General features: G+C 66.6%; 43 protein-coding genes and 1 tRNA gene. 15 read left to right on the top strand and 29 right to left on the bottom strand.

What is annotated here, in order from left to right; all coding sequences use genetic code 11:
* Window positions 1–137: 137 nt before the first annotated feature.
* From AB1446_07675 to AB1446_07665, 3 genes are read right to left on the bottom strand one after another with little or no spacing between them, the layout of a single operon-like run.
* Complete coding sequence (locus AB1446_07675; protein MEW6546779.1) at window positions 138–1010, bottom strand: ABC transporter permease subunit; 873 nt, start codon at window positions 1008–1010, stop codon at window positions 138–140.
* Entirely contained in the window at window positions 1001–1879 is an 879-nt protein-coding gene (locus AB1446_07670) for an ABC transporter ATP-binding protein (protein ID MEW6546778.1), read from the bottom strand. Before AB1446_07670 ends, AB1446_07675 begins: the two co-directional genes overlap by 10 nt.
* Window positions 1876–2331: a GntR family transcriptional regulator gene (locus AB1446_07665; GenBank protein MEW6546777.1), complete on the bottom strand. Its 456-nt coding sequence runs from the start codon at window positions 2329–2331 to the stop codon at window positions 1876–1878. The genes AB1446_07670 and AB1446_07665 overlap by 4 nt, the downstream gene beginning before the upstream one ends.
* A 221-nt stretch (window positions 2332–2552) precedes the next feature.
* On the opposite strand from AB1446_07665, the gene AB1446_07660 reads away from it, so the two are divergent.
* Both AB1446_07660 and AB1446_07655 read left to right on the top strand, forming a co-directional pair.
* Window positions 2553–3494: an ABC transporter ATP-binding protein gene (locus tag AB1446_07660; GenBank protein MEW6546776.1), complete on the top strand. Its 942-nt coding sequence runs from the start codon at window positions 2553–2555 to the stop codon at window positions 3492–3494.
* Entirely contained in the window at window positions 3491–4219 is a 729-nt protein-coding gene (locus AB1446_07655) for an ABC transporter permease subunit (GenBank protein MEW6546775.1), read from the top strand. The genes AB1446_07660 and AB1446_07655 overlap by 4 nt, the downstream gene beginning before the upstream one ends.
* Before the next feature lie 30 nt (window positions 4220–4249).
* On the opposite strand, the gene thiE is transcribed toward AB1446_07655, so the two are convergent.
* The 4 genes from thiE to AB1446_07635 form a co-directional block, all read right to left on the bottom strand.
* Window positions 4250–4882 (bottom strand): thiamine phosphate synthase, encoded by a 633-nt coding sequence (gene thiE / locus AB1446_07650; GenBank protein MEW6546774.1) that lies wholly within the window; start codon window positions 4880–4882, stop codon window positions 4250–4252.
* A 106-nt stretch (window positions 4883–4988) separates the two neighbouring features.
* A complete protein-coding gene (thiD, locus tag AB1446_07645) occupies window positions 4989–5855 on the bottom strand; it encodes a bifunctional hydroxymethylpyrimidine kinase/phosphomethylpyrimidine kinase (protein ID MEW6546773.1) in 867 nt (288 codons plus the stop codon).
* Window positions 5856–5888: 33 nt separating this feature from the next.
* Window positions 5889–7136 carry an amidohydrolase family protein gene (locus AB1446_07640; protein MEW6546772.1) on the bottom strand — a complete coding sequence of 416 codons (1248 nt, stop codon included), beginning with the start codon at window positions 7134–7136 and terminating at the stop codon, window positions 5889–5891.
* Window positions 7021–7494 (bottom strand): hypothetical protein, encoded by a 474-nt coding sequence (locus tag AB1446_07635; protein MEW6546771.1) that lies wholly within the window; start codon window positions 7492–7494, stop codon window positions 7021–7023. Before AB1446_07635 ends, AB1446_07640 begins: the two co-directional genes overlap by 116 nt.
* Window positions 7495–7634: 140 nt before the next feature.
* Between AB1446_07635 and AB1446_07630 the strand changes: the two genes are divergently transcribed.
* The gene (locus AB1446_07630; protein ID MEW6546770.1) at window positions 7635–8186 is read left to right on the top strand and encodes a macro domain-containing protein; all 552 of its coding nucleotides are present in this window, start codon (window positions 7635–7637) and stop codon (window positions 8184–8186) included.
* 61 nt (window positions 8187–8247) lie between these two features.
* Here AB1446_07630 and murJ read toward each other — a convergent pair whose 3' ends face one another.
* Window positions 8248–9816, bottom strand: coding sequence for a murein biosynthesis integral membrane protein MurJ (murJ, locus tag AB1446_07625; protein ID MEW6546769.1), 1569 nt, complete (start codon window positions 9814–9816; stop codon window positions 8248–8250).
* A 125-nt stretch (window positions 9817–9941) separates the two neighbouring features.
* Window positions 9942–10856, bottom strand: coding sequence for an NAD-dependent epimerase/dehydratase family protein (locus AB1446_07620; protein MEW6546768.1), 915 nt, complete (start codon window positions 10854–10856; stop codon window positions 9942–9944).
* Between the two features lie 192 nt (window positions 10857–11048).
* On the opposite strand from AB1446_07620, the gene AB1446_07615 reads away from it, so the two are divergent.
* The 9 genes from AB1446_07615 to AB1446_07575 all read left to right on the top strand — a co-directional run bounded on the left by AB1446_07615 (window position 11049) and on the right by AB1446_07575 (window position 18694).
* On the top strand, window positions 11049–11426 hold the full coding sequence (locus AB1446_07615; protein ID MEW6546767.1) for a SoxR reducing system RseC family protein: 378 nt from the start codon (window positions 11049–11051) through the stop codon (window positions 11424–11426).
* Window positions 11423–12739 (top strand): electron transport complex subunit RsxC, encoded by a 1317-nt coding sequence (gene rsxC, locus AB1446_07610; protein MEW6546766.1) that lies wholly within the window; start codon window positions 11423–11425, stop codon window positions 12737–12739. The genes AB1446_07615 and rsxC overlap by 4 nt, the downstream gene beginning before the upstream one ends.
* A gap of 76 nt (window positions 12740–12815) precedes the next feature.
* Entirely contained in the window at window positions 12816–13844 is a 1029-nt protein-coding gene (locus AB1446_07605; GenBank protein MEW6546765.1) for an RnfABCDGE type electron transport complex subunit D, read from the top strand.
* Window positions 13845–13848: 4 nt separating this feature from the next.
* Window positions 13849–14391 carry an RnfABCDGE type electron transport complex subunit G gene (locus AB1446_07600; protein ID MEW6546764.1) on the top strand — a complete coding sequence of 181 codons (543 nt, stop codon included), beginning with the start codon at window positions 13849–13851 and terminating at the stop codon, window positions 14389–14391.
* A 6-nt stretch (window positions 14392–14397) separates the two neighbouring features.
* Window positions 14398–15138 (top strand): electron transport complex subunit E, encoded by a 741-nt coding sequence (locus AB1446_07595; protein MEW6546763.1) that lies wholly within the window; start codon window positions 14398–14400, stop codon window positions 15136–15138.
* Entirely contained in the window at window positions 15135–15725 is a 591-nt protein-coding gene (rsxA, locus tag AB1446_07590) for an electron transport complex subunit RsxA (GenBank protein ID MEW6546762.1), read from the top strand. Before AB1446_07595 ends, rsxA begins: the two co-directional genes overlap by 4 nt.
* A gap of 15 nt (window positions 15726–15740) precedes the next feature.
* Window positions 15741–16565, top strand: a complete 825-nt coding sequence (locus AB1446_07585; protein MEW6546761.1) for an RnfABCDGE type electron transport complex subunit B — start codon at window positions 15741–15743, stop codon at window positions 16563–16565.
* A 181-nt stretch (window positions 16566–16746) separates the two neighbouring features.
* Complete coding sequence (locus tag AB1446_07580; GenBank protein ID MEW6546760.1) at window positions 16747–17643, top strand: FAD:protein FMN transferase; 897 nt, start codon at window positions 16747–16749, stop codon at window positions 17641–17643.
* Window positions 17633–18694: a Gx transporter family protein gene (locus AB1446_07575; protein MEW6546759.1), complete on the top strand. Its 1062-nt coding sequence runs from the start codon at window positions 17633–17635 to the stop codon at window positions 18692–18694. The genes AB1446_07580 and AB1446_07575 overlap by 11 nt, the downstream gene beginning before the upstream one ends.
* Before the next feature lie 15 nt (window positions 18695–18709).
* Here AB1446_07575 and AB1446_07570 read toward each other — a convergent pair whose 3' ends face one another.
* From AB1446_07570 to AB1446_07550, 5 genes are all read right to left on the bottom strand, one after another.
* Window positions 18710–19330 (bottom strand): pyruvate kinase alpha/beta domain-containing protein, encoded by a 621-nt coding sequence (locus tag AB1446_07570; GenBank protein ID MEW6546758.1) that lies wholly within the window; start codon window positions 19328–19330, stop codon window positions 18710–18712.
* Window position 19331: 1 nt separating this feature from the next.
* Window positions 19332–20651, bottom strand: coding sequence for a (Fe-S)-binding protein (locus AB1446_07565; GenBank protein ID MEW6546757.1), 1320 nt, complete (start codon window positions 20649–20651; stop codon window positions 19332–19334).
* On the bottom strand, window positions 20648–22087 hold the full coding sequence (locus AB1446_07560; protein ID MEW6546756.1) for an FAD-binding oxidoreductase: 1440 nt from the start codon (window positions 22085–22087) through the stop codon (window positions 20648–20650). Before AB1446_07560 ends, AB1446_07565 begins: the two co-directional genes overlap by 4 nt.
* Window positions 22077–23474: an FAD-linked oxidase C-terminal domain-containing protein gene (locus tag AB1446_07555; GenBank protein MEW6546755.1), complete on the bottom strand. Its 1398-nt coding sequence runs from the start codon at window positions 23472–23474 to the stop codon at window positions 22077–22079. Before AB1446_07555 ends, AB1446_07560 begins: the two co-directional genes overlap by 11 nt.
* 177 nt (window positions 23475–23651) lie before the next feature.
* Window positions 23652–24566, bottom strand: coding sequence for an IclR family transcriptional regulator (locus tag AB1446_07550; GenBank protein MEW6546754.1), 915 nt, complete (start codon window positions 24564–24566; stop codon window positions 23652–23654).
* Window positions 24567–24719: 153 nt separating this feature from the next.
* On the opposite strand from AB1446_07550, the gene ldhH reads away from it, so the two are divergent.
* Window positions 24720–26900, top strand: a complete 2181-nt coding sequence (gene ldhH, locus AB1446_07545; protein MEW6546753.1) for an L-lactate dehydrogenase (quinone) large subunit LdhH — start codon at window positions 24720–24722, stop codon at window positions 26898–26900.
* A 97-nt stretch (window positions 26901–26997) separates the two neighbouring features.
* Here ldhH and ftsH read toward each other — a convergent pair whose 3' ends face one another.
* From ftsH to AB1446_07530, 3 genes are all read right to left on the bottom strand, one after another.
* Window positions 26998–28920 (bottom strand): ATP-dependent zinc metalloprotease FtsH, encoded by a 1923-nt coding sequence (gene ftsH / locus AB1446_07540; GenBank protein ID MEW6546752.1) that lies wholly within the window; start codon window positions 28918–28920, stop codon window positions 26998–27000.
* Window position 28921: 1 nt separating this feature from the next.
* Window positions 28922–30415 (bottom strand): tRNA lysidine(34) synthetase TilS, encoded by a 1494-nt coding sequence (tilS, locus tag AB1446_07535; GenBank protein MEW6546751.1) that lies wholly within the window; start codon window positions 30413–30415, stop codon window positions 28922–28924.
* Between the two features lie 237 nt (window positions 30416–30652).
* Window positions 30653–32806, bottom strand: a complete 2154-nt coding sequence (locus tag AB1446_07530; GenBank protein ID MEW6546750.1) for a SpoIIE family protein phosphatase — start codon at window positions 32804–32806, stop codon at window positions 30653–30655.
* A gap of 142 nt (window positions 32807–32948) precedes the next feature.
* Between AB1446_07530 and AB1446_07525 the strand changes: the two genes are divergently transcribed.
* Entirely contained in the window at window positions 32949–34325 is a 1377-nt protein-coding gene (locus AB1446_07525) for an HD domain-containing protein (GenBank protein MEW6546749.1), read from the top strand.
* 11 nt (window positions 34326–34336) lie between these two features.
* Here AB1446_07525 and AB1446_07520 read toward each other — a convergent pair whose 3' ends face one another.
* The 6 genes from AB1446_07520 to AB1446_07495 form a co-directional block, all read right to left on the bottom strand.
* On the bottom strand, window positions 34337–34831 hold the full coding sequence (locus AB1446_07520; protein ID MEW6546748.1) for a hypothetical protein: 495 nt from the start codon (window positions 34829–34831) through the stop codon (window positions 34337–34339).
* Window positions 34832–34911: 80 nt separating this feature from the next.
* Window positions 34912–35535, bottom strand: coding sequence for a DnaJ domain-containing protein (locus AB1446_07515; protein ID MEW6546747.1), 624 nt, complete (start codon window positions 35533–35535; stop codon window positions 34912–34914).
* Window positions 35423–36466 carry a DUF5685 family protein gene (locus AB1446_07510; GenBank protein MEW6546746.1) on the bottom strand — a complete coding sequence of 348 codons (1044 nt, stop codon included), beginning with the start codon at window positions 36464–36466 and terminating at the stop codon, window positions 35423–35425. The genes AB1446_07515 and AB1446_07510 overlap by 113 nt, the downstream gene beginning before the upstream one ends.
* A 112-nt stretch (window positions 36467–36578) precedes the next feature.
* Window positions 36579–37463 (bottom strand): phosphate ABC transporter permease PstA, encoded by an 885-nt coding sequence (pstA, locus tag AB1446_07505; GenBank protein MEW6546745.1) that lies wholly within the window; start codon window positions 37461–37463, stop codon window positions 36579–36581.
* Complete coding sequence (pstC, locus tag AB1446_07500; GenBank protein ID MEW6546744.1) at window positions 37460–38350, bottom strand: phosphate ABC transporter permease subunit PstC; 891 nt, start codon at window positions 38348–38350, stop codon at window positions 37460–37462. Before pstC ends, pstA begins: the two co-directional genes overlap by 4 nt.
* A gap of 152 nt (window positions 38351–38502) precedes the next feature.
* Complete coding sequence (locus tag AB1446_07495) at window positions 38503–39390, bottom strand: phosphate ABC transporter substrate-binding protein (GenBank protein MEW6546743.1); 888 nt, start codon at window positions 39388–39390, stop codon at window positions 38503–38505.
* 279 nt (window positions 39391–39669) lie between these two features.
* Here AB1446_07495 and pstB point away from each other — a divergent pair, with 279 nt between their 5' ends.
* Window positions 39670–40413: a phosphate ABC transporter ATP-binding protein PstB gene (pstB, locus tag AB1446_07490; protein MEW6546742.1), complete on the top strand. Its 744-nt coding sequence runs from the start codon at window positions 39670–39672 to the stop codon at window positions 40411–40413.
* 25 nt (window positions 40414–40438) lie between these two features.
* Here pstB and AB1446_07485 read toward each other — a convergent pair whose 3' ends face one another.
* From AB1446_07485 to AB1446_07460, 6 genes are all read right to left on the bottom strand, one after another.
* The gene (locus tag AB1446_07485) at window positions 40439–42181 is read right to left on the bottom strand and encodes an ATP-binding protein (protein ID MEW6546741.1); all 1743 of its coding nucleotides are present in this window, start codon (window positions 42179–42181) and stop codon (window positions 40439–40441) included.
* 5 nt (window positions 42182–42186) lie between these two features.
* Complete coding sequence (locus AB1446_07480) at window positions 42187–42894, bottom strand: response regulator transcription factor (protein ID MEW6546740.1); 708 nt, start codon at window positions 42892–42894, stop codon at window positions 42187–42189.
* Window positions 42895–42913: 19 nt separating this feature from the next.
* Window positions 42914–43870 (bottom strand): magnesium transporter CorA family protein, encoded by a 957-nt coding sequence (locus tag AB1446_07475; GenBank protein ID MEW6546739.1) that lies wholly within the window; start codon window positions 43868–43870, stop codon window positions 42914–42916.
* A 325-nt stretch (window positions 43871–44195) separates the two neighbouring features.
* Entirely contained in the window at window positions 44196–44666 is a 471-nt protein-coding gene (locus tag AB1446_07470) for a DMT family transporter (GenBank protein MEW6546738.1), read from the bottom strand.
* Complete coding sequence (locus tag AB1446_07465; GenBank protein MEW6546737.1) at window positions 44633–45106, bottom strand: DMT family transporter; 474 nt, start codon at window positions 45104–45106, stop codon at window positions 44633–44635. Before AB1446_07465 ends, AB1446_07470 begins: the two co-directional genes overlap by 34 nt.
* Window positions 45107–45283: 177 nt before the next feature.
* Window positions 45284–45359, bottom strand: a tRNA-Lys gene (locus tag AB1446_07460).
* Window positions 45360–45440 lie beyond the last annotated feature (81 nt).

Raw genomic sequence — 45440 nt, 5'->3', positions numbered from 1 at the left:
ACTCAGTCGTCTCCGCTCAAACCCCAGTCCTCGCAGAAAGGGGTTAACCCACTTGAGTACAAGTACCTTTCATTCTGAGGCAACGATCCGTGGTACAAGTACTTTTTATTCTGAGGCAACATGCACCCCGCCCCCCATCAGAGGTCGCGGCGTGCCACCAGGACCGCTCCTGCCCAAAGCAGGAGAAACGCGAGTCCGAGGAGCACCAGCAGCGAGAGCCAGGGAAACCCCTGCCCCATCGCAATGGGAAACCCCTTCATGTGCCAGAATATGGATAGCCGGTAGGATGACCGGAACCATCCGGGCACCGCCAGCACCAGGCAGGCCACGGTCGCAGCGATGCCCGCCTTCACCACGTCCTCGGTGAACGCCGAAGCCAGCATGGCCACGGCCAGCACCACCAGAGCCCCCGCCCAGGCCGTCGGCATTCCCAGGAGGAAAGTGCCGAAGGCACGCTGGCCACCGAGCCAGGGGGAACTCGCCCACACGGCGAGCGTGGGGACCACGGTGCACGCAGCAAGGACCGCGGCACCGGCAACGACCTTGGCCGTGATCACCTGCCGCCTGGTCACCGGCAGGGTGAGCAGGAAAGGCAGGGTCCCCCGGCTGCGTTCCCCGGCCACCGCGCCCGCACCCAGGATCAGCGCGATCACCGTCAGGTTCTGATAGAGGTTCTTGGCGTACCAGTTCGCCCACAGGTACACCCGGTAGTCCGCCAGCTGCTGGCGGAAGAGTTCGCCCAGGTCACCGGGCAGCATTCCCAGGGAAGGTGCCATCCGAGCCATGAACCGATAAAAATAGGGAAGTGACAGGCCGAACACGAGGGTCACGGCCAGGCCCACCCACAGGACCCACCTGACCTGCCTGAGTTCCTTCCCCACAAGAACAGAGAGCTTGCCCACAATGCCCACCTCCCGCGCCACCGCGCGACGCCGCCAGGCCCCCTGCCACCTGGCGACCCGCCGCACGGCCCGCCAGCCGCACAGTGTGCCTCTGCCACCTACTCGCAATACTCCTCGAACACCTGATCCAGAGTCAGGTCGATCACCTCCAGGGCAAACAGGGGCACGGTGCGCAGCCGTTCCAACACCGCCGGCACACCCCCGGTCACGGTGAGCAGGAAGGCTGCCCCCTCCTTTTGCACACGCCTCACTCCGGGAATTTCGGCCAGCCAGGCAGGCGGCTGGTTCTGGAACACCACGCGCACCTTTTTCTCCCCCATCTTGACCTCATCCATGGGCTTCTGGAGCACCAGGCAGCCATTCCTGATGATGGCCAGGGTGTCGGCCACCCGCTCCACATCTTCCAGCAGGTCCGAGGAGAGAAACACCGTCTGGCCAGCAGCCGTGGCCTCGGCCAGTACCGTCTGGAGAAAATGTTTGCGGGCCACCGGATCCAGGCCCGCGGTGGGCTCATCCAGCACGAGCAGGTCGGGGCGCGCCCCCAGGGCCAGCACCAGGGCAAGCTGACCCTTCATCCCGCGGGAAAACCTGCCCACCTTCCGGTTACGGGGCAACCGGAAGAAATCCAAGTAGCGGTCGACCAGCCCCTGATCCCACCTGGGGTACAGCCGGCTGCAGAAGGCGGCCAGATCCCCTGCCGTCATGTAAGAGTACAGGCCGGGGATCTCGGGGACGTAACCCACACGCGCCAGCACATCGGGCTGCGGTCGACCCTCCCGGCCCAGCACGGCAAACCTGCCCCCATCCGGGCGCAGGAGCCCCAGGAGTAGCTTGATGGTGGTGGTCTTGCCCGCACCGTTGGGCCCCAGGAATCCGAAGATGCTCCCCCGGGGCACCCGGAGGTCGATGCCGTCAACCGCCACGGTGTCACCGAATCGCTTCCGCAAGCCTTCCGTCCACAGGGCGTATTCGGTCACGCGCCGTCACCTCCTGGCTGCTTGCCGGCGAGGCCTTCTGCCTGACGCCCATCCCCGGGCACCTCCCGCGGGGGCCGCTGTGCCGTCAGCTCCATCTCTACCAGGCGACGCAACTCCTCATCCCCCAGCCCCAGGCAGCGAGATTCCTCCACCAGCCTGCGGACGAGCTGGGCAACCCGCCTCTTCTGTTCCTGACGCGCCTGATCTGCAGCCTCGGGGGCCACAAAAGTCCCCCGTCCCCGCTGGGTGACCACTACCCCCAGGCGCTCGAGTTCCTGGTAGGCGCGCGCCACCGTATTGGGGTTGAGGGTGAGCTGGACCGACAGTTCCCGCACCGAGGGCAACTGGTCCCCAGCAGTCAAGGCGCCGTAAGCGACTGCCTTCTTGACCTCTTCGACCAGTTGCAGGTAGATGGGTACGGGGCTGTGGGGGTCGATCTTCAACCAGACCACGGCTCATCTCCCAAAAGTCAGGCAGTGTACTAGTACATTAACACTACCGCCGCCCCCCGTCAACAGGGACCGGGAACTATCCGGGCAACCCGTCGGGGGCACAATCCCAGTATGTGGTGGGACAGCATGCCGACCCCCGTTGACAGACAGGAACAACCCGGGTACATTGGTGTACGGGTGTAGTAGTACACCAACGTCGTCGGTAGGAAATAGGCCGGGAGGTGGACGCGCTGATTCGAACGGAAGGTCTGGGCAAGCGATACGGGGACACGGTGGCGGTGGACGGGTTGACGCTGGAGGCGCGTCCCGGAGAGATCCTCGGGCTGTTAGGCCCCAACGGGGCGGGCAAGACCACCACCATCCGCATGCTGGCCTGCCTGATCTCCCCGAGTTCGGGGCAGGCCTGGGTGGCTGGGCATCGGGTCGGGGAACGGGATGGAGAGATCCGCCGGCGCACCGGTATAGTGACCGAGTCCCCCGGCCTTTACGAAACCCTCAGCGCTTATCGCAACCTGGAATTCTATGCCACCCTTTACGGTGTCGACGGCCAGCGGCAGCGCGAGCAGATCAGGCGTTACCTCACCATGCTGGGGCTGTGGGAGGAGCGCAACGCCCCGGTGGCAACGTTCTCCAAAGGCATGAAGCAGAAGGTGTCAATCTGCCGGGCCCTCATCCACGAACCGGCAGTGCTGTTCCTGGACGAGCCCACGACCGGGCTGGACCCGGAGGCGGCCAGGACGGTGCGCGATTTCATCGCCGATCTGCGGGAAGAGGGGCGGACCATCCTGTTGTGCACCCACAACCTGGACGAGGCCGACCGCATGTGCGACCGCATCGCCGTGCTGCGCCAGCGCCTCCTGGCCCTGGACACCCCGGCCAACCTCCGCGAGCGGCTGTTCGGTCGCCGGGTGACGGTCACCCTTGCCTCGGACGACGGTGGAGGAGCAGCCCTGGCGGCGCGCATCGCCGCGGGCCTGTCGTTCGTGCGGGACGTCAAGCAGGAACGTGCCGCGATCTCGGTCGCCCTCCGGGATCCCGACGCGCACACGCCCGACCTGGTGAAAGCCCTGGTGCAGGGGGGATGCCGCATCCGCTCGGTGACGGAGCAGGCTCACTCCCTGGAAGAGGTGTACCTGACCCTGGTGCAGGAGGAAATGCGATGAGAATCCGGGCCATAATACGCAAGGAATGGGAAGAGGCACTCCGTAACAAGCTGCTGCTTTACACCTCGTTTACCCCGCCGCTGGCGTTCGTCGCCATCATGGTGGTGGCGCTCAGACAGATGATGCGTGCCGGTCCCGACCAGGTTCCCCCTCAGGCCCTGGCCATGGTCTCGGCCCAGTTCACCCTGTTCCTGCTGATCATCCCCGTGATCCTGCCCACGGTGATGGCGTCTTATTCCATCATCGGGGAAAAGACGTCCCGCAGCCTGGAGCCGCTCCTGGCCACGCCCGTGACGGTGGGTGAAATCATGCTGGGCAAGGGGCTGGCCGCCACCATCCCCGCAGTGCTGGAAACCTGGGTCGCCTACCTGCTCACCGTAGCGCTGACCCGGCTTCTCGTCGGACCCGCAGTGGCAGCGCTTCTGGTAAGCCCCGGGTTCTACCTGCCGGTTCTGCTCGTTGCCCCGCCCATGGCCGGCCTGGGCGTGCTGCTCATCATGATCGTGTCATCCCGTGTCAACGATCCTCGCGCCGCCCAGCAGATCGGCGCCCTGGTAATCCTGCCCCTGTTCGGCCTGTTCCTGGCCCAGATGTTCGGACGCCTGAGCATGTCCCCGCCCGTGGTCGGAGCCCTATTCTTGGGCCTGATGATCGCCAACTACCTGCTCCTCAAAGTGGCTGTGCCACTCTTTCAGCGGGAGACCATCCTCACCCGCTGGAAATGAGGGCCTGGCCGCGGGCAGAGGCAGCCGCGATCATGTGAGGGCCTGCCGCAGGGCAGACGCGGCGGCGGCCATATCGGGGGCAGCTACCACCGCCGAGATGACAGCGACCCCGGCCGCGCCCGCATTCACCACCTGGCGGGCGTTGTGCGCATTGACCCCGCCGATCCCCACCACGGGGATGCGCACGGCAGTGCAAATCCGGCGCAACCCCTCCGGCCCCATGACCGGGCCGGCGTCTGCCTTGCTGGCAGTAGCGAAGACCGGTCCCGCGCCCAGGTAATCGGCCCCTCCCCGCTGGGCCGCCACGGCCTCGGCAAGGGTGTCCACGGATATCCCGATGATCTTGCGCCGCCCCATGAGGCGCCGGGCTGCCTCCAGGGGAAGGTCCTCCTGCCCCAGGTGCACGCCATCGGCATCCACGGCCAGGGCCACGTCCACGCGGTCGTTGACTATGAACAGGAGGCCTAGCTGGCGCGTCAGCTTCCGAAGGGAAAGCCCGGTGAGGTATAGCTGCCGGCCCGTCAGTTCCTTGCCCCGCAACTGGATGGCCGTGGCACCACCGCGGGCAGCCTGCGAGACGATTTCCTCTTCGCTGCGCCCGCCTGCAAAGGTGCGATCGGCTATCACATATAGCAGCAGCCGTCTGCGCAAATCCCTGCCCACCGCGCCATACCTCCCCTTGCATGGGGGGCCGCCCGAATCGTTGGGGTATCATCCACGCACGCAGGTAGAAGCCCGGGCATGCCCCGCGTCTGGGGCGTGGTCAGTCTCAGGGGGCACCACCCTGGCGGGGGGCGCCGGCGTGGCCCGGAACCCCGGCCTGGCGGGGAACACCGGCCAGGTGGTGGACGGGGCCGATACCCCGTCCCACGGGAAAGGCAGCGGCTATGGCCCTGGTGATGAAGTCCTTGGCCGCCCGCAGGGCAGCCTCGGGGCCCAGGCCCCGCGCCAGGTAGGCGGCCACCGCGGCAGAGAAGGTGCAGCCGGTGCCGTGGGTGTGCGGCGTGGCGATGCGCTCCGCTTCCAGCATCCAGAAGCGCTGCCCGTCATAAACCAGATCGTCCGCCCGGCCCGGCAGGTGACCGCCTTTGACCACCACGTAACGGGGACCCAGTCTGTGGATGCGCCGGGCCACTTCCCGGACCGCTTCCTCCCGCTGCCCGGGATCGGCCACGGCACCCAAGAGATCCACGCCGGACAGGGCCGCCGCCTCGTGGGCATTGGGGGTGACGACGGTGGCGAGGGGTAGCAGCTTCTCCACCAGCGCCCGGTGAGCGTGTTCATCCAGCAGGGCGTGCCCGGATTTGGACCGCATCACCGGGTCGACCACCAGCTTGTCTACCCCATAACGCGAGAGGGTTTCCGCCACGGCGGTGACGATCTCGGCGGTGGCGAGCATGCCCGTCTTGGCGCCATCGGTGCCCAGGTCAGAAAGCACCGACTCCATCTGCATGACCACCATGTCGACAGGCAGCACGTGGACGCCCTGCACGCCCAGGGTGTTCTGGGCCGTCACAGCCGTGATCACGCTCATCCCGTAAGTACCCAGGACGCTAAAGGTCTTGAGGTCAGCCTGGATGCCGGCCCCGCCCCCCGAATCGGACCCCGCTATGGTGAGGACACGCGGCAACGCCACCACGCTCCCGCCTCCTTCATACAGCTAACGGCCTCAGGCACCTGCGGGCAGGCCTCGGTTGACCTGTACCGCACCGCCTTTCATAACGAGCAGGATGCGTCCCTTGTCCTGCAGGCAGGAGATATCCTGCAGAGGATTGCCATCGACCACAATCACGTCCGCCAGGCGGCCTGGTTCAAGTACGCCGGTCTCGAGCCCCAGTAGCTCCGCCCCCCGCGCGGTGGCGGCCACGATGGCCTGCATCGGGGTCATCCCTGCCCTGACCATGAGTTCCAGTTCCAGGGCATTTTCCCCGTGGTAGTTGAAGGGAGTGGCGGCGTCCGTCCCCATGGCGATCTTGACGCCTGCCTCCAGGGCCATGCGGAAGCTGCGGAAGTGGGCCTCCTGCATGCGCCGGGCCTTCTCGACCGCGTAGGGCGGTATGCCGGCCTCCGTCCCTCGCTCCACGATGTGATGGACGGCGGAGAGGGTGGGCACCAGGAAAACGCCGCGGGCCAGCATCATCTCGACGATCTCTTCCGTGAGGTAGCAGCCATGTTCGATGGAATCGATCCCGGCCAAAATGGCGTTCTTGATCCCCGTGCTGCCCTGGGCATGGGCGAGGGTCTTCTTACCCAGGTTGTGTGCTTCCTCGATGGCAGCGCGCATCTCCTCTATGGTCAGCCCCCGGCTGGTGGGCAGGTCCCCCTCCGACAGTACCCCGCCGGTGGCTAGCAGCTTGATGCAATCGGCGCCGTCCCGCAGGTGGGTGCGGGCGGCGCGGCGCGCCTCGTCCGGGGAATCCACCACCGACATCTCCCGTCCCCGGAACACGATCTCGGGGGGCCACCCGTTGGCGGGATCACCGTGACCGCCGGTGATGGAGAGGCCGGGCCCGCTCACCACCATGCGTGGCCCCGGCATCAGCCCCTCGTTGATGGCACGCTTCAGGCCCACATCGATCCCCCAGCCCGCCCCTGCATCCCGGATGGCGGTAATCCCGGCCTCCAGGGTGGCGCGGGCGTTTACCGCCGCCCGCAAGGTGGTATAGGGGATCGTATTCTTGATGGTGTCCACCCAGCTTGCTTCTCCGGAGCCGGTTATGTGCACGTGGCTGTCTACGAGGCCGGGCATCACCGTCCTGTCCCCGGCGTCATAGAGTACGCTGTCCGGGGGATAGGTCACCTCATCCGGCCTGCCCACCGCCACGATACGGTCGTCCTCGACCACCAGGACCCCCGGGGAGATGGGTTCGCGACCGCTCCCGTCGATGAGTAACCCGGCCCGGATCACCGTATGCACGCTCATGCCACTGCCTCCTCTCCCATTCGTCTTCCATCTCCAGGTCAGCCAGCCCCGCCCGGTGCTCGGCGTGGTGCCGCAACTCATGCCGGATCGTCCGCCGTAACTCCTCCACCACCTGGGGCCAGGGAGCATCGCGCAGCACTCGCCGGAACGAGCCGTAGTACAGCACGATCATGCGGCCCAGGCCGGGGTCAACCCGGTACTCCCCCAGGAGGTACACTCCAGGCGGATCATCCGGGCGACGACCCACCCCAGGCATCACAATTACCCCGCCGTTGAGACCTTCCAGCAGCTGGGGAGGGACCTCATCCAGCAACCGGGAGGCAACCCGGCGGAATCGACACAGCGACCACATGCTCGTCCGCCCCCACGCCCCTGTCGTGAAGCACCCCGGCACCGCCCCCTATCCTACCACCACCGCCGCCCCCCTGCCAACGCCACGGCTTCCTTGCGGGCCTTGCTCTCGGGTGGTACTCTTGCATCGGGGGGGAAAAGATGGCGCGCGAACAGACGCAAGTCAAGGTGGACGGAACTGTGATCAGGCTGGTCGAGGGCGACATCACCGGCCTGGAGGTGGACGCCATCGTCAACGCTGCCAACAATCGCCTCTGGATGGGCGGGGGCGTGGCGGGTGCCATCAAACGCAGAGGGGGCGCCCAGATCGAGAGGGAGGCGGTGAGCAAGGGGCCCATCCCCGTGGGAGACGCGGTGGTGACCGGGGCTGGCAACCTCAAGGCCCGCTACGTCATCCACGCCGCCGTAATGGCACAGGATCTGGTGACCGACGGCGAGAAGATCAGGGCGGCCACCCGCAATGCCCTCGAGCGCGCCAGGGAGCTGGGAATCACGAGCGTGGCGTTCCCGGCGCTGGGAACCGGGGTGGGCGGTTTCCCCATGGAGGAAGCGGCTCGCATCATGCTGGAGACCACCCGGGAGTGGATCCAGGCTGGCGGCAGCATCTCAGAGGTCGTTTTCTGCCTGTACGGCCAGCAGGCATATTCCGCCTTCGCAGCCACTCTGGGCAAGCTGTTTCCACCCGTGTCCTGAACTCACTGCTCAGCGGCCCAGCGGTCCGGCCCCCAAGGCACACGCGGCGAGCGGGCCCTGGTCAGCCGCGAGAGAAGGGCCGGCCAATTAGGAGACTGAGGCGCCGCCACACCGCCCGGGCCGTGCGCCGGCCCAGCCCGGCGGCCTGCCGCACCTCCGGCACGGCCAGCAACCAGAGGATGCTCAGGTAGAGCAGGGCCGCTCCTCCTACCAGGGCAGCCAGGCGGGCCGCCTCCACCAGGGCGGCGCCCGTAGGAGCGCCGCGGGCGGCCAGCCACTCCACGCTCAGGCGGTCGGCCGCCCAGACCGCCGCCCCCATGACGCCCGAAGCTATCCCGGCCTTCGCGATCCGGTCCAGCATTTGCCTCCCGCCCAGGTGGCCGAGACGCCACCTGAGCCGCAAGAGGAGCAGCGCCGCGGTCACCAGGTTGGTAACGGTTACGGCTGCGGCCAGCCCCGCCTGGGCCAGGGGACCCACCAGGGCGAAGCTCAGCACCACCGAGATAACCATCCCCAGGACGCCCACCAGAGTGGGGTAACCGGTGTCCTCCAGGGCGTAAAAAGCCCGCCGCCAGAGATCGCTGCACACCACCCCCAGCATGGACCAGGCCAGGAACCAGAATGCTACCGAGGTGGCGGCGGTATCGGCGGCATCAAAGGCCCCCCGTTCGAAGGCCAGCCGGACCAGAGGAGTGCTGAGGATCAGGCAACCCACCGTCACCGGCGACATGACCAGCACGGACAGGTTGATGCCACGCGCCAGAAGGGAGCGCACCCCGTCCAGGTCCCCCTGGGCGGTATGGCGCGAGAAGGCCGGGTAGAGCACCGTCCCCAGGGCAGCCACCGTGAGACCAGTGGGAAGACCGCTGAGCAGGGTGGCGTAGTTGAGGGCCGAGAGGCTTCCCTCGGGGAGCCCCGACGCCAGGACGCGCTGCACGACGGGGGCCACCTGTCCCACCATCCCCCCTGCCAGGAGGGGTAAAGCGAGGGAAAGGGCGCGCACCACCCCCGGGTTACGCCACGGTAAAGCGGGAGCCCGCAGCGCTATCCCTCTCATCCCGGGAGCCAGCACCACCCACTGGGCGGCTGTGCCGAGCACCAGGCCCGCCGCCACTCCCGTGATACCCCACCAGCGCCCAAGCGTTAGGATGGCCGCTATGAGCACCACGTTCTGGCAGATGCCGGCCAGCGCGGGGCTGGCGAACCGGTAATGGGATTGCAGCAGGCTGGTGGCCAGGGCGTTCACCCCCAGCAAGACCGGCAGGGGCGAGAGGTACAGGGCGGTGCTGGCGGCCAGGTCGAAGGTGGCGGCAGGGAATTCCGGCGCCAGGAAACGGCACAGGGGACGGGCCCACACCACCACCGCCGCTCCCGCCAGCAGGCCCACCCCGGCCATGAGCAGGAACATATCTCCCACCAGGCGCGCGGCTGCCGCCTCGTCCCGTTGCCTTTCCCGCGTGTAGATGGGGATGAAGGTGGTGGCGAGGGCACCCACCACCACCCCCACGATCAGATTGGGCACGGTGGAAGCAACCAGGTAGGCATCCGTAGCGGCACTGGCACCGAACACGGCGGCCAGGCACGATTCCCTTACGAACCCCAGGATCTTACTCCCCACGCTCCCGGCCACTATGACCGAGGCCGCCAGGAGAAACTGTCGCGTGTCCGTACAAAATGCCTCCTATCAGGAGAGACTGGCACGTGCCGGTCCGAAACGCCTCCTAAATCAGGAGCGCGTCGGTACGAAATGCCTTCCTACCCGGCCGCGGCCACCCAGCCGGCGGTCAGACGCAGGCCTTCCACCAGCGGAGTAGCCGGTTGCCATCCCAGATCTTCTTTTGCCCGCGAGGCGTCCAGGCAAATGCGGCGGACCTCGCCGGGGCGGGGCGGATCGTGGCGAGGCTCCACCTTCGTACCCAGGACCTCCTGCAAACGAGCGAGCAGTTCCACCACCGAGACTTCCCTGCCCCACCCCAGGTTGTATACGCCATCATCGCCGCGCTCCAGGCACAGCAGGCTGGCCTCCACCACATCGGACACATACACGTAGTCACGGGTCTGACACCCGTCTCCAAATATGACGGGACGCTCGCCGCCGAGCAAGGCCCGACTGAATATGGCCACCACGCCCGCCTCGCCGTAGGGGTCCTGGCGGGGGCCGTAAACGTTGGGATAGCGCAGCACCGTGTAGCGGAGCCCGTGCAGGTCCCGGTAAAGGCGCAGGTACAGTTCCACCACGTACTTGGAGAGCCCGTACGGGGAAAGGGGCCGCACCGGGTGATCCTCCCGTACGGGAAGGTAATCCGGCTCGCCGTAAATCGCGCCCCCCGATGAGGCGTATATCACCTTCTCCACCCCGTCCCGCACGGCCGCTTCCAGGAGGTTGATGCTTCCCACCACGTTGGTGGAACCGTCTCCGGCCGGATCGCCCGTCGACCGCCGCACGCTGGTCTGGGCGGCCAGGTGATACACGATCTGAGGCCGGAACGAGGCAAAGGCTTCCCCCAGGCGGGCGGCATCGCGGATGTCCGCCTCATAGAAAACCACGCCGCTGGCCAGGTTTTCCCGGCGACCTGTCGACAGATCGTCCACCACCGCCACCAGGTGACCCTCCGCCAGGAGGGCATCCACCAGGTGGGAACCGATGAATCCGGCTCCCCCCGTCACCATTACCCGCCTGCGCAAATGTCCTCCCCCTCCCGCACTCCAATACGCCCAGCATCGCGCACAATCCTGCCTGGCCACAGCGATCCGAGCAGGCTGCTCTTCCGTACCGAAGCCCAGACTTTCCCTCTGTGCACCCTTCATGTTAAAATTGTCACGTGTGTCGCTTGTATACACTGCAACTGACCGGGGGGAAACGTGCAATCGGCAGTAGTGCTGGAACCCGGGCCCCTGGCCACGGTGATGATTACCCGCTCGACCACGTGTCGCCATTGCGGGATGTGCCACTCCGGCGCACGGCCGCACATGGTCCGGGCAGTTGACCTGGTGGGGGCCCGGCAAGGGCAGCAGGTGCTGATCGAGTTTTCGGAGCGCACCTTCCTCCTGGCCGCCCTGCTATCCTTCGGCGTGCCCCTGGCCGGGCTGCTGGTTGGCATCCTCGCCGGGGGAGCCGCAGGGGGTCTGGCCGGGCTGGCAGGTGCCTACGTCGTCCTTCACCTGCTGGACCGCAAGCTGCTGCGGTTCGCCCGGCCGGTCATCGTTGCCATTTGCCCGCATACAGGAGGGACGCAGTGACAGCCAGAACGTTTACGGGCGGGATCCACCCCGCCTACCAGAAACTCACGGCCCACACTCCCATCCGCGACCTGCCCCCACCCCCGCAAGCGGTGATCCCGCTACACCAGCACACCGGGGCACCATGCCATCCTCTGGTTCAGAAGGGAGACACCGTCCTGCTGGGGCAGAAACTGGGGGACACGGAGGCTCCCGTAGCCGCTCCCGTCCACGCCTCCCTGCCCGGGAAAGTGGTGGCGGTGGAACCGCGTCCCCATCCCGCGGGACGGGACGTGCCCGCCGTGGTGGTGGAGTGGGACGGCTCAGACGCCACCGTGGACGTCCAGCCCCACCCCGATCCAGACGACCTGGACCCGGCCAAAATCGCCGCAATCATCCGCGAAGGTGGCCTGGTGGGCCTGGGAGGAGCCGCATTCCCCACCGCGGTGAAAGTGCGGCCCCCGGAGGGTACCGTCATCGACACTTACATTCTGAACGGGGCAGAGTGCGAGCCGTTTCTCACCGCCGACCATCGCCTGATGGTGGAAAACCCCGAGCAGATCGTGCTCGGCTTGCGCGCCCTCATGAGGGCAGCCGGGGCGCCTCGTGCCATCGTAGCCATCGAGGACAACAAACCCGACGCCCTGGAGGCCATGGCCGGGGCCACCAGGGGGATGCCAGGGGTCAGCGTGGAAGCGGTCCACACCAAGTACCCCCAGGGGTCGGAAAAGCACCTCATCAAGGCCCTGCTGGGGCGGGAAGTGCCTTCGGGGGGGCTGCCGTTCCACGTGGGAGTAATCGTGTCCAACGTGGGCACCGCCGCCGCGGCGGGTGAGCTTTTCGCCACCGGCATGCCCCTGGTGCGCCGGGTGGTCACCGTCACAGGCAGGGTGAAGGAGCCGGCCAACCTGAGGGTGCCCATCGGGACGCCCTTTTCCGCCCTGGTGGAAGCCGCCGGAGGGTTCGACGGCGAGCCCCTCAAGGTGGTGGCAGGGGGACCCATGATGGGAGTGGCCCAGTACACCCTGGACGCGCCCGTGGTCAAGGGCACCTCCGGGGTGCTGGTGCTGGGGCCGGAGGACCGCATCCCCGAGCCCACTTCTTGCGTGCGGTGCGGCCGTTGCGTGGAAAGCTGTCCCATGCGCCTTCTCCCGCTCTACCTGGAGGCCTACTATCGGGCAGGGATGATCGATCAGACCGAGACCCTGCACGCCATGGACTGCATCGAGTGCGGCTGCTGCAGTTGGGTATGCCCGGCCCGGCGGCCGCTGGTGCAATCCATCAGGATGGCCAAGATGGAGATCGCCGCCCGCCGGAGGAGGGCCGCCTCATGAACCCGGAGGTGGGCCAGGTCACGAAGCCCCTGGGCGGGGGCCACACCACCAAGCCCGCAGAGAGGAGGGTCGTTTGATGAAGCTGGTGGTCAGTTCTTCGCCGCACGTGGTTTCGCCCGAGTCGGTCCCCTTCCTCATGCGGCAGGTGGTATTTGCCCTGCTTCCGGCCCTCGCGGCCGCCGCCTATTTCTTCGGTCCTTACGCGGTGTTCCTCGTGGTCGTGTCCACCGGCACCGCCGTAGCCTGCGAGGCCGTCTGGCAGAAGATCACCGGGCGACCCGTTTCCGTGCACGACTGGTCGGCAGTGATCACCGGGATCCTCCTGGCGTACAACCTGCCGCCGCGCGCCCCCTGGTGGCTGGCGGTGGTAGGATCGGCGTTCGCCATCATCGTGGCCAAGCAGCTCTTCGGCGGCCTGGGCCACAACTTCATTAACCCCGCCCTGGCGGGGAGAGCTTTCCTGCTCGCCTCCTGGCCCGCAGCCATGACCTCATGGGTCACCCCCTTCGACGCCCGCACCACCGCCACCCCCCTGCCCCTGCTCATCCCCAAGGGGCAGGAACTGGCGGGCGTGGCGGCGCCCAGCTATTGGGACCTGTTCGCCGGTGCCGTCCCCGGCTGCCTGGGGGAGACGTCGGCCCTGGCCCTGCTGGCGGGTGGGCTGTACCTCGTCTGGCGTCGGGTGATCGACTGGAGGATCCCGGCCTGGTACCTGGGCACGGCCGCCGTCCTGGGGTGGATCCTGGGGGGACCACGGGGCCTGTTCGGGGGAGACCCCCTCTACCACCTGCTGGCCGGGGGCCTCATACTGGGCGCCTTCTTCATGGCCACGGACTGGGTCACCACCCCGGTTACCCGCCGGGGCCGGGTAATATTCGCCGTGGGATGCGGCATCCTGACCGTCCTGATCCGGGTGTACGGCGGGTACCCGGAGGGGGTATCGTACTCCATCCTGCTCATGAACCTGGCCACCCCCCTGATTGACCGCTACACCGTGCCCCGCCAGTTCGGCGCCCCTGCCCGCCCACCCAGGGCCCCGGCTGCTCGACCACCTCAAACTGGTCACGGACACGCCCACCATGCTCCGGCCCGGGAAGGGAGGTAGGGCCGTGCGGGACATAGTGCGCATCGCCGTGGTCGTCATGCTCATCGCTGGAGTCAGCGGGGGAGCTCTGGCGTACGCCCACAGTGTGACCGCTCCCGCCATCGAGCGGGCCCTGCGCCAGGCCAAGGAACAAGCCCTGGCTCAGGTCCTGCCGGGGGCAGACCGCTTCGAAGACCGCACGGAGGGTTACCGCCAACTCATGGGGAACCCCCGGTTCCGCGCGGTGCACGAAGTTTGGGAAGGCCTGTCCGGCAGCGATCCAGTGGGGACGGTCGTGGTGGTAGCCCCGACAGGATACGGGGGACCCATCACCTGCCTGGTGGGCATCGGACGGGACGGCAAGATCACCGGGATCCAGGTACTGTCTGCTCCGGGGGAAACCCCGGGGCTGGGTTCCCGGGTGAAAGAACCTGCCTTCCTGGGACAGTTCACCGGCCAGGCGGGACGGCTAGCCGTGGACACCATATCGGGGGCCACCATCAGTTCCCGGGCGGTGGTCGACGGCGTGCAGGCCGCCCTGGATCTGCTGGCCGAAAAGGGCCACTAGGGGGAAATACCCGTGCTGCGCGACTTCTGGAACGGCATCATCAAGGAGAACCCGGTCTTCGGCCTGGTCCTGGGGCTGTGCCCCACCCTGGCGGTGACCACGGCCATGGAGAACGGGCTGTGGATGGGACTGGCGGTCATATTCGTCCTCACCTGCTCCAACGCCATCATCTCGCTCCTGGCACCGGTAATCCCATCGCGGGTCAGGATCCCCTGCTTCATCGTGGTGATCGCCACCTTCGTGACCCTGGTGGACATGACCATGCACGCCTTCATCCCGGCCATGTACCAGATCCTGGGGATTTTCATTCCCCTGATCGTGGTCAACTGCATCATTTTGGGGCGAGCGGAGGCATTCGCCTCCCGCAAGCCCCTCCTGAACTCCATCGCCGACGGCCTGGGGATGGGAGTGGGATTTACGGGCGCCCTCATGCTCATCGGGGGAATCCGCGAGGTGCTGGGCACCGGTGCCCTCACCCTGTTCGGCCACCGCATCCTGTACCTGGGACCGGGGTACCCGGCCGCCCTCTCCTTCATCCTCCCCCCGGGGGCGTTCCTCACCATGGGCCTCTTGCTGGGCGCATTCAACGCCCTGGGAAGCTACCGGGCCAGCCGGGCCCGCAGCAAACGCCGTGCCGGCCTGGTTGATCGCCCCACGGCCACCGCTGGCACACCTGCGGCTGCCCGGGGCAAATCAGCGCCCACCCCTCAAAAAGCTGCTGATACGGAAGGGGGTGGTGAGGCATGAAGTTCCTGGCCATCCTGATCGGCGGCATCCTGGTCAACAACTTGGTCCTGGCCCGTTTCCTGGGCCTGTGCCCCTTTTTCGGGGTATCCCGTCAGGTGGAGACCGCTACAGGGATGAGCATGGCCGTCATCTTCGTCATGACCCTGGCATCCTTCATCACCTGGCTGGTGCAGAATCTGGTTCTGGTGCCCCTGCAGCTGGAGTACCTGCAGACGGCCGCTTTCATCCTGGTGATCGCCGCCCTGGTGCAGTTCGTGGAGACCGTGTTGCGCAAGACCACCCCCAACCTGTACACCGCCCTGGGCATCTACCTGCCCCTTATCACCACCAACTGCGCCGTGCTGGGGGTGGCCCTCCTCAGCGTGCAGCAACAGTACGGGTTGGTCGAGGCGGTACTCAACGGCCTGGCCGGAGGCATGGGGTGGTCTCTGGCCATCCTGCTGTTCGCCGGCATCCGGGAGCGCCTGGCCCTCGCCGACATTCCCCCCGCCATGCGCGGTTTTCCCATCGCCTTCATCTCTGCTGGCCTGATGGCCATCTCGTTCTTCGGATTCCAGGGCCTGTTCAAGGACCTCTTTCTCCGCTAGAAAGAAGGTGAACGCTTGCTGGAAGCAATCCTGGTAATGGCCATATCGGGGGCCTTTTTCGGAGGCCTGCTGGCGTACGCCGCCCGCCGTTTCGCCGTGCAGGTGGACGAGCGGGCCGAGGCCATCGCCGCCACCTTGCCGGGAGCCAACTGCGGGGGATGTGGCCACCCCGGCTGCAGCGGCCTGGCCGCCGCCATCGCGGCCGGCAAGGCACCGGTCGACGCCTGCCCGGTGGGCGGGGCACGGGTGGCAGCGCTGGTAGCCGCCATCATGGGCGTGGAGGCCGACACTGCCCGCGAGCGCCAGGTAGCGCGGGTGTTCTGCGGGGGAGGGCCTCACTGCCAGGACCGCTACGCTTACCAGGGCATCCCCGACTGCCGGGCAGCGGCAGCCGCAGCCGGCGGCGGGCACAAGGCATGTGCGTGGGCATGCCTGGGCCTGGGTACCTGCGTGCGGGCATGCCCTTTTGACGCCATCTTTATGGGTCCCGACGGGTTGCCGGTGGTGGAAAAGGACAGGTGCACGGGGTGCGGCAAGTGCGTGGCAGCCTGCCCCCACAAGTGTATAGCCCTGGTGCCGCAGTCGGCACGGGTGCACGTCCTCTGCCGGAACCGCGACCGCGGGCCGGTGGTCCGCAAGATCTGCCAGGTGGGGTGCATCGCCTGCCGGGCCTGCGAACGGGTATGCCCCACCGGCGCCATCAAGGTCAGAGACAACTGTGCCGAGATCGACTATGCCCTCTGCACAAACTGCGGGGCCTGCGCCGAAAAGTGCCCTGCCCACACCATCGTCGTGGAGCCCGAACAGAAGCGGGAGGCATCCACCGCTGCAGCCTCTTAAAGCGCACCCTCGCCCGCCGCACTCCCGCCCTCGCCCGCTTTCTCACGGTCGCATTCAGACAATACGGTGTCCTTTTGCCCGCAGCCACGCGGCACAGCTTGCGGTCCTGCTCCTCTTCTTCGTTGCGACCAGCCTGGTGGGATGCACCGCTCGCCCGCCCTATGAGGAATCGCGCCTGCTCATGGACACCGTGGTGCGCATTGAGGCGTACGGACCGGGGGCCAAAGAGGCAGTCGGGGCAGCGTTCGACGCCATTTCCCGCCTGGACAGGATGTGGAATCCGTACGACGACGCCAGCGAGCTGGCCCGCATCAACCGTTCCGCCGGGCAGGGTCCCGTGCCCGCCAGCCCCGAAACTCTGGACATCATCAGCGACGCCCTCGAGATGGCAGCCCTCACCGATGGTGCGTTCGACCCCACCGTCGGTCCTCTGGTGCGGGTCTGGGGTTTCGGCGTTCATCCCCATGTGCCCGCACCCGCCGAGATCGAGAAGGCCCGCGCCCTGGTGGACTACCGCCGGGTGAAGCTGGACCGCACCTCGGGGACGGTGGAGCTGCCCCTGCCCGGGATGGCCCTTGACCTGGGGGCCATCGCCAAGGGATACGCGGTGGATCGCGCCCGGAGCATACTGCAGCAGCACGGAATCAGGCAGGCGTTGATCGTGGCCGGGGGAAGCGTCTACGCCCTGGGCAGCGCCCCCGGAAACCGGCCCTGGCGGGTAGCCGTGCAGCATCCCCGCGATCCGCAAGGGGTGCTGGGCATCATCCCGGTGCGTGACATGGCCGTGGACACCTCCGGTGACTACCAGCGGTTCTTCGATGAAGGCGGCAGGCGCTATCACCACATCCTGGACCCCCGCACTGGCTACCCGGCGCGGGCCTGCCAGAGCGCCACCGTGGTGCACCAGTCCGCCGGGTTTGCCGATGCCCTGGCCACCGCCTGCTTCGTGCTGGGCCCCGACCGTGCCTCGGCCCTGCTGGCCCGACTGCCGGGGACGGCCGCCCTCCTGGTGGACGACCAGGGTCGGCTCCACCGCACTCCCGGCCTCCCATGGGAGGAGCCACCCCATGGAAAGTAGCAGCACCCCGCATCGCACGTGCCATTGCACTCCGCGGGCGGCGCAACCTGCCCGCCCGCACTCACCGCTCGGCGACCGGGGAGCCCGCACCGTCCCGCGGCTGGCCAGCCTGCCGGCCCGGCGCATGGCGCAACTCGCCGTGCTCGCCTCCCTGGCCACGTGCCTGCATTACGTGGAAGGATTCTTCCCTCCCATGCCGGTACCGGGAGCCCGGTTAGGCCTGGCCAACCTGGTGGCGACCGTGGCCCTGTACACCCTGGGACCCGCCGACGCAGTGGCCGTTGCCGCCCTGCGTTCGCTTCTCGGTTCCCTGCTGGCAGGCAAGTTCCTGGGCCTGGGCTTTGCCATGAGCCTGGCCGGGGCCACCTCGAGTGCACTGGTCATGGGCCTCGTACGCGCACTGCTCCGGACTTCCCCCGTCACCACCAGCACCGTGGGAGGGCTGGTCCACAACCTCACCCAGGTCCTGGTGGCCTGCCTGGTCATCGGCGTGGGAATCCTGCCCTACGTCCCCTCTCTGGTGGTGCTGGGCCTGCTGGCAGGATGGATCACCGGCAACCTGGCCCGCCCCGCCATCACCGCCCTCACTCGCTCCACTGCCGTGGCCCCCACCTGCCCCCGCCGCGCCACTGGGGCCCCCGCCCGTGGCAGCACGGGCGTCCCGCCCGGGAGGACGGTCCGCCCGCACCCCGCCTGGAAGTGGGTGACTGCTTGCGCAGTACTGCTTGCGCTGGGTCTGGCCTGGGGGGCACAGTACGTGGCAGCCGGGGACCAGCGGGATCTGGTGGTGGAACTGTACAACCAGGAGGTAGCCCGCATCCCCCTGATCAGGGACGCACCTCCCCGGTACCTGCAGGTGGAACTGCCCGGTGCGGGAGGCTATCATGCCACCATTGAGGTGCGCGGTGGCCGGGCACGCATCCTTCCCATCCCCGAAGAATTCTGCCCGCGCGGCATCTGCTCTCACACCGGCTGGATCGAAAGACCGGGGCAGGCCGCCATCTGCCTGCCCAACCGCCTGGTGATCCGGGTCGTCGAACGCCCCCGCTGACGTCGCCACCCGGGATTAGTCGCCGGGGTCGCGGGGTTTGCAAATGAGTTCGAGGATCTTGGTTTCGAAGAAGGTGCGGGAATAGGCAGGCAGCACGACCAGGGCGCTGTCGGCACCCCGGCCAGAGCCCCCCACGCTGATGACCTCCTGGCCGTAAGGGATGAGCCCCGCATCCAGGGCCATGACCGCCACCTCCACGGCCACCTTCACCCCCTGGGAAAACATGTACAGAGCGTGCGCCACCACCTGGCCCGGATACAGGCCACCGAATTCTTTCGTGATGGCGCGGTCCACCCCTGAAAAAAGATGGGTGGTGGTCAGCACGCGCACGCCTTCGGCCACCAGGCTGCGCCGCACCTCCGGCGGCATCTCATCGACGCCCGGCTCCCGGAACCCTACCTGGTGGGTAACCACGACCAGGTTCAACATGCCCTGGGGAACGGCGGACGCATCCGATCCCGCGACCGCATGGTAAATCTGCAGGCCGCGCTGCCTGGCCTGGGTTATGAACTCCCGAGCGGTCACACCCTGGGTTGAGGCCACCACCACGTGACGGATGTCCAGCTCCTGGGCCCGATCCAGACACAGGGAAACGGTACGCTCCGTGTTGTCAGATCCCGCCGTCTGAAAGTACAAGTCAACGCACCTCCGTCATCTGATAGGATTGCCACAGTAGCTGCACGGGATGGACGGCCCGCGCCCCCAGCCTGGCCCGCCACAGTCCGAACCCCAGTTGGAGCAGGCAGGAGGGGCACGAGGTGGCGAGAAGGTGGGCTCCCGTCTGCCGGAAATTCTCTATCTTGCGCTCCAGGATGCGCACGGAGAGCTGGTGGTGGGTGACGTTGTAGGAACCCGCCCCTCCGCAGCACCAGTCTGCCTCCGGCAGTTCGCGAAACTCGAGGCCGGGAATGCTCCAGATGAGCTGGCGCGGCTGTGCTCGCACCCCCATCCCCCGGCCCAGGTGGCAGGGGTCATGATAGGTGACGATCTCCGCCAGCCGGCCCGCAGGTTCTCGAAATCCTTCTTCCACCAGGAGTTGACTGACCTCCCGCACCTTTCCGGACAGTTCCGCCGCCGCCGAGGCATACTGGGGGACGTCCGACAGGAGGCTGGCATATTCCCTCAGGGTATGTGCGCAGGTGGCACAGTCGGACACCACCAGTTCCGCCCCCGTCCCGGCCAGGATGGCCAGGTTACGCCGGGCCAGATCCTCCGCCGCGGGAATGTCGCCGTACGCCCGGTGTGCCACCCCGCAACACATGTTGTCCGGAACCACCACCTGGTACCCGTTGCGTTCAAGGACGCCGATCACGGCCTCCCCCACGGGCGGGAACAGGTTATCGGTGACGCATCCCAGGAAGTATGCTACCCGCTTCCGCGGCGCCGTCCGCAGGGCGGGGGGAGGAGTTACGTAGACCACCCCCGCGTCCGCTGCGGTACTTGACCGAGTCCTTAGCCGGGCACGCAGGGAGGAAGCCGGGACGCCGGGAAGGATCCCCTCCACCTTCCCCAGAGTCCCGAGCAGGTTAAGCAGGCCGGTGTGCCGCGCCACCCATCGGATTCCCGAATTCTGGTACAGCCGCAGCAACGTCATAGGAACAACCAACCGCCGGGGGCTGCGCAGCAACCCGTGCAGAACCGTGCGGTACAGGAACGGCAATCCCTGCCGGCGGGTGATATCGGCCCGCGCCGCCGCCACCAGTTTGTCGGTAGGTACCCCGGGCGGACATACCACCGTACAGGCACCGCACAGCAGGCAGGTGTACAGGTACTGCTTGAGTTCGGGATCTCCCTCCAGGGACAGGCGACCATCCACCGCCAGCCGCATGAGACGATTACGGCCTCTGGCCACGGCGAACTCCTGGCCGGTCACCTTGTAGGTAGGACAGACCTCCTGGCAGAATCCGCACTTGTTGCAGCGTACAACCTGTTCGGCGGCCTGGGACAGGCTCTTCATGCCGCCTCACCCCCGCACCGGCCGGCCGGGCAAAGGATGCCGCCCGGATCGAGCTCCTGTTTCAGACGCTTCCATACGACCGCCAGGGCGCCCATCTCGGGAAGTACCTCATGAGAGGTGCCGGCCAGGGCAGCATCGTCGGACAACAGGTAACCGCCCCGGGCACGCACGATGCCTCTCACCTTTTCGAGCAAAAGCCCTTCATCCGCCCGAGGTCCAGCCCCTGCGACCGGGCCACGCGCAGCCATGAACAGGTGGGCATGGCCGTTGCCGGCATGGGCCACCACACCCAACACCCCGGCGGCTCCCGGGTCCGGGAAAAAGTCCAGAATGCTCTCGATCACCGGGCCCAGATCGGCGGGAAGTACGGCCAGGTTCCATACCGATGCCCCGGAGCGGGCCGCCAGGTCAAACAGCCGCTGGCGCGCCCGCCAGATCGCCCGGCCTCCATCTTCCACGGAGGTTGGCAGGTCCGCCTCAGGGATGATGGGATGGCGCCGAACCAGGCCGTCCAGCCAGCTGCTCTGCCAGTCCACCGCCTCCCGGGCGCCCTCCAGGCCCACCAGCAGCACACCCTCCGGGCCGCCACGACCACCACCCACCTGTTCGCGCCACCAGGAGGCGGCTTGCCCGAGCAATACCTCTATGGCAGCAGCACCGTAGAGTTCGCGGCGGACCTCCTCCGCCGCCCGCAACAATGCCGATGGTGCGCCCGTGAGCACTTTCACGACGGCCTGCTCCGGAAGCGGCCTCACCTTGAGGATGACCCGGGTAATCACGCCCAGGGACCCCCAGGAACCGCACAGGAACCGGGAAACATCATACCCGGAGACGTTCTTCACCTGCTTACCCCCGAAAAGACCACCGGAACCGCTGGGAAACACCACCCGGCATCCCAGGAGGTACGTCCTAACAGAACCGTAGGCATACTTGCGGGGCCCCGACGCGTCTGTAGCCACTTCGCCCCCCAGTGTGGACATCTCCGGCCAGGCCGTTTCCGGGGGAAAGAAAAGGCAGTGGCCAGCAAGGGCTTCCTGCAGGACAGCATGCGTCGTCCCGGCGCCCGCTACCACGGTGAGGTTTTCCACATCCAGGTCCTCCAGGCGGTCAAGCCGCCGCGTGTCCAGCCCCACGCCTCCACGGAAAGGGCGGAACGCCGCCCGCCACCTGGTACCTCCTCCCCGCGGGTACACAGGGACCTTCTGCTGCGTGGCCCACGCCAGTAAGTCCTTGACCTGTTCTTCGTCCCCTGGACTCACCCATACCTCGGGGTTCCTCCCGGGATCTCCTGCAGCCTCGTGCCCGGGGGCTCCCGCAGCCTCGTGGCCGGGGCCTTGCCCTCTCACCGGCTGCTCACCCGGTCGCACGGCCTCCGGTCCCAGCAAGGCCTCCAGCCGGGCGAGCAGCATCTCCTCACGAAGCGGCTCAAGCGACATCGCCCGACTCCTCCCCTGGCAGGATCTTGCCCGGGTTCAGTGTTCCCCCCGGATCGAAAGCCGCCTTGATACCGGCCATGACCTGCAATGCACCCGTTTCGAAAAGCCAGGGCATGAATTCTTTCTTCAGGATGCCGATACCGTGCTCGCCGGAGAGGGTGCCCCCCAGAGCCAGGGCCCGTCGGAATAACTCGCGCCTGGCCGCCATAACCCGATCCACCTCGTCGCGATCCCGGTCGTCGAACAGGATGAGGGGATGCAGGTTGCCGTCACCGGCATGGGCCAGCATCCCGATCTGTAGCCCGTACTCGCGCGCCAGATCCGTCACCTGGCGGAGCATCTCTGTCAGGCGGTTGCGGGGGACGGTGGCGTCCTCAAGGTCATAGCACGGACGCAGGCGGGCAATGGCACCGATGGCCGTGCGACGACCCAGCCAAAGGGTATCCCGCTCCGCTGCTGACCGCGCGACCCGCACCTCGCGGGCCCCTCGCTGGGAGCAAACTTGCTGGATAACCGCCGCCTGCCGGTCGAGCGCTGACTCCACGCCATCCACTTCGATGAGGAGCACGGCCTCCGCATCGGTGGGTAATCCCGCGTGAACGTAAGCCTCAACCGCCTCAATAACGGAACGGTCCATCAGTTCCAGGGTGGTGGGGATGATTCCCCGCGCCACGATGGCCGAGACCGCCGTCCCCGCATCCTCCAGGCGGTCAAACACCGCCAGCATGGTCTTAATTGCCGGTGGCTTGGGCAACAGCCGCACCGTAATCTCCGTCGCCACGGCCAGCGTACCCTCGGAACCGACCATGAGCCCCACCCAGTCCGGGCCGGCGACCACGGGCTCGAGCGGCCCGCCCACCTGGCACACCTCGCCGTCGGCCAGCACCAGCTTTAACCCAATCACGTGGTCCTTGGTTACCCCGTACTTGAAGCCCCGCATGCCCCCGGCACCCTCGCCCACGTTTCCCCCCAGGGAGCACACCTTCTGGCTGGCGGGGTCGGGGGCGTACATAAGGCCTACCCTTTCTGCCGCCTTCTGCAAATCCATGTTGACCACGCCGGGTTGCACCACCGCCACCCGGTTGCCGGCATCGATCGACAGAATGCGGTCCATGCGGGTGAGAACCATCACCACGCCGCCCTGGGGGATGGACCCCCCACTCAGATCGGTGCCGTGACCGCGCGGGGTAACGGGGATGCCATGGTCGTGGCAATAACGCAAGACCTTAGATACCTGATCGGTGCTGGTAGGAAACACCGCCGCTTCGGCGCGTCCTTCCAGCAGCGTGGCATCGTACCCGTAGGTGGCCAGGGTCACCGGAGATGCCACCACCCGGTCCGGACCGACCAGCCCTTGCAGTGCCCTCACCAGTTCGCGCCCCTTCACCGGCCCTCCCCCTCCCCCATTCTACCACGCAGGCCCGCGACAGGGTGGTCCTGGCTGGCACTCGGGCCGCCGAAGAACCCGAGAAGGGCTGGTCCGATCATCCACACCGTGGTCCAGAACTTGGGGCCAGGCACGATGTGCAACTCAGTTCCACTGATCACGCAGACAAAAATCTGGCTACGCGCCCTCCCCGTTGTATCCCAGCCGGCGGGAGATGCGCAGGGCCGTCGCCTTCACCATCTGGGCCACCTCCCCGATCCGCTCCCGGCTCAGGCGCACCGCCGGCCCCGACACGCTCAGCGCGGCCACTACCTCCCCCCGGTAGTTACGCACGGGTGCTGCCACACACCTGATGGCTTCCTCGTGCTCGGTATCATCGACCGCATAGCCCTGCACCGCCACCCGGCGCAGGTGATCCTTCAACTGATCGGCCTCGACGATGGTGTTGCTGGTGTAACGGGTGAGCCCGCGCATGGCGATGATCCGGTCCAGTTCCGCCTCGGGCAGGTGAGCAAGCAGCACCTTACCCATGGCCGTGCAGTGGGCGGGAGCCCGCTTGCCCAGCTCCGAATACATGCGCACCGTCTGCGGGCTCTCCACCTTCTCGATGTAAACTACCTGGCCCTCATCGAGGATGCCCAGGTGGGCTGTCTCCAGGGTCTGATCCACCAACTCCTGCAGCAGCGGCCGTGCTTCCTGCCGCAATTCCATGCTGTTAAAAAACCGGGACCCCAATTCGAACACTTTCAGCCCCAAGCGATACCTTCCCGTGTTGCCGTCCCGTTCCACATAACGACGTTTTCCAAGGGTGGACAGCAGGCGGTGCACCGTACTCTTGTGCAGCCCCAACTGTTGGGAGAGGTCCACCAGGCGCATGGGCTGCCTCTGGCCCGCGAGTGCCTCCAGGACGTCCAGTGCCCTCTCAAGTGCCTGCACACTACGCGGCCCGTCCGTTCCCCTCAGATCCTTCGCCACCCTTCCTCGGAGTTGCAGGCGCCCGCCGCTCTCCCTCACGCAGCCGCCGTAGGCCCGCCGGATCGCTCGTGCTGCCGGGGGTACGATCCCCGTGTCTCCTGTCCATGCATTCGACATCACCGGGTTAACTCCTTCCTGGTGTTGCGCGAAGTGGGACAAGGGTTCACGCCCTAAACCCAGCGCATGCACGCCTCATGCTGCGTTCTCGCAGGAACCCCCCGCCGACAGGGCGAATCCTTGCCTGACAACGACCGGGCGGTGGTGAGGAACGTGACGGTTCCGTTTCCCCAGCGGGTCAAGGAAGCCCTTGCCAACGAAACCCTGCGTACCGTACTGGGGCGTTTCACCGATGCCTTCGTGGTGTCGCGGCGGGAAGTGTTCTCGGGATACGATTTCCCCGCCCTGCGCGAACAATTAGCCGCCATAAAAGACAGGGCCATCGCCCGCTTGCCCGAACTGGCCGACCAGTTCGAAAGGGCAGCCCGCAGCCGGGGCACGGTCGTCTTCCGCGCCCCCGATGCCCGCGCCGCCGTGGATTACGTCGTTAACCTGGCCCGCGAAAAGGGCATCACCCGTGCCGTCAAGTCCAAGTCCATGGCCTCGGAAGAAATCGACCTCAACCCCACGCTGGCCGCAGCCGGTGTGCACGTGGTGGAAACTGACCTGGGCGAGTGGATCATCCAGCAACTGGGGCAGCGCCCCTCGCACATGGTCATGCCCGCCCTGCACCTGAACCGTGACCAGGTGGCCTCCATTTTCAGCCAGGTCCTCTCACGTTCCGTCGCCCCCGACATCGGGGCCATGGTACAGGCAGCCCGCAGCCACCTGCGCGCCGAGTTCCTGGGCGCCCAGATGGGGATCTCGGGAGCCAATGCGGCGGTGGCATCCACGGGAACGCTGGTCATCTTCACCAACGAGGGCAATGCCCGCCTGACCACCACCCTGCCTCCCGTGCACGTGGCCATAGTGGGGTACGAGAAGCTGATTCCCACCATGGCTGACCTGGTTCCCATCCTGCGCATCCTGCCGCGCAACGCTACCGCCCAGCGCCTCACCAGCTACGTGACCATGATCTCGGGGCCCAGCCCGTCTCTGGCCGGCCCCAAGGAAATGCACGTCGTCCTGCTGGACAACGGACGCCTGGAACTGGCGCGCGACCCCACCTTCCGCATTCTCCTGAGGTGTGTGAGATGTGCCGCCTGCTTGAACGTGTGCCCCGTCTTCACCCTGGTGGGTGGCCACGTATTCGGAGGAACCGCATACACGGGCGGGATCGGTAGCCTGCTCACCGCCTTCCTCCCCGGGGGGCCGGCCAGCCTGGCTCTGGCTGACAAACCCCAGTCCCTGTGCACGGCCTGCGGGGCCTGCCTGGACTATTGCGCCTGCGGCCTCCCCATACCCGAACTGATCCTGGAACTGCGGCGTCGCCTGGCCCGGACGCGGCCCCTGCCGCCCAGCGACCGCCTGGTAGCAGCCATCACCGCTCGACCCGCCCTGATGCGGGCAGGTCTGTCCGCCGCGCGGGTTGCCTCCCGGCCCCTGCAGGCACAGGGCATGACCCGCACCGGACCCCTGCTCCGTGAGGCCACTTCTTTCCGCAGCCTGCCGGCCCTGCAGCCGTCCCTGGCCTCCCGGCTGGGCCGCTCCTCGCCGCTCGAGGCCGCTGCAGGCTCTGGACAGAAGGCCGCGTACGCACCCGGGGCCGAGCGGGTGAAAACGGTGGCGTTCTACGCCGGGTGCCTGGTGGAACACGTGTACCCCGAGGTCGGCCGGGCAGCCATGGAGGTACTCGGTCAGGCCGGCTTCCACGTCATCTACCCGCGCGGTCAGGGGTGCTGCGGCGCCCCTGCCATATACACGGGACAGGATGCCTCCCGCCCCGCCCGCTACAACATCGGCCATCTGCTGGATTCCGGCGCTGACGCGGTGGTCACCTGCTGTCCCACCTGTGCCGTCGCCCTCAAGTTCGACTTCGCCCGCGTCCTGGCAGGCAACTCCCGCTGGGAGGAACAGGCGCGTACCCTGGCGGCACGCACCTTCGAGTTCACCCGCTTCCTCACCTCCCAGGACATCCCCCCCGCCGCGCTTTTCGCCGGCACCGACCAGCCGGCCACGGTGACGTACCACGATTCGTGTCACCTGCGCTACCGCCTCGGCGACGGCCAGGCGCCCCGCCGTCTCCTTGCCAGCCTGCCGGGATTCACGTTCCGGGAGATGCCTTACGCCGATCGTTGCTGTGGCTTCGGCGGCACGTACTCTTTCAAGCACCCCTCCCTGTCCGCTGCCCTTCTGGAGCAAAAACTGGAGTGGGTCGCCGCTGCCCGTGCCGACGTGGTGGCAGTGGCATGCCCGGGCTGCCTGCTACAGCTACGGGGAGGCCTCCATCGCAAGGCCTCCCCGCAAAAGGTAATGCACATCGCGGAGTTACTGCTGCCCGCCCGGGCTAGGTAGCGGGCCTACCCGCCAGGGCCGCGGCAGCTGCTACCGGACCGGAACGCCCGGGACCGGACAAAACCTCCCCGGGTGAAAGGAACAAGGCACGACCCGGTCAGACTTCCTGTGCGGGCGCCGGGCGGGGCGGAGACGGAATCACTTCCGGCGCCGGCACGGGGGCCCGTTTTTCTTTGCCCTCCTCCTCCCGGCCGGAGCGGGTACCGGGTATGGGCGGCTTGCTGGGGACGGGGAGACCGGCCAGCAGAGCATCCAGTTCCGGCCCCTCCAGAGTCTCCCTCTCCAGGAGGGCAGCGGCCACGCGGTCGAGCGTTTCCCGGTGGTCGCGCAGGAGCTGGGTGGCGCGCGAGTAACAGGCATTGACGATAGCCCGCACTTCCTTGTCGATGGCCGCCGCCACCTCTTCGGAGTAGTTGCGCTCCCGGGCGATGTCCCGACCCAGGAAAACCAGTTCTTCCTTGGTACCAAAGGTAAGCGGCCCCAGCGTCTCGCTCATGCCGTACTCGGTGATCATGCGCCGGACCAGCTTGGTCACCGTCTCCAGGTCGTGGGCGGCCCCGGTGGAAACTTCGTTGAAGACCAGTTCCTCGGCGGCCCGACCCGCCAGGGCCGAGGTGATACGGTCCATCAGTTCGGCCTTGGTCATGATATAGCGGTCTTCGGTGGGGAGTTGCAGGACGTACCCCAGGGCGGCTCCCCGGGGGATGATCGACGCTTTGTGCACGGGATCGGTACCGGGCAACAGCTTGGCCACCAGGGCATGGGCAGCCTCGTGGTAGGCAATCACCCGGCGCTCCTTCTCACTCATAACCCGGCTCTTCTTTTCGGGACCGGCCACCACCCGGTCGATGGCATCTTCCAGGTCTTCCATGGTGATCTTCCGCCGGCGCTGGCGGGCTGCCAGCAGGGCCGCCTCGTTCACCACGTTCTCCAGGTCGGCCCCGGTGAAGCCGGGAGTCCGGCGGGCGACCACCTCCAAATCCACGTCCTTATCCAGGGGCTTGTTGCGGGTGTGGATGCGCAGGATCTCCAGGCGACCCCTCAGGTCGGGCCGGTCGATCACCACCTGGCGGTCGAAGCGGCCCGGCCGCAACAGGGCAGGATCCAGCACGTCGGGCCGGTTGGTGGCCGCCATCACGATGATCCCTTCGTTGGTGGAGAAGCCGTCCATCTCCACCAGGAGCTGGTTCAGGGTTTGCTCCCGCTCATCGTGGCCACCGCCATAGCCGGCACCGCGCTGACGCCCCACGGCATCTATCTCATCTATGAACACGATGGCAGGGGCGTGCTTCTTCGCCTGCTCGAACAGGTCGCGCACGCGTGAAGCTCCTACACCCACGAACATCTCTACGAAGTCAGAACCGCTGATGAAAAAGAACGGGACACCGGCCTCACCCGCCACGGCCCGCGCCACGTGGGTCTTGCCCGTGCCGGGGGGACCCACCAGCAACACACCCTTGGGAATGCGCGCACCCATCTCCAGATAACGCTTGGGATGGCGGAGGAAGTCCACGATCTCCTTGAGTTCTTCCTTGACCTCCTCCACCCCGCCCAGGTCGGCGAAGGTGACCTTCTTCTTGTCTTCCGATACCAGCCGGGCGCGGGAACGCCCGAACTGCATCACCCGGCTACCCGTCCCCTGGGTTTGCTGCATGAGCAGGAAGAACACGCCCGCGATGAGGAGGACGGGCAGGATGGTGGTAATCAGCGCCATCCACCAGGGGGGGTCCTGGGGCAGACGGAACTTGATGATGACACCCTTCTCCTCGAGCAACGTATAAAGGGAGGGATCGCTGGGGAGCACCACCCGGAAGCTCTGCCCGGACTTCAGGCGGCCGGTGGTTTCCCCTTTTTCCACCACGATTTCGACGTCACTTACCTGGCCATCCTTGGCATACTGCAGGAACTGATTGTAGGTGATCTCCTGAACGGGGGCGTGCTGGGAGAAGTAGTTGATGACCACGATGCTCAGGAACAGAAGGACCACGTAAACTGCCAGGGTGCGGAATGCCCGGTTCACCTCATGCCCCCCTTTCTTCCTCGAGATCTTCCATACCGGACGCTTCCAGTACCAGGATATCACGGGTGGCGGGCGTCACCCGGTAGCGATGGTCGATGCGATACCCCACCACCCAGATGATTTCGTCTCCAGACAAAACAAGCGGGATACGTTGCCTCTGCACCCGCGGAACCTTCTCATCCACGAAGAAATCGTGGAGCTTCTTGGGCGACTCCATCCCAAGCGGGACGAACCTGTCGCCCGGTCGCCACGAACGCACTAGCAACTGCGCTCCCGTTTTATTATAGTCCAGCATGGCGCGCCGGGCAAGGCGCCCGGGCTCCGCACCCTGCGCGGCCGGGTCGTGTAGCACATGGGCGTGAAGGATCAGGCCCGCTTCAGGCACCTCCACGAACCCCGGCACCGGCAGTGCATACTGATAACCAACCGGTCTTTCCCGCTTGCCCCTTCTCGTGACCCCGCCCACCGGCCCGGCTCCTGTGGACTGGCGCTCCGCAACCGCAGGCTCGATCACCAAACCATCGGAAGCCACCCAAGCCACCACTCCCCCGGGCAGGTGCACCTCCGGCGCACCCTCGCCCGCGGGGGTCCGCCTGGCGAGCAGGTCCAACACCGCCTGCACGTGGGCGAGCCCCAGCTGGCGGCCAGGCTGCTTGACCATGTGGACGGCCCGCCTCACCAGCCGTCCCCTGAGGGCCGGGGAAAGAGCCTCCAGGCGAGCCGCGTCAAGCACCACACTGTCTCCGCGCCGGGTGGCCACGCGGGCCAGGGTTTGCTCCTCTACCTCCCGCAGCCACTCCACGTCGGACCGCAGTGCCTCGGCCAGTTCAGCCAACCGCTCGCGCACCCCCGCCCCCGCCACTTCCTCCAGGCAGGGCAGGAGGCGATGGCGCACCCGGTTGCGCAGATAGCCGGGGTCGAAATTATAGGGATCAAGGCGCCAGGTCAGGCCCTGCTCTCGACAGTACTCCTCAAGTTCCGCATGTCCCACGGTCAGCAGGGGGCGTACGATGGGACCCCTCACCGGGGGGATGCCCGCCAGCCCCTCAATGCCCGTCCCCCTCAAGAGCCGCATGAGGACCGTCTCCGCCTGGTCGTCGCGCGTATGGCCGAGGGCGATGCGCCGGGCACCGACCTCGGCCGCCAGCCGGCGCAGAAAGTCATAACGGGCCTCCCTGCCCGCCTCCTCCAGTCCCACGCGGGCAGAGGCGGCGCGGGCGGCCACATCTTCCCGACCCACCGTACAGGGGATCCCCAAGAACCCGGCCAGTTCCGCCACGAACCTGGCGTCTTCCTCCGCCTGGCCGCCCCGCAGGAGGTGGTTGAGGTGCCCCACGTGCAGGCGCAGTCCCAGACGTCCCGCCATCCGCCACAGGAGATGCAGGAGAGCTACGGAATCCGCACCCCCCGACACCGCCACCACCACAGCGTCCCCGGGAGAGAACATCTGGTGGCGCTCCGCATATCTCAGGACCCGTCCGTATACGTCGCCCAATCCCTTCCCCCGTACAGAGTTTCACCAGTTGGCCGCCTTTTCCTGCACTGAGATCGGCCACCGCCCCCGGAATAGAAAGAGGGGAGCGGGCTTCCGCCCACTCCCAAGGGGTTGGGAGAGGTCGCCAAGACTGTCAAGACCAGGGCGCGTGCTATTCACGCTGGCGACGGCTCCGCCCCAGGGCTGCCCGCGGGCGCAGGCGGCACGCGTCGGGCGGAGCCGTCCGCGCTACCCATCCTATGCAGGGGGGAGCACGCGCAACACCACGACGGCCACATCGTCGCCCAGAGGCCGGCGCCCGTGATCGGTAACCCTGTTAAGAAGGCGCTCGGCCACCTCGGCGGGAGTGACCAAGCTCGCCCGGCTCAGCCAGGCCAGCACCCAGTCCTCGTCACGCTGACCGTTTCGGTCCCAGAGGCCGTCCGTGGCCATGACCAGCAGATCTCCCGGTCCCAGGGCGAATTCCTGGATTTCCGCGCGCACCACAGGGAGTATCCCCACCGGCCAGGACGAGGAGTACAGGGGTGTAACCTCCTTGCCCCGTTTCAGATAGGAGGGGGCACCCCCCATCTTGAGGATGGCCCCCTGCCCCGTGCGCAGATCCAGCAGGGCGGCATCGAGGGTCACAAATCGGTCCTGCTCCCCGTGCCGTTGCATCACCAGGTTGGCCAACCTGGCCGCCAGACTCAGGTCAAAACCGGCATCCACCATGCGGGCCACCAGAGTACAGGCCGACTGGCTGCTCTGGTGGGCTTCCTCTCCCACCCCCATCCCGTCGGAAATCACCACCAGCAGGCGCCCTTCCTCGAGTTCCTTCACCAGCACGGAGTCCCCCGGCACCCTTTCCCCATGCCGGGGCAGGGTACTGGAACCCAGGTCATACCCGAGCGGGTGGATTTCCACCGCCGGACTGGGTGGCGCGGCCGCCTGGTCGGCCATCTTGCCGATGACCCGGGCCAGCGTGGCCACCTGCTCATGCATGAGGGAGCAGTATTCCTGGACTCTTTCCTGGGAGTGGCGGCTCGTATGGTAGAGTTCCCCCAGACCCGATACCGCCGCCACCAGTTGCTCGGCATGGGGACAGCGGCGCCTCAGCGCCTCGGGGAGATCGCCCAGGCTGGGCTTGCCTCCCCGTTCCGTCACTTCCAGGAGGCCCAGGATGCCATGGTAGGTCTGGTGGAATTCCTCCTCCCAGCAAGAGCGGAATCCGCTGCACCGGTCGCACAGGCGGAAGGCCACGGGGCCCGCAAATTCCCAGAGCGTTTCCACCCGCGACGGACTTGCACAAGAGGCCAGGCTGCGATCGAGATCGGCCAGCAGCCGGGATGTACCGTAGAGCCGCTGCACCACCCGATGGTGCAGCCGGCGCTGCCGCGTCACTCCCAGTTCCGCCTCACCCGCGCCCCGAAAGGCGGTCTGGGCGGCCTGCAACCAGCCCCCGGGGATAACGGCAAACAAGGCGAGGGCAGCCACACACTCCACCAGCACCAGGCCGGAGGGTGCGTGCGGATAGGAGTGAAACGTCATGAGGAGGGAACCCAGGACGCCACCGATGCCGGTCCCCACCCGGCCCAGTTCCCGGAACACACCCGCCGCCAAACCCGCGAACGCCGGCACCGCGACCGCCCACGCCGCCCCCGGGGCCGCCGTCACCAGGCCGGCCACCACGCCCGCAGCCGCTCCCAGCCCTGCACCCCCGGCGTACCCCGCCACCAGGGTGAGGACGAGGACCATGGTGCCCTGGGCCTCCAGGGGACCCAGAGGGATGCCCGCCGTACCCGCCACCGCGCCTGCCCCCAGCACGGCCAGGGCCAGGACCTGCTCCATACCCCGCCTCCCGGCCTGCCTCCCCGTCCCCTCGAAAACCTCCTCAGTACGGGAGCGAGGCGGTATGGCGTAGGCACTGACCAGGGTAAGGAGGAAGGCCAGGCAGGACTCGGCCAGGGCCAGCGCCAAATCCACAGGAGTGGGGCCGGCGGCGACGGCCGCCGCCGATCTGACCGTGGCCGTCAGGCAGAACGCAATCACACCCGGGCCCAGGGGGTTCCCGTCCGCCTTCACCGGCAGACGTGCCACCAGGAGTCGGGCAAACACGAGGAGCAGACCCAATTCCAGCCCCAGCAGCAGTTCCCTGGTAGCGGCCCCCACCACCAGGGCCACCGCCACCGGGAGGCGCACGCGGGGCCGGGCACGGGCCACGGCCAGGTAAAAGGGAAGGCCGAAGGGGTACAGCGAACCGAAGAGGCCAGCCCTCGCCAGCAACACACCCAGCACCAGCAGGGGCCAGAGCCTGTCCCCCAGCACCCTGCTCGCAGTGGCCACCAGAGGCTGGGGACGGGCACGGGACCAGCGCCAGCTACCGGCCCACCTGGCATAGGAACCGTTAGCCACGGTTTCCGCCCCTGGAACATTATAGCAACACCTGGGCGTAGACTTTGTCGCTTGCTGCGCAATCACAAGATTTTTCTCCCTATTATTCGCCACCGGCCGGCACCCGGCTCCACTTCAGGTTGAACGAAGGGGATGGTTGGGGATGGAGGCTATCACCATACGCGATCCCGTACACGGAGACGTGGTCATTTCGCCTGAAGAACTGGCCGTACTGGATACCCGACCCATGCAGCGGCTGCGGGGGATTAAGCAGGTAGGCGCAGCATACCTGGTCTACCCGGGATGTACACACACCCGCTTCGAACACTCCCTGGGGACCCTGGCCGTGGTGCAACGGCTGCTGGGGGCAATTGCAAGCCGGGGACACCCCCTCGACTCGGGTCTGGTGCGCCTGGCCCGCATGACCGCCCTGGTGCATGACATCACCCACCTTCCGTTCGGCCACACCTTCGAGGACGAAACCCGCATATTCCCCCGGCACGATAGCCCCGCCCGCTTCTCCCGCTTCCTGCAGGAAGGACCCACCGGCGAGGTCCTGCGCCGCCTGGGCCTGGACGAGGACGTCTATGCCGTCCTCACCGGCCAGGGGGCCAGCCGCGGCATCCCCGCCTGGGTGGGACAGGTAGTGGCCGGCGCCGTAGACGCCGACCTGCTCGATTACGTCCGCCGCGACGCCTATTACGCCGGCCTGACCCAGGCCTATGACGACCGGATATTCGCCTATTTCTCCCTCACGGGCGACCAGTTGACCTTCAACCTCACCAGGCATGGCATGGAACGCCCCGACGCGCGCTCGGAGCTCTCCCACCTGCTGCGCCTGCGCTACTTCCTCACCGAGCGCCTCTATTACCATCACGCCAAGATCGCAGCCGGGGCCATGGTGGCCCGGGCGGTGGAACTGGCCACCAGCCAGGGCCTCACCGAAGTGCATCTGTACGATCAGACCGACGAAACCCTGCTGGAGTGCCTCCCCGCCCTCGTTCCGGACGGCCCGCCCCAACCCGGCATCTCTTTCCTGCTGCGCGCGGTGCGGGAGCGCCGTCTCTACAAGCGTGCCTACGTCTTATCCCTGGACGGCATAGGAGAGGAAGCCCAGCGCCACCTTATCGGGCAATACCGCCCTTCTCCTTCCGCTCGCCACGCCCTGGAGGCCGAACTCGCCCGCGCCGCCGGCATGACCGCCCCATCCCGAGCCGCGGCCGCAGGCATCGCCGTTCCCGCGAGCGTTCCATCGCAAGCCGGTGCCGCGGGCACGACCACCCCCGCGGAAGTGGGGGTCATCGTTTACTGCCCGGAAGCCAGCACCATGAAAGAAGCGGCGGTACCGGTCATCACGCCCGCCGGGCTCCGCCTCCTCAACGAACCAGAGGTAGGCCGTCGAGAAATCACCTGCCTGGACGAGATGTACCGCCACCTCTGGCGATTCTACATCTTCGCCCCCGCCGACTTCGCCCCCGCGGTGGGCAGAGCCGCCGAAGAAATCCTCGGCTTCCCCAACGAGCACCGCACCGCTCCCTGACACCGCACCCTTCAGGTGCGGTAGCCTGGCCGGAAACGGCGCATGAAGTAGCGTGCGAAATACGACAGCGCCCAATCGAAGACCAGGAAAACCGCATTGCCTGCCGCGGCCACCAGTGCCCGCCAGGCAGACCCCCGCGCGAGCAACTCGGACGGGCGGCCTTCCTGCCCCAGGGACAGTGTGGTTAACACGGTCAGGGCTCCTGCCAGGCAGAGGTTGAAAAACAGCAGTTTCAGCACCCACGCCACCCCGGGCCACCGCAGCCTATCCGCTCCGTACTTCACGAGGGCATAAGGTGCGAAAAATCCCCAGAAGGCCAGGGTCCACGGCCCCACGGGAAGCAGCAGGAACACCAGCAGTGCTGCCGCCAGCACGGACACTGCCCCCATCGCCGGACCAGCCTCAAGCGCCAAGATATGGAGTGCCAGGGTGCTCGCCCCCAGGAAGAACAGCCGGTTAGTGGGGACCACCACCGCCAGGTAGACCAGCAGCACTGCACCCGCCACCAGCAATGCCCCCAGAGAAAGCCCCCTCGTCCGTGCCGGACGCCTGCCCTGACCCACAGGGCCCGCGGCGAAATACGATCCTAGCAACACTGGATGAGGTCGCCTCCGCAGCACTCACACATGCAGTCGGTGCACCACAGCGCCGTGCACACCGTGCAGGGGTCGACCCCCTCGCGGCGGCGCCCGGCCGCCTGGTACGCACGGTTGGCCGTCTCCATCTGCTCGACCGCCTGCCGGTACTCGAAATTGTCCGGGGCAGCAGCGGCAGCCTGACGGAACAGATGGTACGCCTGGTCGTACCATCCCTTGCGCAGGGATATCACTCCCTTGAGGAACATCCACTCCGGATCCCGAGGATTCAGGTTTCTCATTAACTCTTCCGCCTGATCGAGGTCACCCAGATCAATGAGCTGGCGGACGCGGGCGTAATCCCCGTGTGTGCCCGAACTGTAACGCCCCCCCGCCCTGGCCTCCCCTTCCCCGCTGCCGGACCGGGACCAGGCCGGGCCGGAGCCCTGGCGCTGCGACATCAGATACTCGTAGGCCTCGTTGATCTCCCGCAGCTTCTCTTCGGCCAGTTCTGCCAGAGGGTTATCCCGGTACCGGTCGGGATGATACTTCTTGACCAGTTCCCTGTACGTACGCTTGATCTCCGCCTCGCTGGCACCCGGTCTCAGGCCCAGCACCTGGTATGGATCTCTCACCACATTTACCTCCCCGGGGTCCGGCCAGCACCTTCTCCGTCTGGTTCCGCAAACCAAGGTACACGACGTTCTCGATCAGCCCCCGGTTGCTCTCCAGGGGCAAAAGTTCCACAACCTCCGCCATCCGGGCCAGGCATTGCGTGAGCACAAACCCGACCCGGTCCCTCACCCGCTCCCGCAGGCTCCCGTCATCCCAGCCCGTGGGGCCACCGCACGCGGCAGCAATTACGTTGTAGCGGCCGGCAGATGCGTCCTCCTCCAGGTCAGCCATGGCGTCGGCAGTGTATATCCACTTGCCCAGGTTGTAACCCAGGTAGCGAAGGCCTTCCCGGATGCGACCACTTGCCCGGGCGTCGTCCGGGCGGGGCTCCCAGTACGAGGGACCCGCTGCCACGTCCGCGATCAGGCGGGCGAAGGGGTCAGCCGTCCAGTCCAGGTCCGGGCATCCCTCCTGCTCCCGCACGGCCAGTTCGGCCAGGCGTTCCTCCACCATTCTGGCCTCGCGGGGATACATCCGGGCCGCCCGGCACGCCGCGCGCCGCAGCAGAAACTTGCCTGCGGTTGCCTCCAGCACCCTGACCCGTCCGCCCAGACCGCCACCACCGTCCCGAAGGTCATCCAGGAACTTGTGATACGCCAGCAGGACGCTGACGGCGGCCGCATACTGCTGCTCGCGGGATGCCACGGCCAGGGGTACACGGCGCCAGGGAGGAAGAGGACAGCGCCCCCAGCGGTAGGTGACCGCCCCGGGTCGCAGCGACGAAAGCAACAACCCCAGAAACGCCCCCTCATAGGTCACGGTCAACCTGCACCGTGTTCCCCCCAGTCGAGCCAGCGCGACACAAAGCCCACAATAGTGGGCCCGAAACACCTGGTACTCACCGATCTTCAGTTCTGCCCGGTGTGGGCGTACATAACCGAACACACGCATCACTTCGCCAGTCGCAGCCGGCGGTCCTTCATCCTGCATAGCCGCACCCGTGTGGAACGGCTCCCCCTGCACACCGGGCAGTTCACGGGCGGGCTTGGCGGTCAGGCGGCGGTCAGGCGGCGGTGAGGCGGCGGTGGATGCGGCGGCCCAGCCACCTTGCCCCCAGGTTGAACCCGAGCACCACCAGGACGAGCACCGCCGCCGCCCCGTCCCCCACCCGGCGCAGGTCGGGGATAAGCCCCTCCGCGTTCACCTTCCAGATGTGGACGGCCAGCGTCTCCGCGGGCCGGAAGGGGTTCAGGGGTGAAGAAGGGTGGGCGGGGTTCCACAGGCCAAAGTGCAGGCGGGGGCTGCTCATTCCGGCCGTGTACAGCAACGCGGCCGCCTCACCGAAAACGCGGCCGGCGGCGATGATCACTCCCGTCAGGATGCCCGGGAAAGCGCAGGGCATCACCACCTTCCAGATGGTTTGCCACTGGCTGGCCCCCAGAGCCAGGCTGCCCTCGCGCAGGTCGTGCGGTACGCTGCGAATGGCCTCTTCGGATACCCGTACGATCAGAGGCAGGTTGATCACGGTGAGGGCCAGCGCTCCCGCCATCAGCGAATACCCCCACCCCGTGAGCACGACGAAAACCAGCAACCCGAAGAGTCCCACCACGATGGAGGGCAACGAACTCAGGGTTTCGATGCTGAATCGAACGGCCTCGGTGACCAGGCCGGGTCGGGCGTATTCCGCCAGGAAGATCCCGGCCGGCAGGCCAATGAGCACCGTAATGGCCATGGAGAGGATGAGCAGGTACAGGGAGTTGAACAGCTGCGGTCCTATGCCCCCACCTGCCCTTATGGTTTCCGGGGGCGAAGTGAGGAAGTCCCAGGTAATGTGCCGTCCCCCGTGGTACACGATGTACCCCAGCAGGCCACCCAGTAAGGCCACCAGCAGGATGGCTCCCAGCCAGAAGAGTGCCGTGGCAACCCTGTCTGCCGTGCGGGCATTCACAGTTTCACCCCCCGCCGGGCTATGAGCTTGATGGCGACGATGAACCCGCAGGACATCAAGAGGAGCAGGAGGGCCATGGACCACAGCACGTTGTTCCACAGTGACCCCATGACCGTATACGGCATGTCCATGGTGATGGCGCTGGTGAGGGTCGTCACGGGATCCAGCAGAGAAGTAGGGATCTTGCGGGTGTTGCCGATCACCATCTGCACGGCCAGCGCCTCCCCGAAGGCCCGCGCCAGCCCCAGAACCACACCGGCTATGATACCGGATCGCGCCGCCGGCAGGAGCACCCGCCGTATGGTCTGCCAGCGGGTGGATCCCAGGGCGTAGGCGGCTTCCTTGAGATCGGGGGGCAGAGCCCGCAGGCTGTCCGCGGAAACGGTGAAAATGGTGGGCAGGACCATGACCGACAACACCAGGAAGCCCGCCAGCAGGCTGAAGCCCAGGCCTCCTGCGTGCTCGCGCACGAACGGCACCAGCACGGTCAGTCCCATCCACCCGTACACCACCGAGGGAATTCCCGCCAGCATCTCCAGAGCGGGTTGCAGCACGCGCTGGCCCCAGCGGGGTGCCACCTCCACCGCGAACACGGCTCCGGAAAGGCCGAGGGGGGTAGCCACCATTACCGCCAGTACGGAAACAGCCACTGACCCCAAGATGTAGGGAAGGCCACCCACCCTGGGCCCGCCCTGTTCTGCCGGACGGTCAGGCGCCCACTCGGTGCTTAGGAGGAATTCCGCTGGACTCACCCGGTTCACCAGGAAGGTAGCCAGCCCTTTGGTGGAAATGAACACGATGATGCTGACGGTAAGCACGATTACCAGTCCCGCGCAGGCAAGGAGCAATCCCCGCTCCCATGACAGCCCGCTACCGCTCCTCCGCAAGCGGCCACTGACAACCCTCCGTGAGAGCATGCCAGCCCCCGTGTCGGTGCTCTTTTTCATGTTTTGCCTCCTCGCACGGGAGGCGGTAGGGCAGGCCCCCCGCGGGCCTGCCGTACCGCCACCCTTGGTTCCAGCCGCCCAGTGTCGCGCCGCTACCTGGGCGTGACGTTACCCTTCCAGTCGCGCTCCACCTTCATCTCGGTGACCGGGATGTAACCCATCTCCGGCACCAGCGTGGTCTGCACCTCGGCAGACAACATGTACTCGATGAAGGCCTTCGTCACCCCGGAGGGCTGTCCCTTAGTGTACATGTGCTGGTAGGCCCAGACCGGGTATCTCCCCGTCACGATGTTTTCCTTGGTGGGAGCTACCCCGTCCAGGCTGATGACCTTGACGCTGCCATCCAGGTACGAGAGGGCCAGGTACCCGATGGCGCCCGGGGTATCCCTGATGATCCGGCGCACCGCACCGGAGGAATCTTCCTCAATACTCTGAACTTCCTCGGCCCCGCCCAGTGCGTACTTCTTGAAGGTAGCCCGGCTGCCCGAACCCTTGGGTCGGTTAACCACCACCACTTTGACGTCGGGCCCGCCCACTTCCTTCCAGTTGGTGATCCTGCCGGTGAAGATGTCGATCAATTGCTGCCGGGTGAGGTTGTCCACCGTCACACCGGGATTGACCACCGCCGCCATCCCCACCACGCACACCTTGTGATCCACCAACTGGGAGGCATCGATGCCCTCCTTCTCCTCGGCAAACACGTCGGAATTCCCGATGTCGCATGCTCCTGCCGCCACCTGAGAAAGGCCGGTGCCACTGCCCCCGCCCTGCACGCTTATTTGCACCTCGGGATGAGCCTGCATGAACCTATGAGCCGCCCTCTCCACCAGGGGCTGCATGGCCGTGGAGCCCACTGCGGTGATGGTGCCCTTCAGCACTTTTCCCTTCTCCTCGGGCTGCGTGGCCCCTCCGCCGCCACAACCCGACACCGCGAGGGCCAGGGCCGCCGCCAGCACCAGAGCGGCCGCCAGGCGCGACATCCTGCCAGCCCGCTTTGTTGCGCCACCCAGTCTCGCGCGCACGGTTTCCCTCCTCCTTCTTCCGGCTTGCACCTTCGTTATAGGGGAGGGTCTCTAAGCGCGCTTTAAAGGCTCGTTATCTCTTCCTTAAATCTCGGAAAAGAGTACATGGGATCCATCGGCCCGGTTCAGCCGCCTCCTCAGTTAACCCGGCGTTTAACCTCCCTTAACCTGGCGTTCATAGGGGAATGCTACCCTCCCCTGCGGGAGGTGGCCGGTCTGAACGACAACCAGTACAAAATCAGGGCCATCGACCTTTCCGTGTGGTACGGCAATATCCAGGCTTTGAAGAAAGTAAACCTGGGAATCATGGCCAACCGGGTGACCGCCCTCATCGGACCATCGGGGTGCGGGAAATCGACGTTCCTCCGTTCCCTCAACCGTATGAACGACCTGGTGGAATCCGCCCGAACGAAGGGCCAGGTATTCCTGGACGGGCACGACATCTATGCGCCCGGCACCGACGTGGTGGGCCTGCGCAAGCGGGTGGGGATGGTATTTCAGCGCCCCAACCCGTTTCCCATGTCGGTATATGAGAACGTGGCATATGGCCCTCGGATCCACGGGGTGAAGGACCGGAAAACACTGGACCAGATCGTGGAGCGCAGCCTCCAGGCAGCCGCCCTGTGGGACGAAGTCAAAGACAGGCTGTTCCGTTCCGCGCTGGGCCTGTCGGGCGGGCAGCAGCAACGCCTGGTGATCGCCAGGGTGCTGGCAGTGGAGCCGGAAGTCATCCTGATGGACGAGCCTGCCTCGGCCCTGGACCCCATCTCGACCGGCAAACTGGAAGACCTGATCGAGCAGTTGAAGAGCCGGTACACCATCGTCATCGTCACCCACAACATGCAGCAGGCCGCCCGTATATCCGATTTCACGGGCTTCTTCCTCATGGGGGAGCTGGTGGAGTACGGGCCCACGGATCGCATCTTCACCGCCCCCCGGGACAAGCGCACCGAGGATTACATCACCGGCCGCTTCGGCTAACGTCCGGGCTCCCCTCGCCCGAGTGCTAATCCCGTTCAGTCGGACCCCGGAGGGGAAGGGTGAACGAGAAGGTGGAGCCCTTCCCAGGCTCGCTTTCTGCCCAGATTTCGCCGCCGTGGACCAGCACGATGTGCTTGCATATGGCCAAACCCAGGCCCGTACCCGCGCCCGGACGCCCCTGGCCTTTGTAAAACCGCTCGAAAATCCGGGGAAGGTCGGCCGCCGGGATTCCCCTGCCGGTATCCCGCACCTGCACCAGCACCCGCCCATCGCGGGGGCGGGCAGAAATCCTCACCTGGCCGCCGGCCGAGGTAAACTTGAGGGCGTTGTCCAGGAGGTTCCCCAGCAGCTCCCGCAGGAGGTCGGGGTCCCCCCGCACGCGGGGTAGGTCCGCAGGTACGTCCAGATCCACGGATATCCCCTTCAGCCGAGCCATGGGTGCCAGGCTATCGACCGTGGAACGGGCAATTTCACCCAGATGGCAATCCTGCAAGTTGAGTTCGGGATTCCCCGACTCCAGGCGCGCCAGTTCCATCAGGCGCCGCGTGAGGAGGGCAAGGCGATCCACCTGCCCTCCCAGCTGCAACAGGAAGGGACGCGCCTCCTCGGGGTCCGAGGTGCGCTCCAGCGTCTCCGCCAGGGCCTTTATTACCGCGAGGGGCGTGCGGATCTCGTGGGAGAGGTTGGCCACGAAGTCCCGCCGCATGGTCTCCAGGCGCCGCACGGCGGTGAGGTCCTGTACCAGGATGAGGGCACCCTCCTCCACCGGGGTCATGACCAGGCGCAGGAGCAGGTCGCCGTGCTGCAGGATCACTTCCTCCCGCTGCCCGCCCAGGCAGGCTTCCAGGGCCCTGCGCACCTCGGGTTGGGGTACCACCTCGGTTACCCGTACCCCGGGGGCAGCCAGGCCCGCACCCAGGAGCCGGCGCGCCGCTGCGTTGCTGCGCACCGGCTGCCCCCCCCGGCCGACCACCACCACTCCGTCCACCATTTGCTCCAGCAGCGCCGCCAGTTCCCGGCGCTGCTGCTCCAGTTCCGATATGGTCCCCTGCAGGCGGGAAGCCAGTTCGTTCAGGGCAGAGCCGATTTCGGCCACTTCCTGCGGCTCCCGCAGGTACAGCCGGCCGTCCATGTCGCCATCGGCCATGGCCCGCGCCCGCGCTCCCAGTTCGAGCAGCGGTCGGCTCAGCCACCGTGCCACCGCCACCGAGGCTCCCACCGCCAGGGCCAGCGAGACCAGCGTGCCCAGCAAGAACGTCCGGCGCAGTCCTCCCAGCCAGCGGTCCACCCGGGCCAGGGACCAGGCCACCCGGGCCACCCCTGCCGGTCGCGCCGGGTCACCGACCGGGACCGCCACGTACAGCATGCGCTCCCCCAGGGTTTGGCTCGTGCGGATGGCCGATCCCCACCCTCCTGTCATGGCCCGGCGGATCTCCGGCCGGTGGGCGTGGTTCTCCATCGTGTCAGGATCGTGGTGGGAATCCGCCAGCACATTTCCCGCGGCGTCCACGATGGTCACCCGCGCCCCGATGGTGGCCGCCATCTGGGCAACCAAGCCGCGCAGGGCCGCAGGATGGCGGTCGCCCTCCAGGTAAGGCAGGACGGCCGTGGCTACGGCGCCCGCCTGCCCCGACAACTGATCCGTGAGGCTTTCCAACGCAAATCTCTCCGCCGCCGCGGTCAGGTACCAGCCCGCACCGCCCAGGAACACCACTATCAGCAAGGTGTATACCAGGGCTGCCCTGCCCGCCAGCGACCGCACCGCCATCCCGCCTAACCCGGCTCAAACCGGTAACCCAGGCCGCGCACGGTGGTAATCCAGCGTGGCTGCCCGGGGTTCTCTTCTATCTTCTCCCGCAGCCAGCGGATGTGCACGTCAACCGTACGGGCGTCACCGGGGAAGTCGTAACCCCACACCTTTTCCAGGATGAGATCGCGAGAGAGCACCACTCCCCGGTTCTGCACCAGCAGCCAGAGCAGGTCGAATTCTTTCGGGCGGAGTTCCACGTTTTCGCCCCGCACCCGCACCCGCCTGGCGGCCGCATCGATGGTAACCGGCCCCGCTTCCACTACCCGGGAACTTTCCCGGGCAGAGGCGGTGGCCGCCTCGTGATCCAGGGCCACCCGCCGCAGCACCGCCCGTACCCGGGCCAGCAGCTCCCGCATGCTGAAGGGCTTGGTCACATAATCGTCCGCGCCCACCTCCAGGCCCACCACCCGATCGATCTCCTCCCCGCGGGCGGTGAGCATGATCACGGGTACGGTACTTTCCCGGCGCAGATGGCGACACACCTCGATCCCATCCAGTTCCGGCAACATGATGTCCAGCAGCACCAGGTCCGGCTTCTCGGCCCGCGCCACCTCCAGGGCCTCCCAACCGTCGCGAGCCGTCACCACCGCATACCCTTCCTTCTCCAGGTTGAACTTCAGGGTGGAAAGCAACACCTCTTCGTCCTCGACCACCAGGACCTTCCCCTTCACCGAATACCCCCCGAGGACTTCACAGCATGCGCCTGCGCCACAACAGCAGGGTGGCGGCTGCGCTGGCGAGGGCAGACATGGACACGATAATGGCGAAAGCGAAGGGACTCTCCTGGAAGGGGAGGGCCACGTTCATCCCGTAAAAGGTGCCTATGACCGTCGGAATGGCGAGTATGATGGTCACAGCAGCCAGGAACTTCATCACGATATTCAGGTTGTTCGATATGATGGAGGCAAAAGCGTCCATCGTGGCGGTGAGGATGTTGCTGTGCACTTCGGCGGCCGAGAGGGCCTGCTGGTTTTCGGTGATGGCATCCTCCAGGAGATCCTCGTCTTCGGGGTAAAGGCGCAATGGCCAGCCCCCGTTTTCGCCCTCGCTGACGGGGCGCAACCGGGAGCGGAGCAGCTTTTCCATGACGATCTGATTTGCCCGGAGGGCGGTGGTCAGGAATACCAGGCTCTTCTGTACCTCCATCAGGTCGAACATCTCCTCGTTGCGCATGGAGCGGCGCAAAGCACTTTCCAGTTCTTCTGCTTTGCGATCGAGGCGCTGCAGGTACTCGAGGTACAGGCTTGCGGTCCGATACAGCAGTTGCAACAACAACCTTGTCTTCTTCCCCGGGTGCACCTTACCGTGCGCCACCAGAGCGTTCACCACGGGGGTTTCCTCCAGGCACACCGTGACCAGGAACCTGGGACTGACCACGATACCGAGAGGTATGGTGCCGTATCTCAGGGGGGACCGCGCTACGGGGATACTGATGATTACCAGGGCCTGATCTCCTTCGGCTTCCTGCCGTGGCCGCTCGTCCTCGTCCAGAGCTGCCCGCAGGAATTCGGGCAGTAGCCCGGTGGCGACACTTACCCCAACGACTTCCTCTTCGGTGGGAGCAACCAGATGTATCCATGTCCCCGGCTGCCCGATGGCTTCCACAGGTTGCACGACAGAGTCAATCTCGCGGTATGCCCGCAGCATACCCTCACCCCCTCGCGCTGGCGACCCGCCCACCCCCGCACGTGCAGCCCGAACAGTCTCCCCGGTAACACAAAACGCCCCCGGTGGGAGGGCGTTTCTCAGTTGCCAACATACCCGGCAAGCCCCTCAGGGCGAGCCGGCTCACCCCCCGCCGGTATACGCATGCCGAGCCCTACAACCTCGTTGGTCGGCGTCCACCAACACTTCACCTCTTTGAATCCCAAGCGATCTTACCACCTCGTGCTCAATGCCGTCAAGCAACCGCGTCGACAGCACGCGTCGTCCACCTCACACAAACGGCACCCGCGTGGGGTCCCCCGCCTGACTACCGGGGCGGCGGCCCCTCCGTACGGCGTCTGCGGCGACCGAAATAGTCCTCAAGCCCCAAGACCAGCACGCCAGCGGTTACCAGTACGGCCCCCAGGGCCTGCAGGGGAAGCAACCGGTCGCCCAGCACCACCCGGGCTAACCCCAGTGCGATGGGCGGTTCCAGCGTGGTGACAATGGAGGCACGAGCTGCCCCGATCGCGCGTATGCCCAGCAGGTCCAGGACGGTACCAAGTACGGTGGGCAGCACGGCCACACCCAGGGCTACCAACAGCATGGGTGTACTCATCGGGGTAACGCACCGGGCCCACAGGCGGTGCGCCGCAGAGAACGCAGTGGCGCTCACCCCCACCGTCACCGTCGCCAGCACCAGCGGGTGAACCACGGCAGTGTTCTTTTGCCCCAGGAGAAAATGGGTGGCCGATAGCAGCGCGCTCAGGATCGCGAGTCCTGCACCCGCGAGCGGCATTCTCGCGGGGCCACGGGGCCCCGGACGGCCGCCACGCCGGCAAGCGTTACAACCAGGGCGACCAGCCGCCCCCGCGTCATTTTCTCCTTCAAAAAAACTGCTGCCAGCACACAGGTCAGGGCAGGCGCCAGATACAGGAGGATCGTCGCCAGGGAGGCCGCCATCATGTCCAAAGCGTAGAAGGCAGTCACAGCCGCCGCAGTAAACACCAGACCCTGCCCTATCACGCTCACGAGCAGCGCTCGGTCCCGGGTCAGGTTGACCAGGGAGGTTCTGCCCCGGATCAGGCAGGCCGGTAGGAGAACCATCAGGGCCAGCCCAAAGCGCAGGAACCCAAGCCACATGGGTGTAAATCCCAGATCATACGCAAGCCTGGTCATCACCGGGAGGGATGACCAGGCCAGCACCGCCCCGATCAGATACAGGTACCCCGAAAGCAAGGCAAACGCCCCTCTGTGATCGCGCTGAGCGGCCGCCAGGTGCCCGGGAGCAAGGATAGGGCCCACGAATGGATCACGTTCGCCGCCACCAGACGTGTCTCCTCCCCCGAGACACAGCCGGTGAATCCGTTCCGACAAAAATAAACGCCGCAACTCCTTGCGGCTTCTAGTTCTTGCTGGTGGACCATGCAGGACTCGAACCTGCAACCCTCCGATTAAGAGTCGGATGCTCTACCAGTTGAGCTAATGGTCCACCCTGGATTTGGTAGCGGCGGCTGGATTCGAACCAGCGACACCGCGGGTATGAACCGCGTGCTCTGACCATCTGAGCTAC

It is taken from the genome of Bacillota bacterium (genome assembly GCA_040757085.1).
Taxonomy (GTDB): Bacteria; Bacillota; Sulfobacillia; order JACIYH01; family JACIYH01; genus JACIYH01.
The sequence above is the reverse complement of the archived record's forward strand: the minus strand, read 5'-3'. Positions and strand labels throughout refer to the sequence as shown.

What these genes read in the sequence shown, in the direction of transcription:
- AB1446_07655 (MEW6546775.1), top strand. Translation starts at nt 3,491, where the DNA reads ATGAGAATCCGGGCCATAATACGCAAGGAATGGGAAGAGGCACTCCGT.
- AB1446_07635 (MEW6546771.1), bottom strand. Translation starts at nt 7,494, where the DNA reads ATGTGGTCGCTGTGTCGATTCCGCCGGGTTGCCTCCCGGTTGCTGGAT.
- AB1446_07630 (MEW6546770.1), top strand. Translation starts at nt 7,635, where the DNA reads ATGGCGCGCGAACAGACGCAAGTCAAGGTGGACGGAACTGTGATCAGG.
- AB1446_07620 (MEW6546768.1), bottom strand. Translation starts at nt 10,856, where the DNA reads ATGGTGACGGGGGGAGCCGGATTCATCGGTTCCCACCTGGTGGATGCC.
- AB1446_07605 (MEW6546765.1), top strand. Translation starts at nt 12,816, where the DNA reads ATGAAGCTGGTGGTCAGTTCTTCGCCGCACGTGGTTTCGCCCGAGTCG.
- rsxA (MEW6546762.1), top strand. Translation starts at nt 15,135, where the DNA reads ATGAAGTTCCTGGCCATCCTGATCGGCGGCATCCTGGTCAACAACTTG.
- AB1446_07580 (MEW6546760.1), top strand. Translation starts at nt 16,747, where the DNA reads ATGGACACCGTGGTGCGCATTGAGGCGTACGGACCGGGGGCCAAAGAG.
- AB1446_07575 (MEW6546759.1), top strand. Translation starts at nt 17,633, where the DNA reads ATGGAAAGTAGCAGCACCCCGCATCGCACGTGCCATTGCACTCCGCGG.
- AB1446_07565 (MEW6546757.1), bottom strand. Translation starts at nt 20,651, where the DNA reads ATGAAGAGCCTGTCCCAGGCCGCCGAACAGGTTGTACGCTGCAACAAG.
- AB1446_07560 (MEW6546756.1), bottom strand. Translation starts at nt 22,087, where the DNA reads ATGTCGCTTGAGCCGCTTCGTGAGGAGATGCTGCTCGCCCGGCTGGAG.
- AB1446_07550 (MEW6546754.1), bottom strand. Translation starts at nt 24,566, where the DNA reads ATGTCGAATGCATGGACAGGAGACACGGGGATCGTACCCCCGGCAGCA.
- AB1446_07525 (MEW6546749.1), top strand. Translation starts at nt 32,949, where the DNA reads ATGGAGGCTATCACCATACGCGATCCCGTACACGGAGACGTGGTCATT.
- AB1446_07510 (MEW6546746.1), bottom strand. Translation starts at nt 36,466, where the DNA reads ATGCGTGTGTTCGGTTATGTACGCCCACACCGGGCAGAACTGAAGATC.
- AB1446_07495 (MEW6546743.1), bottom strand. Translation starts at nt 39,390, where the DNA reads ATGTCGCGCCTGGCGGCCGCTCTGGTGCTGGCGGCGGCCCTGGCCCTC.
- AB1446_07485 (MEW6546741.1), bottom strand. Translation starts at nt 42,181, where the DNA reads ATGGCGGTGCGGTCGCTGGCGGGCAGGGCAGCCCTGGTATACACCTTG.
- AB1446_07475 (MEW6546739.1), bottom strand. Translation starts at nt 43,870, where the DNA reads ATGCTGCGGGCATACCGCGAGATTGACTCTGTCGTGCAACCTGTGGAA.
- AB1446_07470 (MEW6546738.1), bottom strand. Translation starts at nt 44,666, where the DNA reads ATGCCGCTCGCGGGTGCAGGACTCGCGATCCTGAGCGCGCTGCTATCG.